This window comes from Terrabacter aerolatus (assembly GCF_007991735.1).
GTDB lineage: Bacteria > Actinomycetota > Actinomycetes > Actinomycetales > Dermatophilaceae > Terrabacter > Terrabacter aerolatus.
This window is the reverse complement of sequence record NZ_BJYX01000012.1, coordinates 1-57110: the sequence shown is the minus strand read 5'-3', so window position 1 is coordinate 57110 and position 57110 is coordinate 1. Positions and strand designations below refer to the sequence as shown.

The window sequence follows — 57110 nt, the reverse complement described above, 5'->3', positions numbered from 1 at the left end:
CGCGCAGCTCCTCGACGACGGCCATGACCTCGGTCGTCGTGCCGGAGCGGGAGATGAGCACCACGCGGTCGTAGCCACGGGCGAGACGGTGCTCGGAGGCGGCATACGCGTCGGTGAGCCCCTGTCCGAGCTCCTCGCGGCGGGCGGCATACGCCTGGCCCATGAACCACGACGTGCCGCACCCGATCGTGGCGACCCGCTCGCCGGGTCGCGGCAGGTGGCCGGCGATGTCGTCGAGGCGGCCGGCGACGCGCTCCCAGTCGTCGGGCTGGGTGGCGATCTCCTGGGCGAGGTGGGTGGTCTGCGACATGGGCTCTCCCGACGGTGACGGCGGGCGACGGTCGCCCGGTGACACACTGCTTGTGTCTGCGCGAAACCAACCCTAAACGCGCAGAGATGCACATGTCCATTGCTCGAAGTGCGCGGTATCGTCGGCGCGTGACCGATGAGACCGATCCCGCCCGCAACCGCGCCAGCCGCTGGTCGGTCATGCTCGACCGGCTCGCGACCACGGGCCGCCTCGGCGTCGGTGAGGCGGCCGAGCTGCTCGGCGTCAGCGAGGCGACGATCCGACGCGACTTCTCCGAGCTCGCCAAGCGCCAGCTCGTCGCGCGCAACCATGGCGGCGTCGTCGCGACGAGCGTCGCCTACGAGCTGCCCTACCGCTACCGCAGCAGCATGGCGGACGACGACCGCACCCGCGTCGCCGAGGCCGCGGCCGCCCTCGTCGAGCCCGGCCAGGTCATCGGCCTCAACGGCGGCACGACGACGACCGCCACGGCGCGGGCCATCACCGCGCGCGAGGACCTCGCCGCCGATGGCGAGATCACCATCGTCACCAACGCCCTCAACATCGCGACCGAGGCGGTGCTGCGCCCGCACGTCCAGTGCGTCTCGCTCGGCGGCGTCGCCCGTCCCGAGTCCTACGAGGTCACCGGTCCGCTCGCGACCCTCGTGCTCCAGCAGCTCTGGATCGACGTCGCCATCGTCGGCGTCAACGCGCTCTCGGCCCGCGAGGGCGCGACGTGTCGGCACGAGGAGGAGGCCGCGATCATCCGCACGATGATCGAGCGCGCGCAGCAGGTGATCTGCGTCGCGACGTCGGAGAAGCTCGGGATGCGCACCTTCGCCTCGATCTGTCCCGCCGAGCGCATCGACCACCTCGTCACTAGCGTGGGTGCAGACCGCACCGAGGTCGAGGCGCTCCGGGCGGCGGGCGTCCAGGTCCACGAGGTCTGACATCGAGCACGCCTTTGCGTGATTGTGATCGGATCACCCGAGATTCAGTCAAGATTGCTCTTGCGGACACCCGAATGCCGCTCTAGGTTGGGCGTCACCGTGGCCGGGTCGGCGCGTCACCGCGCCGCCAGCACCCCGGCACCGAACCAAGGAGAGACATGACGTCGACGAAGAAGTCCGTGGTCGTCGCGGGCGTGGCCATCGCAGGCCTGGCCCTCGGCGCGTGCGGCGGGGGCACCGGCGCCGGCACGAGCGCAGGCGCGAGCGGGGGCAGCGGCCAGGAGGTCAAGACGATCAAGCTCGTCGCGGCCGAGTACTCCAAGGACCACACCAAGGCGTTCTGGGATGCGTTCGCCAAGACGTACAACCAGAAGACGGGCTACACCCTGGACGTCCAGGTCGTCAGCTGGGACAACATCGACCAGCAGTCCTCGACGATGATCCAGAACAACCAGGCGCCGGACATCCTCAACCTCAACGCCTACGCGAGCTATGCCAAGGACGGCCTGCTCTACGACTCCGACACCGTGCTGCCTGCCGCCGTCAAGAGCGACATCCTCGACACGTTCGTCAAGTACGGCACCTACCAGGGCAAGTTCTACGGCTTCCCCGACCTGTCCTCGGCGCGCGCCTTCTTCTACAACAAGACGCTCTTCAAGCAGGCCGGCATCAACGAGCCGCCGAAGACGTGGGCCGAGCTCGAGGACGACGCGAAGAAGATCACCGCGCTCGGCAACGGCAACGTCGGCTACGCCCTCCCGCTCGGCCCCGAGGAGTCGCAGGGCGAGTTCTCCATGTGGCTGTTCAACAACGGCGGCACGTGGAAGGACGGCACGAAGTGGACGATCAACTCCGACAAGAACGTCGAGACGCTGACCTTCCTCAAGAAGCTCGCTGACGAGAAGGTCACGCAGAACAACCCGGCCCGCACCAACCGCGCCGATGCCTTCGACCTCTTCAAGTCCGGCAAGGCCGGTATGGTCATCGGCTTCAGCCCGCTGGCCGGTGCCCTCGACGCCGACAAGAAGGTCGACTACGGCGTCGCGCCCTTCCCGTCCAACGACGGCTCGCCGAGCAAGACCTTCGGCGTCACCGACTACCTCATGGCCTTCAAGAAGCCGGGCAACGAGAAGGCGGTCAAGGCCTTCTACGACCTCTACTACCAGCCCGACCAGGTCAACACGTTCATCAAGGCCGAGGGCTTCCTCCCCGTCACGAAGTCGGGCGTCCAGCAGTTCCAGAGCGACCCGAAGCTCAAGGTCTACCTCGACACCCTGCCGAACGCGCAGCTGACCCCGACCGACGACCCGACGTGGGACAAGGTCAAGCTCGCCGTCCAGCAGAACCTCGGCGGCGGCATCAACGGCTCCCCCAAGGCCACCCTCGACGGTCTGCAGAAGACCGCCGAGAACGGCGGCTGAGGCACACGCCCCCGATGACCGAGAGCACCACGGTGACCCCCGACCCCGCCACCACGGCGGGGTCGGGGCGGGGCCGTTCCCGTATGCCGTCACGCGCGGGCCGTCGTCGCCGGGCCGGCCGCATCGGCCAGGTCCACCCCCTCGTGGCGCTGCTGTGGCTCGCGCCGGCCCTCGCGCTCATCCTCGGCGTCGTGCTCTACCCCGCGATCAAGCTCTTCGACGCCTCGCGCGGTGAGTACTCGATCACGGGGCTGCGCAAGGGCGACGCCGGCTGGACCAACTACACGAAGGTCCTCGAGCACCCGGACCTCGGCACGGTCCTGCGCAACACCGTCGTGTGGGTCGTCGCGGTCGTGGCGATCACGATCGTGCTGAGCCTGGCGCTGGCGCAGTTCCTCAGCAAGAGCTTCCCGGGCCGCCGCTTCGTGCGGTGGGCCGTCATCATCCCGTGGGCGGCCTCGCTCGTGATCACGAGCCAGCTGTTCGTCCTGCTCTACGACTACAACTACGGGATCATCAACCACGTCCTGCTCTCGCTGCACCTCATCGGGCAGCCGATCGACTTCCTCGGCGACGACAGCTGGACGATGTTCTCGATGGTCGTCGTCGGCGTCTTCGTGTCGCTGCCGTTCACGATCTTCGTCTTCATCGCCGGGCTCGGTGCCATCCCCGAGGACGTCATGGAGGCGGCGACGGTCGACGGCGCGAGCCCGTGGCAGCGCTACCGGAACATCACGCTGCCGCTCATGCGTCCGGCGCTGATGATCGCGACGGTGCTCAACGTCATCTACGTCTTCAACAGCTTCCCGATCGTCTACACCCTCAACGACCGCAACCCGGGCTACCTGCACGACACGACGATCACGTTCATGTACAAGCTGGCCTTCAAGAGCCAGGAGAAGGACGTGGGCATGTCGGCGGCGGCGGGCATCTTCAACGTCGTGCTGATCCTCGTCGTCGTGGGGATCTACCTCAAGATCATCAACTGGCGCGAGGAGACGAGCCGATGAGCACGACGACGGCTGCCGCGCCGGTGCGGCCGGACGCCCCTCCGCCGCAGGGCAACCGGGTGCACACGACCGACCCGCGTCGCCGCAGGCGCACCCTGATGGCGATCGGGGGTGTCCTCGTCGCGCTCGTCTTCCTCGCGCCCTACCTCGTCATGGTGCTCGACTCGCTGCGCACGAGCACCGACGTCAAGAGCACGCCGCCGACCTTCCTGCCGAAGGTGTGGCAGTGGGACACCTACGCCCAGATCCTCGGCGACGAGCGCTTCCTCAACTGGCTCAAGACCTCGCTCATCATCGCGGCCGGCTCGACGGCGATCGTCATCGTCGTCGCGATCCCGGCGGCGTTCATGACGGCCCGCCACCGCTTCCCGGGCCGCGGCGCGTTCCTGCTGCTCGTGCTCGTGACGCAGATGTTCGCGCCGACCTCGCTCGTCGTGGGCCTCTACCGGCAGTTCTTCGAGCTCAACATGATCAACACCTACGGGGCGCTGATCCTCACGAACGCGGCGTTCAACCTCGCCTTCGCGATCTGGATCCTGCACGGCTTCTTCTCCTCGATCCCGCTCGAGGTCGAGGAGGCCGCGGCGCTCGACGGCGCGAGCCGACTGCAGATCCTGCGCCGGGTCATGCTGCCGCTGACCCTGCCGGGCCTCGTCACGGCGACGATCTTCACCTTCATCGCGGCGTGGAACGAGTACGTCGTGGCGCTGACGCTGATGATCGACGACGACAAGAAGCCGCTGACGGTGGGCATGCGGGCCTACATCACCGGCTACGAGCAGCACTGGGACCAGCTCTTCGCGGCCTCGGTCATCGCCGTCGTGCCGGTCGTCATCCTCTTCGCCGTCATCGAGAAGCACCTCGTCGGCGGCCTCACCGCCGGCTCGGTCAAGTAGCAGCGGCGCCCGGGGCGACCCGGGCGCCGAGGCTCAGTAGTCGCCCTTGATGACGAAGTAGGAGCCGCGGATCGTCCCGGCCAGCTTGGACTTCTGCCGGGCGAACTTGAAGGCCGCCAGCTCGTCGGGGACCTCCATGCCGTCCGAGAGCTTGAAGCCGACGGCGCGCTTGCCGCCCTCGGCGAGCGTCCACAGGACGTTGATCGACAGGCCGGACTCGTAGAAGACGTAGGACCAGCGCACGCCCTCGACCTCGAACTGCGTCGCCTCGAGCGCCGGCGACGCGATGACGATGCCACGCTCCTCGTCGAGGATCCGGCCGACGTGGTTGACGACGTCGGCGGCCTCGTCGGCGGGTTCGGTGCTGAAGGTGTGGTCGTACTTGTTCTTGAAGTAGCGGGCCTCGTTGGCACGCAGGCCGGCCAGCGCCTCCGCCGCGGGCGAGGACTCCAGCCCGACGGTCGAGACCTCCGTGAAGTCGACGTCGTATGCCATGACCACCCTCCCGCTCCGCCGTTGACCGTGCGCGTGCCGCGCGTTCTCCGGCAAGGCTAGTCGTGGACCTACCCGACCGGGGGCGCCGAGACCCAGAGCGGCGGGGTGGGCACGACGATGCCCATGACGTGGCTGAACCCGGCGGGGCTGTCGAGCCTGATGACCGGGCCGGTGGGGGCTCGGGCGGCGAGCTCGGCGCACTCGTCGCCACGGCACCACCGGGGCAGGATGCCGCCGGTCTGCTGGCGCACGGCCATGACGAGGGTGCTCGCGATGAGGCGTCCGTCGCGCGTGTGCTTCAGCGCAGGGTCCTGGTACATCACGACGGTCGCCATGTCGGTGCCGGGCGCGTGCGCCGTGGCCTGCTCGGCGATCGCGGCGAACTGCAGGCGGGTCGCCTGGTGCGCCCCGATGTCGGAGCGCCACGAGAGCACGCCGGCGACGGCGAGAACCGCGAGCAGCGCCGTCGCGACGTGCTCGGTCGTCAGGCGGCGGACGCCGGGGGCGTCCTCCCGGGGGTGACGCTCGCCCCGCCGGTCGAGCAGGAGCAGGGCGGCGGGCACGACGGCGAGCAGCCACGTCCACAGCTGTCCGCGGGCCTCGGTGACGATGCCGGTCGCGAGGGTCTGCGCGGCGTCGAGCCCACAGGCGACGGCGAAGGCGAGGAGGACGCGCTGCAGCCGGGGGCGCACGACGGCGTCGCGCCAGCCGAGGACGACGGCCACGAGCGCGACGGCGGCCACCCACCACTGCGCCGACCACATCTGACCGACCGCCGAGAGCCACCGCCCGGTGTTGGTGACGAGGGCGCCCACGGACGTCAGCGGGTTGGACTGGCGCCAGGCCGGGAACTCGAGGCCGAAGTGGCCGTTGAGCACGAGGTTGAGGGTGTAGCTGATGCCGACCCCGACCGCGAAGGCGGCGACCCAGGCGACGACGACGGCGAGCACGCGCCGCCAGGGCGCGTCACGCAGGCAGACGACCGTGACGACGAGCAGCACGACGCCGACCGGCGGATAGGTCATGACGGCAGCCGACTCCGCGACGAGAAGCCAGAGGCCGAGGCGCGCGCGTGAGCGCACCGCCCACGGCAGCAGCCACACCGCGGCGGCGCCGACGAGGACGGACGGCGTCAGGGCGCCGGGCCAGTAGACGAGCTGCACCCAGACGCTCGACGCGTAGAGCGCGACGCCGAGGAGCACGTCCGCGACGGGACGGGGGCGGACGCCGGAGAGGTGCAGCACCCGCCAGACGCCGGCGACGAGCGCGAGGTAGCCCACGGCATACGTCATCGCGGCGGTCGTGGGGGTGCCGTGCTGACCGATCAGCTGCCACCACAGGGTGTTGAGCCAGCGGCCCTCGCTGCTGTTGTAGTAGGCGGGCGGGAGCACGCCCTGGGTGCCGTCGGGGAGCAGGAAGGGCCAGTCGTCCTGCCGGATGAAGGGCGTCACGGCCTGGGCGACGGCGCTCGTGACGAGGAACGCGACGGCGAGGGTGGCCGGGACGAGGTAGCGCCGGGGCGGCGCGGCAGGCAGGATGCGCGCGCGCGGCGCGGCGCGGGTGGCGGTCTGCGTCGTCATGCGGTGGCCCCGGTCATGCACTGGAGGATCCCACGACAGGCTGGCTCCCAGCGCCAGCGCGGCTGGGAGCCTCCTCAGGAAGCGTCCAGATTTCGTTACTAGCCTTGAACTAATGACTTCTCCAGCCGCTCCCGCCGCCCTCGGCCCGCGCTACAAGTGGGTCGCCCTGTCCACGACGACGCTCGGGGTGCTGATCGCCACGATCAACTCCTCGATCCTGCTCATCGCGCTGCCCGACATCTTCCGGGGCCTCGACATCAACCCGCTCGCCTCGGGCAACTCGAGCTACCTGCTGTGGCTCATCATGGGCTACCTCGTGGTGACCGCCGTGCTCGTCGTCACCTTCGGGCGCCTCGGTGACATGTACGGCCGCGTCAAGATGTTCAACGCCGGCTTCGCGATCTTCACGCTCTTCTCGATCGCCCTGTCGGTCACGTGGATGACCGGGACGTCCGGGGTGCTCTGGCTCATCGTCTTGCGCGTGCTCCAGGGCGTGGGCGGCGCCCTGCTCATGGCGAACTCGTCGGCGATCATCACCGACGCCTTCCCCTCCCACCAGCGCGGTCTGGCGCTCGGCCTCAACATGGTGTCGGGAATCGCCGGCTCGTTCCTCGGCCTCGTCATCGGCGGCGTGCTCGCGCCGGTGCAGTGGCGGTACGTCTTCCTCGTGTCGGTGCCGTTCAGCGTCTTCGGCACCCTGTGGGGCTACCTCAAGCTGCGCGACCTCAGCCCGCGGCGCCACCACGTCATGGACTGGTGGGGCAACGTCACCTTCGCGCTCGGCCTCGTCGGTGTGCTCGTCGCCATCACGTACGGCATCCAGCCCTACGGCGACCACGTCATGGGCTGGACCAACCCGTGGGTGCTCGCCTCGATGATCGGCGGCCTCGTGCTGCTCGCGATCTTCAGCGTCATCGAGACCCGGGTGGCGCACCCGATGTTCCACCTCGACCTCTTCCGCATCCGCGCCTTCACGTTCGGCAACGTCGCGAGCCTGCTGTCCGGGCTGGGCCGGGGCGGCCTGATGTTCATCCTCATCATCTGGCTGCAGGGCATCTGGCTGCCGCGGCACGGCTACTCGTTCGAGTCGACGCCGCTGTGGGCCGGCATCTTCATGCTGCCGATGACGGTCGGCTTCCTCGTGGCGGGGCCGCTGTCGGGGTGGCTGTCGGACCGGTACGGCGCGCGACCCTTCGCCACCGGCGGCATGGTCATCGCGGCGCTCAGCTTCGTGTGGCTGGCCCTACTGCCGGTCGACTTCGGCTACTGGACCTTCGCGGCCGCCCTCTTCCTCAACGGTTTCGGCATGGGCCTGTTCGCCTCGCCGAACCGCGCGGCCGTCATGAACGCCGTGCCCGCGAACCGTCGCGGCGTCGGCAGCGGCATGAGCACGACGTTCCAGAACGCGTCGATGGTGCTGTCGATCGGGATCTTCTTCTCGCTCATGATCATCGGCCTGGCCGGCTCGCTGCCGGCGACGATGCAGACGGGCCTCACGGCCCACGGGGTGCCGGTCCCCCAGGCGCACGCCCTCGCCTCGCTGCCCCCGGTCGCCGTGCTCTTCGCGTCGCTGCTCGGCTACAACCCGGTGCAGCAGCTGCTCGGTCCGCACGCGCTGAGCCAGCTCAGGCCGACCGACGCGCAGTACCTCACCGGCCACTCGTTCTTCCCGTCGCTCATCTCCGGTCCGTTCCACGAGGGGCTCGTCGTGGCCTTCGGGTTCGCGATCGTCGCGTGCCTCGTCGCGGCCGTGGCGTCGTGGTTCATGGGCGAGAAGTTCGTGCACGCCGACGACTCGCACGAGACCCCGGTGGCCTCGACGACGCCCGATGCCGCTCCGGCCGAGGCCGACGTGTTGCAGCCGGAGGGGGCGCGGTCGTGAGCGCGACCTCGTCGGGTCCGGCCGTCGCGGCGTCCTCGGGCGTCGCGGCGACGCCCGACGTCGACCGGTTGGCGGGCGAGCTGCGCACCGAGGTCGGCCGCCTCGCCTACCACCTGCGTATGCCGGCCACCCGCTCCGGCGTCACCCCGACGCGCCTGGCGGCGCTCGCCGCCCTGACCCGCTACCCCGACGGGCTGCGGCAGGGCGACCTCGCCGAGCTGATGAACGTCTCGGCGCCGAGCATGACCCGGCTCGTCGAGATCCTCATGGAGGCCGGCTGGGTCGAGCGGCGCCGCGACCCGAGCGACCAGCGGTGCCTGCTGCTGGCCCTCTCGGCGGCGGGCCACGCCACGCTCGACACGCTGCGGGACGAGGCCGCCACCCAGCTGAGCACCGAGATGGCCGACCTCACCGACGACGAGCGGTCGGCCCTGGCCGCCGCGGTCCCCGTGCTGCGCAAGCTCGCCGACCGGCACCTCGACGCGTAGTCTGCGCGGCCCGACGCCCGGTCCTACAGGACGTGGTGGGCGATGAGCTTGTTGAGGTAGGCGACATCGGTGTTGCCCTTGAACTCGAACTTCACCTTGCCGAGGCCCGAGAACCAGAGCTCGAGCTCTGCGTCGAGATCGAACGTCCCAGCGGTCTCGAGCGAGAACGCCTGCACCTTGGTGAACGGCAGGGACGTGAAGTCCTTCTTCTTGCCGGTGATGCCCTGGATGTTGACGGCGATGATGCGCTTGCTCGTGAACACGATGTAGTCGCGCATGCCCTTGAAGGCCATGTAGCCCTGTTCGCCCTCGATGAGGAGCGGGTCGATCTGGGCCGCCACCTCCGCGTAGTCGATGCGGCCGAGCTTGACGTAGCTGGCGTTCTGGAAGTCGATCATGTGACGGCTCCTGCCTGGTGGTGTGGTGGTGGACGACAGCGCCCTGCCCGCGGCGGAGAACCCGCCGCGGGCAGGGCGGGTGGGGTCACTCGCAGGCGATGCCGTCACCGTCCCGATCGAGCTTGCGGGAGTAGCCGGGCTGCCCCGCGTAGATCGGGTCCGCGCCGGCGGCCCGCACCGCAGTGCAGTTGGCGTAGTAGACGTTCGCGAGCGCAGCTGCGGCTGCTGCCTTCTGGGCGGCCGCGTCGGCCTTCGCCTTCGCCGCAGCCTTGGCCTTCGCGGCGGCCTTCGCCTTGGCATCAGCCTTCGCCTTGGCTGCGGCGGTCGCGCGGGCGGCGTCTGCCTTGGCCTTCACCGCCGCGGCCTTGGCCTTCGCCTCGGCGGCCGCCTTGGCCTTGGCCGCAGCGGATTTCGCCGCGGCGTCGGCCTTCGCCTTGGCGTCAGCCTCGGCCTTCGCTGCCGCGGCGGCTGCCGCAGCCTGTTCGGCGGCGGCAGTGTCGACCGTCGACGTCGGTGACGTGGTCGGTGTGGTGATCGGTGTCGTCGTGGTCTCCTGGGCATCGACGAGACGGATCGGCACGTTCTCGGTCGAGGGTGATGCCTGGCTGCAGGCGGTGAGAGCGAGGAGGCTGGCGGCGACGGTGAGCGTGATGCGAATGCGTGAGTTCATAACCCTTTTCCCTGGTTCCCCTGTGTGAACCCTCGAGGCTACGGACGGCCCGGCCGTCGGGGACGCGAATCAGAGATTTCGGTCAGCGCACGCATCGGCGTCTCCGGTGCCGCGGGCCTTCGCCCCAGTTTTCCTCCGGCACCTGCAACACTCGCAGTGAGTGCAGGCGTATCCACGCGTCGATAGGGGTGTCAGATGTTCTGGTCCATTGCTGGCGGAGTCTTCGCCCTGGTGTTGCTCGCGGCCTGGCTGTCCGACCGCCGGAACAAGCAGCGGCACGAGATGAGGTCCCTGTCGGAGGCCCTCAGCCCGCGACACGGTGCGGCCGACGGCGTTGCCGAGAAGGCGACCGACTACGGCGTCGGAGGCGAGCGGAACTTCGGCGGGGTCAACGGCCCGATGGGCGGTCTTCCCTACGGTGGCTGAGTCGGTCACCGGATGACTGCCTTCTGGACCGTCGTCGGCGTGCTCCTCGCCGCGGGCCTCGGCCTCATCGTGTGGGGCTCGCAGTCGGGGTCGGGACCGTCCGGGCAGGACCTCTCGGCGCGGCGGGGCACAGAGACGCGGGTCGGCGCGGTGCTGGTGGTCGTCTCCCTGGGCGCCCTGGTCATCGCCTACTTCACCGCCCACTGGCCGTAGCCGAGCCCGTCGGGTGCCGGCCATCGCGTGCGAGCGACGGCCGGCCGGCATACCTCGAGCGCGCGCGGACCCGCGCGGCTCAGGGCAGCGGGGAGCTCACCTGCGTGGCGAGGAACTGCCGGGCGGCCGCGGAGTCCATCCGGAGGGCGACGTTGGTCGAGCGGCAGACCATGTCTCCCGTGATCGTCGTGGCGGCGATGACGTGTGTCCCGTGGAGGAAGTTGGGCCCGCCGGAGTCCCCACCACATGCCCCGCCCCAGCCGGCCGTCCAGTTCTGGTCCTCGTGGACCCAGCCGGGGGTGACGCTGTTGAGCCCGAGCAGGGCGGACTGCCTCTCGCCGGTGGACGGGTAGGTGTGCGCGCCTCCGCCGAAGGTGACCGTGGAGCCGTAGCCGATCACGTCGAAGCGCTGGTCGCTCGGCGCGCTGTCGAGCTCGTTCGCCGGCGGCAACGTCGCCGGCTCGATGCCGGGGTCGGATGACAGGTGCACGACCGCGATGTCGTTGGTGTCGTTGGCGTAGACGTTCTGTTTCGACGTCAGCTTCGGCACGAAGGCCGGGTCGATCGCGATGGTCCCGCGGTAGTACGTGCTCGTGGCCGTCGGCTTCTGGTCGAAGGTCACCCACGCGATGGGCAGGTGGCCGTTGGAGCGGACGTAGTCGGCGAAGCAGTGGCCGGCCGTGAGGTATGCCGTGTGGTCGATGAGGGCGCCGCTGCAGGCGAACTGCTTGGGGCCGTCCACGGCGTCACTGAAGTAGAGCGCGCCCGCCTCGGGGTGCGCGAGATCGGGCGTCCCGTTGACCATCGCCGTGGCGACCGACGGGACCAGTGCGAGAGCGGCGCCAAGCGCGGCAGCGGGGATCAGTCGCCTCATGCGTGAGCACCTTCCTCGTGGGCGGTCAGCCTGTCAAGGAAGGTGCTCGCTCTCGCCCGTCGCTCTCGCCCGTCGCTCCCGTGACGGAGGGCCGGGCATGCGCCTGTCAGCGCAGCCCGGTCGTGGCGCGCTAGCCCTTCACGTACGCGAACGTCTCGAGGACCTTGCCGTCCCGCACGCGCATCACGTCGACGCCCCGGACGTGCCCGTCGCCCCAGTCGTACAACCACCGGACGAAGGCACGGTCGTCGACGGTCACGACCTCCTCCATCGTGAACCGGGCGTCGGGTGACTGGGCCAGGAACTCGCGGCACGCGGCCAGCACCGCGTCGCGGCCGACGTGTCGGGTCCCGTCCGGTGGGCTCGTCGTCTCGAAGACGCACTCCTCATCCACCACGAGACCCAGCGCGTCGAGATCGTGACTGTTGAGCGCGTCGTGGAATCGCTGGATCGCGGCACGCGTGTCGTCGCTCATCTGCGCCTCCCGCCACTCATGATCCTCCGGGACCGGGCCGAACGGTAGGTGCTCGCGAGCCCTGACCTCGGTGCGACGCGCGGGCCGAGCCGATGGGCCGGAGGCTCGTCACCCGCTGCACGTCACTGGCCGGGGTCCGCCTCGTGGGCGTCCGCGACCAGGCGCCGGTGCAGTCCGTGGTGAGCACGTGGATCTGGCGGGTCAGCTCGGTGTTCGTCTTGAGCTCGAGCTCAGACTCGCTGAAGTCGTGCGCCGCCTTGGCGGACGCGAAGGCCGCCTGGCGGTTCTGCCCGATCATGACGAACGTCGACAGGAAGATCGCCTCGAGCGAGACGACGAGCGTCAGGGTGGGCCACGGGCTCTTCTCGAAGACGATCATCCACACCGCGAAGAGCGCGGCGTGCAGGTAGACGAAGGCCATCGAGCCGGCGAAGGCCGTGATCTTGTCGGCGGTCCGCAGCTGGAAGTCCTGGGCCCGCTGCTGGAGGATCGCGTTGAAGGCGGGATGCGCATGCTTCTGCGCAGGAGCGGTCACATCGGTCATGGAGGTCACGGTAGGACCGAAGGGCCGGCCCGCACCGGAGGTTCGCAGCAGTTGTTTCCCGGCGCTGTCAGCGGTCGCCTAGTCCCGTCCGAGGCTGGCCGCCACGGCGAGCTGGTCGACGAGGTCGTTCATCTCGTGGCCGGAGTGACCCTTGACCCACTGGAAGGCGACGTCGCCGCGCTCCTGGACCGCCAGGACGAGCGGCTCCCACAGGTCGCGGTTCGCGACGGGCTTCTTCGCGGAGGTGGTCCAGCCGCGCTGGAGCCAGCCGTCCCACCACCGGTCGCGGAAGCAGTTGACGACATACGTCGAGTCGCTGACGACGACGAGAGGCCCGGAGATGGCGGTGACGGCCTCCAGGGCGGCGCGGACCTCCATCCGCTGGTTCGTGCTCGGTCGTTCGGCGCCCGACGCGAAGCGGTCGCGGTCGATCGCCCAGGCCCAGCCGCCCGGGCCGGGGTTCCCCGAGCACGCGCCGTCGGTGTAGACGAACGTCGCTCCGTCCGGCGCGACCATGGCCGCCTTCGGTGCCCGAGCCGTCTTCGCGGTCTTGGCCCGCGACGCACGGGCCGTGGCCGGAGCCGGCGTGCCGAGGCCCGGGAGCGCGAGCTCGTTCCGGCAGTCGGCGTGGACCCATCCGGTGTCGTCGCCGCCGGCGCCGAGGATCTCGTCCCCTGCTCGGATGGGCCCCTGGCACCGCACGCAGCGTCCGGGAAACTTGGCCAGCACAGTGCTCCTCCGATGTCGTTCGATCCGCGGCTCAGAGCCTAGTGACACCCACGGACGACGGGAACGCACACCCACCCGCGCCCGACGCGGCCTCCCGTGGTTTGCGTGAGGGCGTATGCCGTCACGCCGAGAACGGTGTCCGCCGACCCGTCGCTCGGGGCTGATCCCCGCCTGCCTTCCCCGTATTCGGCGGCAGTGCGCAGCTAGTCTCGCGATGTGCCCGAGTTCAGCTGGCGACCGGCCAACGACGCGACGAGTGAGGACCTCGAGGCCGTCTTCGACACCGGCGGCGCCCGCAAGTGTCGCTGCCAGGCGCTGAAGGTCCCGGGCTGGATCTGGCGCGACACCACCCAGGAGGAGCGCGACGCCGCGCTCGTGGAGCAGGCCGGTTGCGGCACACCGGGTCCCACGTCCGGACTCCTCGGCTACGTCGACGGCGAACCCGCCGGCTGGGTCGCCGTCGAGCCACGGGAGAACTACCCGAGGATCTGGGCCCGGCAGAAGTCGTGGATGCGGATGGACCCCGAGCTCGACGGCGTCTGGTCGGTCACGTGTTTCGTCGTGCGCAAGGGCTTCCGTCGTCAGGGGCTGATGTACGAGCTCGCCGCTGCCACGGTCGAGTACGGCAGGCAGGTCGGCGCTCGCGTCATGGAGGGCTACCCCACCGAGCCGCCGCCGGGGAAGACGGTGATCTGGGACGAGGCGTCGGTCGGGCTCCTCCAGGTCTTCCTCGACGCGGGCTACGACGTCGAGGCGGCGCCGACCCTGCGCCGGAGGGTCGTGCGACACCGACTCGGCGCGTCCTCCTGACGGTCGGCTCCGTCCGGGCCGCGGTCGAGGCCCATCCGGCGAGGGGCCGGACCCGGGCTCCCTTGTCTCCCCTGCCCGGATGTGGTTCCGTGGCGAGACCGTCCCCGCCGCTTCGGCGAGGCACCACGACGAGGTGGTTTCGATGGGCTCGACGTACGACTACGTGATCGTGGGGGCGGGATCGGCGGGCGCTGTCGTCGCCGCCCGGCTGACCGAGGACCCGCAGGTCCGGGTGTGCCTGCTCGAGGCCGGAGGCACCCCGCCGCCGGCGGAGCTGGTGCCCGCCGCGGTCGCGAGCCTGCAGAACGACCCCGCGACCGACTGGATGTACGACGGCGACCCCGGAGGCGTCGGCAAGGGCATCGTCGGCGGCCGGATGATGGTGCCCCGGGGCAAGATGCTCGGCGGCTCCTCGGGGCTCAACTACATGGCATACGTGCGCGGACACCCCGGCGACTTCGACGCGTGGGCGGCCGGTGGCGCGGAGGGCTGGTCGTACGCCGAGGTCCTGCCCTACTTCCTCAAGGCCGAGGGCTTCGTCGACAGCCCCGAGCTGCACCCGGACCGCGAACAGCACGGCCACGACGGCCCGGTGGGCGTGTCGGTGCGCCAGCCGATCCTGCGCGCCTCGAACCAGTTCGTCGAGGCCGCGGGCGCCACGGGCCTCAAGCAGGGTGACTACAACGGTCGTGACCGGCTCGAGCCCGAGGGGGTGGCCTCGCTCTTCCAGACGACGACGAAGGACGGCCGGCGCACCTCGACCTTCCACGCCTACCTCGAGCCGGCGATGGACCGCGAGAACCTCACCGTCGTCACCGGCGCCCTCGTCGAGCGGATCCTCCTCGACGCGGACGGTGACGCGGTGCGCGCCACCGGCGTCGCCTACTGCACCGAGGACGGCGCCCACGAGGAGGTGGCCGCGGGCACCGAGGTGGTGCTGTGTGCGGGCGCCATCGGGTCGCCGCACATCCTGCTGCTCTCGGGCGTCGGTGCCCGCGACGAGCTGGCTGCCGTCGGGGTCGACTGCGTCGTCGACCTCCCGGACGTCGGGCGCCACCTCAAGGACCACCTGCACACACCGCTCATGTATGCCGCCGACGGCATCGGCGAGACCATGACCGAGGTCGCGATGTCGCTGGGGCCCGACGCCCTCCGCGCCCCGGCCGGTCCGCTCCCGGCCGACCCCGCCGACGACGTCGACCTCCCCGAGCCTCTCGCCGCGGCCAAGGCCGAGGCCGAGCGACGCATCGGCGAGTGGTTCACCACCGGCCGCGGGCTCGCGTCGTCCTCGCTCTACGACGCCGTCGCGTTCTTCTCGACCGGGCTCGGCGACGCGCACACCCACGATGCGCAGATCGGCTTCCTCGCGACCGGCTACACGCCGTCGATCTGGGAGGGCGTCTTCCGGCTCCCGCCGTCCGCCTTCTTCGAGGACCCGGAGTCCTTCCTCGACCCGTCGCGCGGGCAGGTCGTCGTGCTGCCGAACCCGGTGCAGCCGCACTCCGAGGGCTCGGTGACGCTGGTCAGTGCGGACCCCGCCGTCCACCCGCGGATCGACCTCAACTACTTCGACGACCCGCACGACGTGTTGGTCATGGTCGCGGTGATGCGCCGGGCGCTCGAGATCGCCAAGGCGTGGCCCGGCGGCGGCCTGGGTGAGCCGGTCATCCCGCCGCACCTGGCGAAGGCCCACGGCCACGAGGCCGGCGCAGAGCCGAGTGACGCGCTGCTGGCGGACATCGCCCGCCACTACGCGCTGACCGTCTACCACGTGACGTCGACGTGCCGGATCGGTGAGGTCGTCGACCCGCGGCTGCGGGTGCACGGCATCGAGGCCCTGCGCGTCGCCGACGCGAGCGTGATGCCGAACGTCGTCAGCGGCAACACCAACGCCGCGACCATCATGATCGGTGAGAAGGCCGCCGAGCTGATCGCCACCGACCACGGCGTCCACCTCCACGAGATGGTCGGCTGAGGGCGCCGGTCACGTCGCGCGCCGGGTCTGGCGACGGCATACGCGTTTGGCCGCGCGCGACAGTGGGCACGGTGGGGGTATGCGGCTGCGTGACCACCACAAGGGAGACCTCGCCCTGACGGCACTGACGCTCGTGGCCGCTGCGGCGGCCGCTGCCAACGGTGTGGTCCGCTGGGCGACGCGCCGTCACACGCGTCGGGGCGCGGCTCGGTCGTGACGGCGGTCGTGACGACGCCGTCGAGCCGCTGGCCGCGGTCGTGACGGTGATGCCTGTGGACAGTGGGATCAGGGCAGCGGGAAGTCGCGCGGCGGGCCCTCGCCTGTGGCTCCGTCGACGTCCTCGCGGAGCAGGTCAGCGTGCCCGGTGTGGCGCGCGTACTCCTCGATGAGGTCGGCGAGGATGCGGCGCAGGCTCATCCCGTCCTCGGTGGTCTGCTCCAACCCGCCGCGGGACAACGCTGCCGTCAGCGACTCGCGGGAGCGGTGCACCGTCTGCACCCAGAGTGCTCGGAGCTCGTCCGGGGTGCTGTCGGCGGCCGTGGTCCACGCCAGCTCGTCCCAGTCCTGCTCGAAGTCCAGGTCATCGAACGGTGCCACGGGCGCGAGGCCGGCGAGCCGGCGCTGGAAGTAGAGCTCCTCGACCCAGGCCAGGTGCTTGAGCAGGCCGCCGAGCGTCACCGTCGACGCGCCCAGCCGCCTCGTGAAGGCCTCGGCGTCCACGTCGGCGCACTTCCACGCGAAGGTGCGCCGGTTGCGTTCCAGCGTGATCACGGCCGTCTCGACCTCGTCGCCGCGCAGGAAGCGCTCGAGGTCCCACGCCGGTGGCTGGCCGGGCTTGAAGCCGAAGTCGGTCGTCATGGGCCCACCGTACGAACCCACCCGGACGAGTCGCGTCCGCAATGCAGACGGCTGCCCTGACAGTCGGATCGTCGTGGGATGAGCTCGCCGAGGTACGACGGTGCGACCGCGCAGATGACGGCCGACGCCAGGGCGCCCTGCGGCACCCGCGTGCCGTGGTCGGCTGAAAGAGGAGGCCGAACCTGCACGAGATGCGCGACGCTGACTGGGTGCGCGGAACGCCGGGGAAGGAAGCGCCAGCCGTGAGCTGGCAGGAGACGCCTGTCCGTCTGGCGCTCACCACCGCCGCGGCAGCGATCGCAGGGGCGGTGGTGGAGACCGTGGGCGTCAACCACACCGCCAACAGCGCCCTCTACGTGAGCTCGCCTGCGGCCAAGGTCCAAATGACGGTGTTCGTGTGTCTCTGGGCGGTGACACCAACCGTGTGGGTCATCGGTCGTCAGTCATTGCACACCGTGACCTCCCTGGTCGGTGGGCACCGGCTCTCCGATGGGCGGCACCGTTTCATCACCGTGGGTGTCGCGGTGCTCGTGGCGACTGCCGCCGGGGTGGCTGGTGCCTTTGCGCGAGGCGCGGACACCGGGCTGTACCTGGGGTTGTGGCGGACCATGGCGACCTACGGTGTGGCGACGTCCGCCGCCTACCCTGCGCTTCTGACCATGTGGCGCGCGTGGCGCGCACTTGCGCAGCGCAGGGTTCCAGCCGCTGACCAGGTTGCCAGCGACGCAGTGCCCGAGCTGCTGACGGTGCGTTGGGCGCTGGTCACTGCACTGGGCGCTGCCGGCACCCTGGTGTCCATCGGTGTGTTTGCCACCGGAGCCCAGCGACAGGCGTGGATCGCCTACTCCCGCCAGCCCGACTCGTATCCGCCGGAGCTCGTGGTCGTGACCGGTCTCCTCCTCACCCTCTTCCTTGCCGTCAACTTCATCCCCGGGTGGACGAGTTGGCACTCCGCGACCATCCGCGAACTCGAGACACGGCTGCCCTCGGCGTACCCACCGCAGCCGGCGTGGAGGGAGCGAGCCGCCGAGCGGCAGGCATACGCCGAGCTGCTTCAACTGCCGCAGAACCTGCGCGACGTCGCTTCCTCTGCTGTGGTCGTTCTCGGCCCGTTGCTCTCCGCCGCGGTGTCCCTGTTTCTCCCATCGCGCGGCTGAGTCGGCACGGCTGTCAGCTGCTTGTTCCGGCGCTCGCGGCGGTCAGCGGCAGTTCGGCTGCGATGGGTCGGCGACCGCCGCCCTAGACTCGGGCGCGTGAGCAACCATCCGGCGTATCCCACGATGGAGGACGTCATCGGCGACACGCCGCTGGTGCGTCTGCAGCGCCTTCCGGGGCCGGAGAACGAACGCCGCGGCAACGTGCTGCTCGCCAAGCTCGAGGGCAACAACCCGGCCGGCTCGGTCAAGGACCGGCCGGCGATCAGCATGATCCGCGGCGCCGAGGCGCGAGGGGAGATCTCTCCCGGCGACACCCTGCTGGAAGCCACGTCGGGCAACACCGGGATCGGCCTGGCGATGGCGGCGGCGATCAGCGGCTACCCCTTGGTCATCGTGATGCCCGAGGACGCCTCCACCGAGCGGATCCAGACGATGAGGGCGTACGGAGCGGAGCTGGTCCTCACCCCGGCGGGCGGCGGGATGGAAGAGGCCCGCGACGTCGTGACGCGGATGGAGCGGGAAGGCCGCGGACGGGTCTTGGACCAGTTCGGCAACCCGGACAACCCTCGTGCCCACGAGGAGGGGACAGGCCCGGAGCTGTGGCGACAGACCGATGGACGGATCACGCACTTCGTGTCCGCGATGGGCACCACCGGCACGATCACCGGGGTCTCGCGGTTCTTGAAGTCACGCAACTCCGATGTCCAGATCATCGGGGCACAGCCGGCAGAGAACTCGAAGATCCCCGGGATCCGCGCCTGGCCACCGGAGTACGTGCCGAAGATCTTCGACCCGTCGGCGGTGGACCGGACCGTGGAGGTCACCCAGGCCGAAGCCGAGCAGACGGCCCGTCAGCTGGCCCGCGAAGAGGGCATCTTCGGAGGTATCTCCGCGGCCGGCGCCTGCTGGACTGCCCTGCAGGTGGCCAAGGAGGTGGAGGGGGCGACGATCGTCTTCGTCGTCTGTGACCGCGGCGACCGGTACCTCTCCAGCGGCGTCTTCCCCGCCTGAGACTTTCCGCGGACGTCCGGAGACCTACGCGAGGGTGCGGCCGGCCCGCTCCGCCACCCTGCTGCACGATTGCCATACAGGCAGCGGTGTGACGCACCTAGCGCTTGAGGCCGCGGGCGCCTCCGCCCCACTACCGGGATCTGAAGTCGGCTCTTGGGGGTGGTCTAGCCGTGAGGCACGGCCATCCCCTTCCTTCGCTCATCTCGGGCGATCCAGCGTGTCGAAGCCGATCAGCCTCGGCAGTCCGGCACTGTTTCTTTGTGACTCAACCGACTACGGGGCCAGCCCCGAGAGTCGAAGCCAAGGCGGCCGCCAGTGGAGAAGATGTCTCCAAGGGCGTTTCGGCCTTCCTGTCTGGCGTGTTGGACCAGCTCAGTGTGACGTCATGGCTCCCTTCGGTGTTCCTCGCCGGCAACGCAGCGGTTCTCCTCGTTCTGCAGGGTCAAGAGGGGTCGCTTAGCTTCAACGGCGCGATCAGAACTCTCATCCAGATGGAGTGGGGCGCCATCATCGTCCTCGTGATGTCCGTCATCATCGCCGCGATCGCGATCCAAGCTTTCGAGTTCGAGGGCCTGCGGTTCTGGGAAGGCTACCTGCGTTCTCGCGTCCTCAACGGCTGGGCGAGGATACGGATAGCCAGTTTCTCGAAGAAGCGGACGCGCCTCGAGGCTAAATGCGACGAGCTTGCAACGGCCGCCTTCGACGACGCGCGACGGAGGGCCCTAGATTCGTCAGGTATCTCTCCTGCGCAGGTCGCCACGTTCAATGCACTGGAGAAGACGTTTCATGGTCGGCCGCTCGACGATAGCGACCGGGTAGCGCTTGGCGGAGCGGCCGATCTGCGATGGCCCCGCTTCGCCTCACCTAGCCTCATGCACGACTGGGACGTCGCAAAACTCAAGCTGGCCGAATTTCCAGAGCACCACCGCGTTCTGCCGACCCGCCTCGGGAATGTGATGCGTGCTTCGGAGGATCAGGTAAAGCTCGCGCCCGGCGAGGACCTGGAAGGTTTCATGATCCGACACGTCGATGAGTTGCCCCCGGCGATGGTGGCTGAGCACGGTGCCTACCGCAGACGCCTCGAGATGTATTGCGGTTTAATCTTTGTGCTCGCAGCCTTGGCCGCTCTCAGCGTGGCCTGTCTGTGGGGAAAGACGGCCGAGCCCGGCTGGCGGGCGGCGGTGCCGCTCGCTTACGTCGCCGCCATGTGGGTCGCTTATAAGGCTGCGATAGCGAGTGCCATAGGGTTCGGTCAGGCTGTTAAAGAAGCCTCACTCTGGCTGCAAAAACACACGATCCCACTACCCTGACGACCCTGTGATGGGGACCATCGCTACCCCGTGATTCGGGCACGATGGCGGAGTAGGTCCCTTCTGCACTGCGACCTCTTTACAGTCCGCCTGTGGACAGCGCAGGACGTCGCCCGAGTTGGACGCGGTACCTCCCAAACGCAGCGGGGTCACTTACTCAGTGTCCCACCCGGAAAGTCAACGTCAAGCGCCATGGCAACGCAGTTCTGGCGTGACCGCATAGGCGTTCGATCCCACGGTTAGTCGGCGTGGCCACTTGCCGAGTACATCTGGACGCGCACAGATTGCTGAACCTGATCAGGGAAGTTCGCGCCGGGACGCGATGCTCACCCCTCAGGCCGATCTGGACCTGAGACTGCTCGCCGCGTGGCCGCAGCCCGCGCGCCTGCGTCAGCAAGGCGTGCCCGCGCGATCCGGAAATCAATGCGGCGGAGCGACGCTGATGTTGGCCCATCAGGCCGTGCGTCAGCCGCGGACGTGTCAACAGCCAGGATTCGGTGAAAGCGCCACGCCGCAGGGCGCGACCAGTCATCCTCGCCCTGTGCCAATCCATGATGCTGAAGCGCTGATTATGCAACTCGAAGACCCTGAGATCCGACGAGCACGGATGCATGTCGTTGGGAGTGCTCTCCCGATTCTTGAAGCGAGCCGCTTGGATCCGACAACTTGGAAGATCCTTATCTTCGGTTCGGGCGACTTCAGAGCGCGTTCGGCGCTAAAGGTCGTCGGAGCATGTCGCGATTCCGGTCGCTGCGGCAGGTGCGAGCACGGAGGGCCCAGCTGGAATGGCAAGAACTTCGTCACGCAAGTCGTCTCAAGTTGCCCGGGCGGTCGCCGAAGCCTTATCGAAGATGCGTGGGCGCAAACGAGGGCGACCAACATCGCCGCGGTCGTAGAGGCCGTGACGGACGAAGGAGCTGAGGCGGCCCGACGACTGGCCAGGCCATCGTCGTCTTGGAGCGCCACCACAGGAGAGGACGGAATCTGGCGACCCGGACAGGACTTCTTCGCTCAACGCAGTTACGAGCAGTGAGCGTGTGGCGTCCCAGCCCTCGGTCGTTGGAACTGAACACGGCAGCCGTCCGGGTGCACACAACTCCGTTGTTGGTGACGTGGCGACGTTTGGCTGGGTGGTCGGTTGCCGGCCACCTCGCGTGATGTCGCTCGACGTCAGGCGGCTACTAGACGATTCCCTTAGGGCCGGCGTCTGGCCAGACTCGGTCCAGGTGATCGGCGGGCAGCTCTCCATGCGGCTGCCCACCGGCTGATCTGGTGTGGCTCACTTTCGGTCTGCAGCCCGCCGGTCACCGTGACGAGGCGTGGCTCAAGAAGGGACTGCCCAGCTCGTAGTAGCAATGCCCACCTCGCCGTCCACACCGGAACGAGCAGAGGCGGGAGCAAGCACATGCACGAGCTAGAGCAGAAGGAGCACGTCGTCATCGGGGTTGATCCCCACAAGCTGTCGGCCACTATCGAGGTCGTCGACCAACACGAGAGGTTCCTCGGATCGGGCCGGTTCACCACCGACCGGGCCGGCTACGCAGCGATGCGCACCTACGCGAAGGCCTGGCCCGAACGGGTGTGGGCGGTCGAAGGCAGCAACGGTGCCGGCCGGCCCCTCGCGCAGCGCCTCCTCGAAGACGGCGAGCAGGTGGTCGACGTGCCGGCCAAGCTCGCCGCCCGGGTCCGGCTGTTCGACACCGGCCACAACCGCAAGACCGATGCCCGCGACGCGCACTCGATCGCAATCGTCGCGGTCCGCACCAGGACCCTGCGCACGCTGCAGCTCGACGGGGAACTGGAGGCGCTGCGGATGCTCACCGACCGTAGGGAAGCGCTCACCCGGCGCCGGGTCCAGACCGTCGACCGGCTCCAGGCGCTGCTCGCGGAACTGCGTCCAGGACAGGCGAAACGCGACATCACCACCGGGCAGGCCAAGACTATTCTCGCCTCGGTCCGACCAAGGGACATCGCCGGCAAGACCCGCCGCCGGATCGCCGTCGAGGAGCTGGCCGAGCTGGTCGCGGTCGAGGCCAAGATCAAGAAGGCGACCGCGGAACTGAAGGCGATCGTGCTCGAGCGCGGCTCACACCTGATGGACCTGCACGGCGTCGGGCCCGTCGTGGCCGCCCGGGTCCTGGCCGATGTCGGGGACGTCACCCGGTTCGCCGACCGGAACCGGTTCGCGTCCTGGACCGGCACCGCGCCACTGGACGCCTCCTCCGGGGAGCAGAACCGGCACCGGCTGTCCCGAGCCGGGAACCGCCGGATGAACCACATGATCCACATCGCCGCGATCAGCCAGATCCGCCTCGATACCGACGGCCGGGCCTACTACCTGCGCAAACGCGCCGAGGGCAAGAAGCCCCTCGAGGCGATCCGGTGCCTCAAGCGCAGGATCTCGGACGCCATCTATCGCCAGCTCCTCGAAGACGCCCTTGGCGCAGTCGACACGGGTCCGGGAGGGCACTGCGGGGCGACTCAAGAATCCAGCGCGGTCGACCTGCCCCCGCACATCGACACTTCGGATCAGCCACTTCCCGGACCCGCACAACCGACGCTACGCCCAGCCCCGATGCTGCGGAAGACCGACACAGAACGAGACCTCGAACCGATCCCTTGACAACAGAAGGGAGCCGAAATGACGCGCCTACGCCGGGTCGTAGTAACCTCCTGCCCGGTTGAGAGACAAGTTTCACCAGCTCTAGTCGCCGGCCGCTGGCTGGGTGCGCCGGTAGCTCCAGATAGCGTGGTCAAGTTGTGTCGCACTGACGTTCATTCGGGAGGCAACGTCGGCGACCAAGCGCGAGGCGTCGTCCGTTGTCCTGACGTGCGGCAGCCGGTCGCGAACAAAGCGCATGGGCCAGGTGTCGGCCTTCACGTCGTCGATGCCGAGCAACATCCGGAAGTAGGCCCAGGTAACGGGACCGCAGCCCTTCACGGACAGGTACGCGGAGCGCGCTTCGGGTAGCCGGCGGGAGACATCGTCAGCGTGGACGATCCCGGCGGCCACGAGAGCTTGCGCGGCTTGGATAACAACGGTGGCCTTGTGTCGCCCGCTGATCTTCCCTGAGTTCGTCAAGTTACGCAGGTCGTTCTCGTCGGCGCTCGCCAACACGCGAACGTTGTCTGCCCGACCGCCGCGTGAGTCCCTCCAACGCATGACTGCTCCGAAGACTCCGGTGAGTCGCTCTCGGCTGCCGTAGCGCGCACGCACTGAGAACACAGCGTCGATGAGCGCTGCCTCCACTTCGTTGGGCCACCCTCCAGGCCACGCTTCCGGTGACGAGCCGATGGTCTCGACTACATAGTCGTGAAGGACTTGGACGTCGGTGCTCACTCAAGCTCCAATCGGACAATGGACGACAGGTCCATCTTGGTATGCGACGACTTCATCTTCGCCACTCAAGGTCCGGGTGAAGGGTAGCCATGTCGCTGATCCGTTTCGAGACGGGAGCTGGTGGATGAGGAGGGACTCTCATTCACTGCAGCTGCGCGGGCGGATCCGAACGTAGAGCGAGGCGCACGAGCGCCAGAGGTTCATCCCCCATCCGCAGCCTCAAGGCAGAATTCGAGCAGGCCATCAGGGCTCAGCTCTGCGAGAACCGTTATCGAGAAGCCACGAAACGCCTTGAGTGGCCGAGCGCCTCCTTCAGACGGGGTCGTGCACATCTCGGCGTGCTTCAGCGCCCCGCAACTTGCAGGTCCACATGACCTCAGGGTCATCTGTGCGCTACGCGCGAGCCGGCGCGCCCCGCACTCGCAGTATGTTCAAGCCCGTGGCTAAATCACGGAGTCTCGACTGGACGAAAATTCTGGACATCCCCCGAGCCGTTGGCAATCTCGAGCGAGAAGCCTCAGGGGACTGGCATCGTGATCCGTGGGGTTGGCCCGAGAATCGCTACCTCCTCAAGAAGCCCGAACTGATGGTCGATCGCCTAAACGAGGACGGTGTCGGCGCCGTTGCCATAGTTGACGTGCCAAAAGAAAACTTCGCCGCCCGACCCGCAGTAGTTTTAGACCCTTTAGATAGGCTCTCCTACATGGCCTTGGTCGATCACTTCAGCAAAGCTCTCATCGGTGATATGGCTACGCACGCTTACGGTTGGCGGCTCTCTGTCGAGGATCCGGCCTCGGGGCAATATGCGCGTAATGGTGATGAGTGGGAGCGCTTCCGTCGTCACCTTGCGAATGCAGCCGATGAGTATGAAGGCCTTCTCCTTTCGGATATCGTGTCCTGCTTTGCGAGCATTCCTGTTCATCATATGAATGACATGCTCGAGCAAACGTTGCCGCAAGGTAGGCCGCTTGATCGCCTGCTCAATCTTCTTGATGGTTGGGACAAGACGCCTGGGAGGCGGGGGCTGCCGCAACGTTCGAGCGCATCTGCGGTCCTAGCCAACGCATACATGCGCGATCTCGACTTGGTGCTGCAAGCCAATTCCAAGGCGTTCAGCAAAAGCTCCCGCAGCGGCGGTAGGCCGCGTTCGTGGGCTCGGTGGATGGACGACATGTGGCTATTCGGGGATGACGTGGCGAAGTTGCGTCATGCGCAGGTGGAGCTTCAGAACGAAGCGGCAAGCCTCGGCCTCAATCTCAATTCGAGCAAGACGGAGCTCCTCGAAGGAGAGGATGTGCTTGAGCGCGCTCTCGAGATCGAGCATAGTGCGATCGATCAAGAACTCGATATTGAGATGCTTATTGGCCAACTTAAGGCGCCGCGCAAGAAGAGAACTCTTGAGATGCATGGCTTGAGTGATTTGATTAGCCGAATCATCCATGACCGGGAAAGCGCAAGCCGAACAAACGTGAGGTTCGCAACGACGCGCATGCGCACCTATAAGAAATTCGAAAGGGCGTCCGAACTCTTGGACGTTGCAAACAGAATGCCGCACTGCGCTGATCATCTCGCTCGTCTATTTCGAGTATCGGTGGGAGTGTCGGATTATCAAGACTGGTTCCTTCACTATACGAAGTCGCCGTGGGCCAGTTATGAATGGGCGATCGCAAACTTCGGAACAGCCTTGGCGTCATCGCGTCGTCCTCGCAAGGCGACCCGTGAGTACTTCGCAGAAGTGCTTGCCGATGGCAGAAGGTCGCTGCCACTCTTCGCATTGGCGGCGCAACGTCTCTCCGGATGGGACTCCGATGAGTGCAGATTAGCGCTGCGAGAAGCTGTTAAAAGCGCGACCACTCCGCACCATCTGCGAATCGCTGCCTTCGCCGGTCTTGCGTCGGGCGAGCGACGATCGACTGTTAGAGGTTGGTTGGCAGGGCCGGAGAATCGACTGACAACAGAGCTGCTCGAGTCCTTGTCGTTCCGGGCTCCAAGAACGTCGCACGATTTCGCGGGAGATGAGTAGATGCGAGTGCTGCGTCGAGCTGTACGACTGTGCGGGAGAGGTGTCATGGCCTGTTCGTCCGGTTGCGTAACGCGCTCAGAGGCGAGAAGAAGGCAGGTGCGGTTGTCGACACGCCTGGCGCTGATCGCGCGCAGAGGCCCTATGCGGCGGCCCTGCCAGGAGCTACTCGATTCCGTCAAGTGGTAAGTGCCCGACGGGCCTGAGCACCACCGAGCCAAGGCAGCATCGACGCAACCAACTGTGGGCCGCCTAGCCCCAGCCGACCAAGTCCTTTACGACGCGAGCGCCACGGGCGGTGTTGCCGTGCGGACGTTCTGGGCTCCCAGCTCACCGAGGGACTGGCATACTCAGCCGCATGTCTTCAGGGGAGTCGCAGACCTGCTTCATCGCCATGCCCATCTCCATGACTGATTCTCATCGGGAGAGATACGGCGACCCTGATCACTGGCAACACGTGATGGATGTCATCTTCAAGCCGGCCATCACCGCAGCCGGGTTTACCCCTGTCAGCCCGGTCGCATCGGGGGCAGATATGATTCACGCACGCATCGTTGAGTACCTCGAACGCGCTCCAATGATGCTCTGCGACCTAAGCACGCTCAACGCCAACGTCATGTTTGAGCTTGGGGTTCGTACGGCCCTGGACATGCCTATCGCTGTTGTCGCCGAAAAGGGAACCCGCCTGCCGTTCGATACGGCTGTAATCAACACCCATTTTTACGATCCCAGCTTGCAGAGCTGGGATGTGGCGACTGAGATTGAGGCTCTGTGCGCCTACCTTCAGAGCAGCGTCCGCACCAGTGGGAGCGGCAACCCTTTGTGGAAACACTTCGGGTTGACAAAGCGGGCTAAAGAGGCGCACGTTTCGGAGACGCCTGAGCAGGCGTTCTTGGAGACTCGCTTATCGAGCATGTCCGAGGAGATACACACCGTTACTAGGTTCCTAGCCGAACTGGCTTACGAGCGGCAAGCCCAGCGTCAGGTCGGGTCAGCTCCGGAAGATCGACGGTTTTACGTACCTGTCGAGCTGCCCGTGAAGTCCACCGCCGCCTTCGTTGAGTTAGAAGAGATGGTCGATGGATACGGAGGTGAGATAGTCCAGGACCCGGCCTCCGTCAACGACGGCTACTTGGTGATGCGCTTCACGCGCGGTCTGCCCGCAACCGCTGTCTCGAAGTTGCGTCACGCAGCCAACCGAACCGAATACCGTTTCTACGTCGACGTAGAACGACATGACGGGACGATGGACCGGCGGGTTCTCAGTAAGATGTGAGTCAGCCCATGTGGATGTGGTTCACGCCCTGGCGAAGATGCTGATGCGGCTTTTGCCGTGGCTATGCTCGGGCTCGAGAAACTGCGTCGCAGGTGCTTCAGATGCGCTGAATTTGCTCTGCTTGGCGTCCTGTCCCGTGTTCCAAATCGGCATGAGGCTTCGACTCGCGCAGGTCCAATGGCCCGTGGGGCCAACCGTCGGGGTCATTTGGCAAGATCTCTTCCCCTTGCCGGCATGCAGGCTTGCCGCGCGTACAAGTAGGCGGGTTGCCGCGCCCACAGTGGGCGGGATGGGCTACCCCTCCTGGTCCTCCGGACATGCGAAACGGCCGAGGCGCGAGTTCTGCTCGCGCCCCGGCCGTTCCCTGCAGCCTGGTGATGTCAGGGGCGCAGCGTGTGCTCCCCCGGGGCCAGCTCGACGGGGAGACCGTCGACGATGACCGTCGTGCCGCCGTCCTCGTCGAGCCCGGGCCGGAAGCGGATCGTGCCGTCGTCATCGACGCCGGCGATCTCCGCCGTGGCCCAGTCGAGGCGCCGCCCGGCCACCTCGAGCCCCAGGGGCAGGATGTGGCCCGACCGCGGCGGCACGCTCAGCGTCGCGCCCGCAGCGATCGGGGTGCCGTCGAGCGCCACCGTGACGGTCGCCGGGGCGCCCGAGGTGTTGATGACGTGCAGCGCCCGCTCGCCCTCGACGGTGCTCGTCGTCGTGGCGAAGACGCCCGGCCACTGCGTCTCGAGCCGCAGGCCCGGGTGCACGCCGAGGCTCGACAGCGCCCGGTCGAAGAGCACCGGGTCCGACGGCACCTGGGCCGCCAGCACGATCGCGCGCCCCTCGCCGAGCGGCACGTCGACGCCGCACACCGCGCCGTAGACGTCCGTCAGCACGACGTCGCCGCGCTCGTGCGTCAGCTGCTGCACCCACCCGGCGCGCATCTCGGGCCACGGCTGCGCCCAGCCGTGCGCGACGAGCGACGGGAAGTAGTGCCCGGTGTCGCGCACCACCTCACCGGCCGTGATGCCGAGCGCGTCCGCCAGCACCGTGCACGGCGACCCGTCGAGGTCGCGCTCCGGCACCCGGCCGAGCAGCACGAGGTTGCCGCCGGTCGAGATGTGCCCGACGAGCCGCTCCTGCACGACCTGCGACAGGAACTGCCCCGTCCCCACGAGCACCGTCGACCCCGGCGCCGGGTCGCGCCGCTCGAGATGCGTTGCGCCATAACGGAACCCGCCCAGCAACAGCGAGCGTGCCAGCGCCTTGCGCTCACCTGCACCGCGGTGCGAGGTCAGGTCGTTGACCACCTCCGTCATGACGTCAGACCCGGGGTGGTGGTACTCCGTCATGTACGCGTCGAGCACGAGCCCCAGCGTCACGTCGTCGTGGTCCTCGTCCATCCGGGCCAGCCACGACTCGTTGGCCTTGACCGCCCGCACACCGGCCGCGGTCGCCTCGTAGGCGTACCCGCGCTGACCCTCCGGCCCGACGGGCGCCGCCGTGCCGTGCCGCTCGCCGGTGAAGCTCACTCGGTCGTTGCCGTCGGACACCGTCTCGTCGAGCGGCGGGTTGATGCCGCCGGCGAAGAGGTAGTAGTTGATGAGCCGGTTGCCCTGGGCGAGGCACAGCCGCGTCTTGAGGTCGGCCGTCGACGGGTCGTACTGCATCTCCGCGCCCGCACCGTAGTCGCCCGAACCCGCCTCGAACTCCAGGGAGGTGAGCGGCTGGTCCGAATCATGCACCGCCGCCATGTAGGCGTTCATGACGTAGAGGTCGGTCATCGTGTTGAGCGTGGCCTCGCCGAGGTAGTGGTCCGACCCCGAGACCATCCCCGGGATGCCGGCATACGTGTCGACGAGCTGGCTGATGCCGATGGGGAAGGGCGCGCCGTTGCCGCCCTCGGTGCCGTGGATGTTGATGAAGAACGGCACGTCCGCGACGCCGCGCTCCTCGCACATCTCCCGCAGCGCCGCCACGTAGCGCGCGAACCGCTGCCGCATGAACAGCCCGAGGTCCAGGCGCAGCACGCCCGCCCACTCCTCCTTGGGCGACCGCACGACCTCGGCCCAGCCGTCCGCGCCCGGCGACACGGCATACGGCCCCGACTCGCCGTGGCGCGAGCGCACGAAGTCGCCAAACGAGGCGACGAGGTCGTCGGTGAGGTCGGGCGAGTTCGTGACCCAGGCGAGCATGCCGATCTCGTTGTCGAGCTGCACGCCGATGATCGGCCCGCCGGCGTGCTGCAGCCGCGGCGCCAGCACCGGCATGATCGCGTCGAACCAGCGACCGCTCTCGGCGAGGAACGCCGGCGCGAGGTAGTCGACGGTCTTCGAGCTGACCTGCACGCCGTCCCACCCAAGCGGCACGATCTCCGGGTGGTCGCGGTAGACGCGGTACGGGATGCCCTCGTTCTTCAGCTCGGCCATGATGAACGGCCCGGGGCGCGCGATGAACCGCAGCCCCTTCGACGCGGCGAGGTCGATGAACGCGCCGATGTCGCGCTCGGGCCGCGTCTCACCCGTGACGTCGAGGGTCCCGTCGGGCAGCTCGTGGAAGATCCACGGGATGTACGACGCGACCGTGTCGCAGCCCGCCTCAACGAGCAGGTCGAGGCGCTGGGCCCACTCCGCGCGCGCGACGCGGAAGTAGTGCACCTCCCCCGACATGACGATGGACGGCTCGCCGTCGATGCGGATCTGGCGGCGCGTGGTCTCGATCATGAGTCGTTCCTCACCGTGATGCTGACGGACTGGAGTCGGGCCGCGTCGGGCCCCGTGAGCAGGACGATCTCGCCCTCGTCGACGCGGGTCGTGAGGTCACGGCCTGCGTATGCCGTCTGCCCGGCCTGCACGTCGAAGGTGACCTCGCGCGCCTGGCCGGGCTCGAGGTCGACGAGCGCCCAGTCGGTCAGCTCGACCAGGGGGCGGGTCACCTCGGCGACGGGATCGCGGAAGTAGAGTTGGACCACCTCGCGGCACGGGCGCTCGCCGGTGTTGGTCACCGTCACCGTGAGGGTCACCGAGCCGTCGGTCGGCATCGTCGGGGCCGACACACTCGGCGCGCCGTAGTCGACCGTCGTGTACGACAGGCCCAACCCGAACGGCAGGCGCGGGTAGGTGAGGGCGTCGATGTAGCGGCCCTCCTTGTGGTCGACGTCGGCGCGGATGAGCCGGCCCGTCGGGCGCTGGTGCGTGCTCGTCGGGATGTGCCCCGTCGAGAGCGGGAAGGTCATCGGCAGCCGTCCGCTCGGCTCGACCTCGCCGAGCAGGACCGAGGCGAGGGCGTTGCCGGCCTCGGTGCCGGGGTGCCACACGACGAGCACGGCATCGGCGAGGTCGAGCACCTCGCTGAGGTCGAGCGGGCGCCCGGTGAAGACGACGGCCACGAGCGGCTTGCCGAGGGCGGCGACGGCTCGCAGCACCTCGATTTGGCCGGGCGGCAGGCCGATGTCGACTACCGACTGCGCCTCGCCGGAGCGGGAGCGGTGCTCGCCGAGCAGCAGCACCGACGTGTCGGCGGCCCGGGCCTGCATGAGCGTCACGTCGGAGAAGCGGCCGTCGGCGACGGTGACGCGGTCGCCGAGGCGCTCGCGCAGGGCGGCCTCGGGTGTGACCACCTCCTCGCCCCGGCCGTCGAGCACCCACGTGCCGAGCAGGGCGTCGCCGTCGTCGACGAAGGCGCCGCTGACGAGGAGCGAGCCCGCGGCGGGCGAGGCGTCGAGCGGCAGCACGCCGTCGTTCTTGACGAGCACGTGCGCGGCCTGGGCGGCCCGGAGCGCGGTGGCCCGCGACTCGGGGGTCGGCGCGTTCGACGCACCGGGGCGGGCGGCATACGGCCGCTCGAAGAGACCGAGGCGGAACTTCAGGCGCAGCACCCGGCGCACCGCGTCGTCGACGAGCGCGAGGTCGACCTCGCCCGACTCGACGAGCTCCTCGAGGTGCGCGAGGTAGGCGCCGCCGCACATGTCGAGGTCGACGCCGGCCCGGATCGCGAGGGCCGCAGCCCCGCGCAGGTCGGCCGCGACCCCGGCGTTGACGAGCTGCCCGATGCCGTTCCAGTCGGCGACGACCATGCCGTCGAAGCCCCACTCGCCCTTGAGGACCTCGCGCAGGAGGTGCTCATGCGCGTGCATCGGCGTGCCGTCGACGTCGTTGAAGGCCGCCATGACGGTCATGACGCCCGCGTCGACGGCCCACTTGAACGGGCGCAGGTGCAGGTTGCGCAGCGTGTTCTCGCCGACGCTGACCGTGTCGTAGTCACGCCCGCCGGCGGACAGGCCATAGCCGGCGAAGTGCTTGGCGCACGCGGCGAGCCGGTCCGGGTCGCCGACGTCGTCGCCCTGGAAGCCGCGCACGAGCCCGGCGGCGAGACGGCCCGCGAGCACCGGCGTCTCGCCGAGCGACTCGGCGACCCGGCCCCAGCGCGGCTCCTCGGAGAGGTCGACCATCGGCGCGAACGTCCAGGCCACCCCGTCGACAACCGCCTCGCGGGCCGCGATCTCGCCGATCTCCTCGGCGATGTCGGGGTCGAAGGAGGCGGCGATGCCGAGCGGGATGGGCGCCACGGTGCGGTGCCCGTGGATGACGTCGCGGCCGAAGAGGAGAGGGATCCCGAGGCGGCTGCCCGCGACGGCGTGGCGCTGGGCGGCGTCGATGTTGCCGACGAGCACGCCCTCGTCGCGCTCGTTGCCGCCGGTCGGGCCGGAGGCGTAGAGGCTCGAGCTGATCCGGCCGGAGGCGATCTCGGCGGCGTCGGCCTCGGGGTCGATGTTGGCGACCTGGTGGGTCTGGCCGACCTTCTCGGCCAGGCTCATCTGCGCCATGAGCAGGTCGATGCGCTCCTCGACGGGCAGGGTGGCATCGAGCCACGGCCGCTCGTGGGTGGGCGGCGTGGCGGTGGCGTCAGTCATGTCAGTGGGTCTCCACGATGATCTCGGCGACGGACGTGGTGGGGGTGCCGAGCAGGTCGGCGGCGCGGACGGCCACGCCCGCCCGGCGGTAGGGGTTGGTCAGGGGCCGCAGGTCGAGCTCGCGCCCGTCCACGGTGACGCGCCGCACGCCGTGGCCCTCGGGGCCGACGACGTAGCGGACCGTGAGGTCGGTGCCGGCGAGCGGGAGGCGGGCCGTGAGCTCGCTCGCGCTGTCGGCGCCCTCGGCGGGCGGCAGGACGGGGTCGACCTCGACCTCCTCGCCGCGCTGGCGGATGCCGAGCAGCACCTCCGTGACGAGCCGCAGCACGAGGCCGGGCCCGGAGGAGTAGACGCGCCACCCGCCCTCGAGCGGCACGTCGCCCGCCATGAGCGCGGCGTAGCGCTCCGAGGCGTCGTAGCGGTCGGTGAAGACCCCGTCGGACGAGGAGTAGTAGCACGTCGTCTGGCGCGGGCGGGCCTGCGGCACGAGCGCGTCGAGCCCGACGGGGCTCGCCTTGGCCAGGGCCGTGAGCAGCGCCGCCCCGTCGCCGACCCGGGCCAGCGCCTCGGCGTAGCGCAGGTGGGCGTGCATGTACATCAGCCCGATCTCGCGGCCCCAGAAGGTGCTCGCCTCGGCCCGCTGGAAGACCGTCATCGGTCCGCCGACGTAGCTGACCGGGCGGTCGAAGAGGCGCGCGCCGTCGGGGCCGAGCAGGTGCTCCTCGATGAGGTCGAGGTGGTGGCGCGCCTGCTCGGGCGTCATGAGGTCGGCACCGATGGCGTGGATCCACGGCAGCACGCCGTAGTGCAGCCCGGTGCGCTCGTCGCTCGGGTGCACGAGCGGCTCGAAGCGCCCGTCGTCGTGCTGGAGCAGGTAGCCGGGCAGCACCGGGTCGGCCGTCAGCTGGTCGAGCAGCGCGTCGTGCGTGCGCTCGGCGAGCTCGTCGGCGTCCGCGCCGAGGGTGGCCGCCTCCCCGAGCGCCCCGACGGCGTGCAGCCCCTCGGCGAGGGTGCGCAGCGACTGCGTCTGGAGCACGGCCGTCCACGTCGAGACGAGGTGCGCGGCCAGGTGCGGGTCGGCGGGCTGGAGCGAGTCGTTCCAGTCGCCGTGGCCGTATGCCGGGAGCGGGCTCCCGGGGACCGTGCTCGCCGCGATGCGGTCCACTGCACGACGGAGGTGCTCGGCCACCGTGGCCGGGGCGCCGAGCGCGTCGTCGCCGACGAAGGCGACGGTCTCGTCGAGCAGGCTCGCGTCGCCCGTGGTCCGCAGGTAGTCGCCCGCGGCGAGGACGGGCCAGAAGACGACGTCGCCGTGGGAGTCCTGCTGACCCGTCGCGGGCAGCGGGTGGAGGAACTCGAACGCCTGCGGCCAGTCGCCGCGGGCGTTCTGCGCGCGGAAGACGCGCAGCAGCACGTCGCGCACGGCGTCCTGCCGGCCGAGCGCGGTGAGCAGCCCGACCGGGCCCTGGCACACGTCGCGCGTGCCCCAGGCGCCACCGGAGAACTGCTCGAGGCCGCGCGGCGACAGGTAGTGGACGAAGGCGTTGTGGGTGAACCACGGCAGGGCCGCCGAGAGGTTGGCCGCCGACTCGCCGGCGGTCGCGAGCGAGGACCCGTCGAGGGTCACCGCGTGACCGGCCTCGTCCCAGAACGAGCTCCCGAGGCGCTCGCCGGCGGGAAGGGTCTCGCCCTCCGCTGCCTCGCCCGCGTCGGGCGCCGACGCGACGACGACCTCGACCTGGTCGGCCGGCTCGAAGAGGACGGTGAGCCAGCCCGGACCCCGGCTCACGCCGTCGGCCTGCAAACGGGCGTCGCCGACCTCGGGGCTGCCCTGGCCGGTCCACGACAGCCGCCACGGGCGCGGGTCGTGCGCCGTGGTCACCTCGAGGTGGTCACCGGCGGTCGTCACGGACGGCGCGTCGGTGAGGTCGTCGGCGACCTGCATCGCGAGCAGCACCCGTCGGGGCGCCCCGCCGTGCTGGCCGACCGAGAGCGTCAGCGCGTGCGTCTCGGCGGGGGCGCTCGAGGTCACGGTGAGCACGGGACCCGACGTGCCGGCATACCACCACGTGCAGTGGTCGAGACCGGTGAACCACGCGCTCGGGCACTCGAGCAGGCTCCACGCGCCGTCGGCCTCCTCGACGAAGAGGCGCACGCCGTGGGCGCGCTGGAGGCCGAGGTAGGTGCGGCGGCCGGTCGCGACGGGGTTGCGGCCGACGTGCCCGCGGGTGATCTGCGAGTGGAAGGTCCCGGCCATCCACACCGTCGAGGCGAGCGAGCGCGAGTCGGGCGTGAAGGCGTCACCCGTGCGGAGCAGGTGGCCGTGCGGGCGCAGGACCGCGAGCTCCTTGGCCGGCGTCACGAGCTGGCCGCCGCGCACCGTCCAGGCGAGCTCGGTGCCGTCGTCGCCGGTCTCGACGTGGGTGCGCCCGTCGACGAGGTGGGCGTCCTCGAGCTCGGCGCGGTCGAGCGGCCGCGAGGCGAAGGCCGGGGCCGACGACCACAGCGTGGCGGGGGTGGGCTCCGCGTGCTGCGCCACGCTGTGGCCGGTCCGGGGGGCGTCGGCCTCGGCCGGCGTGGTGGCGGCGCTGCTCGCCAGGGCGATCTCGGCCCAGCGCGCGTCGGCGTCGGAGGTCGCCTCGGGGTGGTCCTGCAGCGCGATGCCCCAGAAGCCGGTGCGGTGCGTGTCGGCCGGCGCGATCTCGACGGGAGCGTCCTGCAGCGCGATGAGCGAGTGCTCGTGCTGGAGACGGCTGCTCGGCAGGTCGGTCGCGTCGAGGCCCGGCCACGCCACCCCGTGGGCGGTGCGCTCGACGAGCTGGAGCGCGTCGGTGGCCCAGCCGGTGCCGGTGCCGGTCGTGCCGACCATGAGCCAGGGCACGCGCTCGCCCGGCATGTTCTGCCGCACGGCGATGGCCGTGCCGTGGCCGTCGGTCGCGACCGGCGTGAGGTCGAGGTACTGGCTGACGTAGTACTCGTTGGTGCGCACCGCGCCGAGCGGCGCGAGGGCGGGGTCGTGGGTGAGCACGACGTCGACGGTCACCGGCTCGCCCGACGTGTTGGTCAGCTCGAGGTCCCAGTGCCACGTCGCCTGCTCGTCACCGAGGCGCAGCACGAGGCGGTAGTCGAGCGAGTCGTGGCGTCCCGTGACGACGACGCAGCCGTCGACGGCCGTGACGACGGAGCCGCTGCCCGGCCCCAGCAGGGCCAGACGACGGATGCCGTCCGGCCCGTGCACGCGCAGGTGCACGTTGGTCAGACCCGCCTCCGCGACGGTCGCAGGATGCAGCAGCAGGCTCGTGCCGAAGGCCTCGAGACGGCGCAGCGCACCGTTGTCGAGCACCTCGGCGAAGAGCGTGGCGCGGCTCTCGAGGGGATGGACCGACGGAGCGGTCAGGACGGCGTTGTCGTCGAGCACCCTTCTTTCCTACCAGCGGGCCTGTTTTCACTCCATAGCGAATCCCCTTGAAAACAAATGAAAGTCAGGTTGCGCACGAGCGACCCCATGAAAGTAGTTACATGCTTCCAGAGCGTTGACAGTCGTCCGTCCGGCGCACCTAACCTGACAAAAAATCCCCCTGACGGAGGTCCGCAATGACGCGTACTCGCACCAAGCCCACGTTGATCGTGACCGGCCTCACGGCCGCCGCTCTCGCGCTGACCGGTTGTGCCGGCAGTGCCTCGCAGAAGGACAGCAAGGCGTCCGCGGACGGCATGATCGACCAGCTGACGTTCCCCTCCGAGGCCGACGCGGCCGTCGGTGGCCTCGTCAACTACAACCCGAACTCGCCCAAGCCGCTCACCGCCACGTGGCTCTACGAGCCGCTCATCGTGCGCAACAGCCTCACCTGCGAGGAGACGCCGTGGCTCGCGACGAAGTCGACGTGGGAGGGCGGCAACAAGCTCACCTTCGACATCCGTGACGGCGTCAAGTGGAGTGACGGACAGGCCTTCACGGCCAAGGACGTCGCCTTCACCTTCAACCTCATGAAGCAGTACCCGGCCTTCGACAAGGCGGGTGTCTGGAACAACACGTTCGGCGCCCCGGCCAAGTCCGTGACCGCGCAGGGCAACCAGGTCGTCTTCGAGTTCACCGGCAACGCCGCCCCGAAGTACGACGGCATCATCGCGACGAAGATCCTGCCCGAGCACGTCTACTCCAAGGTCGGCGACCCGACGAAGTACGTCGACAAGACCCCCGTCTCGACCGGCCCCTACAAGGTCGGCAGCTACAACGGCCGCCGCCTCGTGCTCGAGCGCCGCGCCGACTACTGGCAGGCCGACAAGGTCAAGGTCCAGAAGATCGTCCTCGAGGGCCAGTACGACGCCGCCCAGGCGGCGCTCAAGCTGCGCGCCGGCCAGCTCGACGCGTACTACGGCGAGGTGCCCAACCCGAAGAAGACGTTCGTCGACGCCGACCCGAAGAACAACCACTTCTACTACGCCCCCAACGGCATGACCGTCCTGACGGGCAACGACCAGCAGAAGCCGTTCAGCGACGTGAAGTTCCGCGAGGCCATCTCCTACGCGATGAACAAGCAGGACATGTCGCTCAAGGCGACGTACGGCGTCATGAAGCCGGCCAGCCAGACGGGCCTCAAGCTGCCGTCGATGGCCTCGCTCGTGCCGGCCAAGTACTCCGGCGAGGACACCGTGCTGCCCTACGACCTCGCCAAGGCCAACCAGCTGCTCGACGCGGCCGGCTACAAGAAGGGCGCGGACGGCAAGCGCACCAACCCCGACGGCTCGCCCCTGTCGGTCAACTTCTCGGTGCAGGCCGGCTTCATCGACTACCAGGCCATCGCCGACGTCGTCGTCAAGGGCCTCAACGACATCGGGGTCAACTCGAAGGTCACCGCCTCGGCCCCCGACTCGGTCGACGGGCAGAAGAAGACCGGCGACTTCCAGCTGATGCTCGAGTACCTCCACGGCGGCTGCGAGCTGGCCAAGAACATCGGCGCCAAGCTCTCGAGCACGCAGATCCCGACGAAGACCGACATCTTCCCCAACGTCCAGCGCTTCAGCGACCCGGCCGTCGACGCCGCGGTCACCAAGCTCGCGTCGGACACGGACAAGGAGTCGCAGAAGGCCGACCTCGCGCCGCTCGTCGACACGATGATGACGAAGTTCCCCGTCACCGCGCTCATCTACGCGCCCGCCCGCATCCTCTACCGCACGGACAAGGCGGTGGGCTGGCCGAGCGAGGACAACGCGTACGCGAACCCGCAGGACGACAAGCTGCTGGTCCTGACGCACCTCACTGCCCCGAAGTGACCCACCGGAGTCGGACCGGGACGGCTCAGCGAGCCGTCCCGGCCCGGGTCGGGAGGCCCAGATGACTTATTTCGCAAGGAAGTTCGGCTTCTTCCTCGCCACGTTGTGGGCGGTCGTGACGCTGAACTTCCTCATCCCTCGGCTCCAGCCTGGCGACCCCGCCGAGATCATGGTCAAGCGCCTGGCCGGCAAGGACGCCGCCCTCGACCCCGCACAGGTCAAGGCGATGCGCGCCATGCTCGGTGCTCCCGACGGCTCGCTCTGGAACCAGTACGTCAGCTACCTCGGCGAGCTCGTGCACGGCAACTTCGGGCTGTCCTACACCTACTACCCCTACAAGGTCACCGACGTGATCGCGCAGGCGTTCTGGTGGACGGTCGTGCTCGTCGTCGTCACGCAGGTCGTGTCGTTCGTCGTGGGCATCGTCCTCGGGGCGTATGCCGCGTGGCGCCGCAACTCTCGCCTCGACTCGATCGTGACCCTGGGCTCGACGTTCCTCGGCACCCTGCAGCCCTTCTGGATCGGGCTGCTGCTGCTCTACGTCTTCGGCTACAGCCTCGGCTGGTTCCCGACGTCGGGTGGCTACGAGGAGTCGACGCCCGGCTTCAACTGGCCGTTCATCCAGGAGGCGGTCTCGCACTCGTTCCTGCCGGCGCTCGCGCTGCTCATCGTCACGCCGATCGGCTGGATCCTCGGCATGCGCAACACGATGATCATGAACCTCGGCGAGGACTACATCCGCCTGGCCAAGGCCAAGGGTCTGCGCGACCGTGACGTCGCGCTGCGGTATGCCGCGCGCAACGCCCTGCTGCCCAGCGTGACGGGCTTCGCCCTCGCCCTCGGTGGCGTGCTCGGTGGCGCGATCCTCGTCGAGACGGTCTTCGACTACCCCGGCCTCGGACGCCTCATGGGCGAGGCCGTGCAGAACAAGGACTACCCGCTGCTGCAGACGCTGATGCTGCTGACGACGGCCGGCGTGCTCGTCGCGAACCTCGCGGCCGACCTCCTCTACGGAGTGCTCGACCCGCGGGCCAGGAGGGCTCAGGCATGACGACCGACACCACGCCCACGCCGACCCCCGGCGAGGACTTCATGGCCGAGGGCTCGCCGCGCCAGGAGCTCGCCGTCGAGCAGGTCAGCGACACCGCCCGGCCCGACCAGTGGTGGCAGGTGATCTGGAGCAGCAAGAAGGCCCGGGTCGGCGTCGTCATCCTCGCGGTCTACGTCCTCGTCGCGGTCTTCGCCCCGCTCATCGCCCCGCAGGACCCGCTCGACAGCTCGTTCGAGCCGCTCGCGGGCCCGAGCGCGGCGAACTGGCTCGGCACGACGACGAGCGGGCAGGACATCGCCTCGCAGCTCATCTACGGCTCGCGGATCTCGCTGCTCGTCGGGCTCTTCGCCGGCCTCATCTCCACCGTCATCGCGACGGTGATCGGCCTCATCTCCGGCTACGCGGAGGGGACGATCCTCGACGACCTGCTCTCCTTCGTCACCAACGTCGCGCTCGTCATCCCGGCCCTGCCGCTCATCATCACCCTCGTCGCCTACTCCGAGGTGCGCGGCATCTGGCTCATCGTCGGCGTCATCTCGATCACGTCGTGGGCGGGCGCGGCCCGGGCCAAGCGGGCCCAGATCATCAGTCTGCGCAACCGCGACTTCGTCACGGCGGCCAAGTTCTCCGGCGAGGGGACGTGGCGCATCGTCTTCCGCGAGATCATGCCCAACATGACCTCGCTCGTGGCGGCGAGCTTCGTCGGCGCGGCCACCGGCGCGATCGGCGCCGAGGCGGGCCTCGCGGCCCTCGGTCTCGGCGACAGCCAGAGCGTCTCGTGGGGCACCATGCTCTACCAGTCCAACGCCCAGGGCGCGATCGCGCAGGGCCTGTGGCTGTGGGTCTTCGTGCCCGGCCTCGTGCTCGCGATCCTCATGACGGCCATGACGTTCATCAACTTCGGCGTCGACCTGCTGAGCAACCCCCACCTGAGGGAGGACGCATGACCTTGCTCGACGTCCGCGACCTGAGCGTCCGCTACGAGCCCAAGGCGAGCCGGCCGCTCGACGCCGTCCAGGAGGTCAGCTTCGGCATCGGCCCCGGCGAGTTCGTCGGCCTCATCGGCGAGTCCGGGTCGGGCAAGACGACGCTCGGCACCGCGCTGCTGCGCCTGCTCCAGCGCCCCGGCCGCATCAGTGGCGGCTCCATCACCTTCGACGGCACCGACATCACCGACCTGCCCGAGGACGACCTGCGCGCCCTGCGCTGGCGCGACATCTCGACGGTCTTCCAGAGCAGCATGAACTCGCTCAACCCGGTCGTCCGGGTCGAGGGGCAGTTCCGCGACGCCATCGAGCAGCACAGCTCGCTGCGCGGCGAGGCGGTGACGCGCCGCATCCGCGAGCTCTTCGAGATGGTCATCATCGACCCGAAGTTCATGACCGCCTTCCCGCACGAGCTGTCGGGCGGCATGCGCCAGCGCGTCAACCTCGCCCTGGCGCTCGCGCTCGAGCCGAAGTTCATCCTCCTCGACGAGCCGACCACGGGTCTCGACGTCGTCGTGCAGCACTCGATCCTCGAGAACGTGCGGCGCCTGCAGGCCGAGCAGGGCTTCGCGGTGCTCTTCATCAGCCACGACATCGGCACCGTGCTCGACCTCAGCGACCGCATCCTCGTGATGTATGCCGGCCGCATCGTCGAGGACCAGAGCGCGGGCGCGCTGCTGCGCGAGCCCCTGCACCCGTACACGAAGGGCCTGCTCGGCTCCTACGGCGACCCCCGCCAGGAGACGGTGAAGATCACCTACGTGCCGGGGCGGCCGCCGGACCTCAGCCTGCCCATGGTCGGGTGCAGCTTCGCCGCCCGGTGCCCCGAGCGCATCGACCTCTGCCTCGAGCAGGACCCGCCGCTCGTGCCCCTCCAGGGCGGGCGCGCCGCCTGCCACGTCGCGGTGCTCCAGCGCGAGGAGGGCGGCGCCGGCCCGCACGGCGAGCCGAAGCGGGGCTTCGAGGGCCCCCAGTTCGTCAAGACGGCCGACGAGTCGCGCAGCGCGCTGACCAACGACGTCGTGCTCTCCGTCGAGGGGGTCGGCAAGGTCTTCGAGCGGCGCCGTGGTTTCACCGTGACCCGCACCGAGGCCGTCTCCGACGTCAGCTTCGACCTGCGACGGGGCGAGGTGACCGCCCTCGTCGGCCAGAGCGGCAGCGGCAAGTCGACCCTGGCCCGGATGATCACCGGGGTCGAGAGCCCGACGTCGGGGCGCATCGTCTTCCACGGGCCTGACGGCGACCAGCAGGTCTCGGGCTTCCGCGGCCGGGCACTGCGCGACTACCGCAGCGACGTGCAGATGGTCTTCCAGGACCCCTACAGCTCGATCAACCCGGCCAAGCGGCTCGGCTACGTGCTCTCCCGGCCGCTGGCCAACTACCAGGGGCTCAAGGGTGCGGCCCTGCGTGAGCGGGTCATGGAGCTGCTCGAGCGCGTCGCCCTGACTCCGGCCGACCGGTTCGTCAACCGCTACGGCTACGAGCTGTCGGGCGGTCAGCGCCAGCGCGTCATCATCGCCAAGGCGCTCGCGGTCGAGCCGCGGATCATCGTCGCCGACGAGCCGATCTCGAGCCTCGACGTCTCGATCCGGGCCGAGGTGCTCGAGCTGCTCAACGACCTCGTCAAGGAGAACGACGTCGGCATCCTCTACATCACCCACGACCTGCTGAGCGCACGGATGCTCTCGGACGAGGTCATCGTGCTCAACAACGGCCGGGTGGTCGAGCAGGGGCCGACCCTCGACGTCATCCGGGCGCCGAAGGACGACTACACGCGCACCCTCCTCGACGCGATCCCCAACCCGTTCTGACGTGCCTGTCGGAGTTGTGCAGCCCGACGCCGCCGGGCACTCTGTTCCCAGAAGAGGGAGCCTGGGTGTCCACCGAGCACGACGACGCGCGACCGGTCACGATCTACACCGTGGCCGAGCGCGCCGGCGTGTCCATCGCCACGGTGTCGCGGGTGCTGAGCGGGTCGACGCCCGCGTCGGCGCTGACCCGCAAGCGCGTGCTGCGGGCCGTCGAGGACCTCGAGTACGTCCCGCTCCGGGCCGGGCGCACCGTCGACGTGCCCTCGCACCAGACGCACGGCCTCGTGCTGCCGGGCCTGCGTGGCCCCTACTACTCCGAGCTGCTCTCGGGGTTCGAGTCGACGGCGGCCCGCGACGGGCAGTCGGTGGTCGTGGTCGTGTGCGACGCCTCCAAGGACGCCGAGGCGTCGGTGCGCAAGATGCTGGGGCGCATCGACGGCATCGTCATCGCCAACGACACGATCAGCGACACGATGGTGCGCCAGATCGTCCGCACCACCCCCACGGTGCTCGTGGCCCGCGACGCCATCGAGGGCTGCGACGCCGTGCAGGTGGAGAACTTCATCAGTTCGGCGGAGCTGACCCGGCACCTGCTCGAGCACGGCCGCAAGCGGCTCGTCTTCGTCGGCGACCCGGACACCTCGCACGACGTGTCGGAGCGCTACCGCGGCTTCCAGCACGCCCTGACCCGCGGCCGGGGCGCCGAGGTCGCCGGACCGATCCGGGTGCAGTACGAGGAGACCTCCGGCCAGCAGGTCATGGAGGGGCTGCGCGAGGCGGACGCAGCCGGTGCCGCGGTCGACGGCCTCGTCTGCGCCAACGACGAGCTCGCGCTCGCCACGATGGTGCTGCTCAGCCGCGAGGGCCGTCGCGTGCCCGACGACATCACGGTCGTCGGCTTCGACGACATCATGACCTCGCGCTACCTCGCGCCGGGGCTGACGACGGTCCAGCAGCCGATGCGCGAGCTCGGGCGGTGGGCCGCGATCCGGCTCCACGAGCGCATCGGCGGTCGCCGGTTCGACGTGCACCCGCAGGTGCTGCCGACCCGCATGGTCGTGCGGGGCTCGTGCGGCTGCGACTGGGACCAGGCCTCCGTCGCCGGCGCCTGACCCCCTGCACCCCCGCCCTCCTGCCCCAGCGCCCCCACCCCACGTCGAGTGGGCACTTCGACACGTCGAGTGGGCACTTTCGCGCACCCTCCAGACCCGTGATCCCGAGCCACAAGGACCTCCCGCATGCCTGACCGCACCCTCCTGCTCCGCTGGGCCGCCGACACGTGGCGCTCCTTCGAGGCCATGACCGACCCCGACACCGGCCTGCCCACCGACAGCATCGCCGTCTCGCTCGACCCGGACACCCGCAGCGGCTACACGTCGCCGACCGACATCGGCGGCCTGCTCTGGTGCACCGTCGCCGCCCGCGACCTGGGGCTCGTCGACGCCGAGCAGGCGCACGACCGGCTCGCGAGGCTGCTGACCACGCTCGCCGGCATGGAGGTGCACGAGCAGTCCGGCATGTTCTTCAACTGGTACGACGACCGGACCGGTGCCCTGCTGCACCGGATGCCCGACAGCGGTCACCGCATCGAGCAGTTCCTCTCGAGCGTCGACAACGGCTGGCTCGCGGCCGGCCTCATGGTCGTCGCGGCCGCCGAGCCACGCCTCGGGGAGGCGGCCCGTGCCGTGCTCGACCCCATGCACTTCGGCGTCTTCCACGACCCAACGGCCGGACCGGACGGTCCCGGCGGCCGGCTGACCGGTGGCTTCTGGGCCGAGGACCCCGGTCAGGAGACCCGCCGCGCCTCCTTCGTCGACGGTCTCGCCGAGGTGCTCCACACGAGGCACCACTACGACCTGCTCGACTCCGAGCCCCGGATCGCGAGCTACGTCGGCATCGCACACGGCCAGATCCCGCCGGAGCACTACGCCGCCCTCGACGCCCCGATCCGGCACTACCGTGGCCGCGACGTCGTCGCGACGTTCGGCGGGTCGATGTTCGAGGCGCTCATGCCGACGATCTTCGTGCCCGAGGCGGCGTGGGCCCCCGACACGTGGGGCGTCAACGAGGCGCGCACCGTGGCCCTGCAGCGGGAGTACGCCCTGGACGAGAAGGGTTACGGCTACTGGGGATTCAGCCCGTCAGCCTGCCCCGGCGAGGGCTACTCCGTCTTCGGGGTCCCGCCCATCGCCACGGAGACCCACGCCTACCCCAGCGAGCTCGACGGCGAGGTCGTCGTGACGCCCCACGCCTCGGCGATGGCGCTCATGGTCGAGCCCGAGGCGGCCGCCGACAACCTCGCCCGCCTCGAGCGAGACCTCGGTGCCTACGGGCCCGGCGGCTTCATCGACGCCGTCGACACCCGCACCGGGCGGCACGCGGGCCGCCACCTCTCGCTCGACCAGTCGATGGTCCTCGGTGCGCTCGCCAACGTCCTCGCCGACGACTGTCTCCGCCGCTGGTTCGCCACCCCCGACGTCGAGGCCGTGCTGCGTCCGGTCGTCGCGTCCCGCCGTATGCCGCTCACCTGACCGGCGGCCCTGCCGGTCGTACGCTGGTGGGGTCCCGCAGCGGACGAGAGGCGGTGGCACGAGCGTGTCGCAGTGGCGAGAGCAGTGGGCCGAGCAGGAGTGGGCGACGCTCCGGCTCGCCCCCGTCTGGGTGCTGAGCGCCCTCGCCGGACGCATCCGCTTCGACGACGACGAGCGCGGCGCCTTCTGGGATGCCGTCACCGACGCGGCCCTGCGCAGCAGCGGCCCGGGCCGTGAGCTGCTCGGCGCCGTCGCGGCGGGGCGCGTCTGGCTGTTCGACGAGTTCGAGCTCGACGGCCGACCCGTCGTGTCGGGACTGCTCGGCGTGACCCGGCTGCTCGAACGCATGAGCGCCGACACGCGGTCCGACGTCCGGTCGAGCATCCTGCGCGTCGGGGCGGGCGTGGCCCTGGCCCGCGGCCACTTCGGCCGGCGCATGACGCTCGAGGACGAGCAGACCCTGCTCCTCGTCGAGCAGCTGCTCCAGACGGCGGCCGAGACCCTGAGCGACAACCCGCTCAACTCCGCAGCCACCATCTGAGCCGCGCCCGTGTCGGGGAGCGGGCCACACGGCATACACGGAGGTCGCGGGCATACGATCGCACGGTGGGCGAGGTCGAGCAGACTGGCCGGACGCCCGCCGTCGTCAACGGTGCCCGCACACCCGGGCAGGAAGGACGCAGGGGAACCTATGTCTGACAAGCACATCGGCCAGGAGATCGGCCAGGCCCTCGGGGCCCACCTCACCCGGCGCTCGCTCTTCGCGCTCGGTGGTGCCGCCGCGGTCACGGGTGCGCTCGCCGCGTGCGGCAGCAACACCGGACGAGAGCCGGCCGCCACGGGCGGCGCGAGCGGCGGCGGCAGCGGCGCCACGCTCAACCAGTGGTACCACCAGTACGGCGAGGCCGGCACGCAGCAGGCCGTCGAGAAGTACGCCGCCGCCTACAAGGACGCCACCGTCAAGGTCAGCTGGAAGCCCGGCGACTACGACCAGTCCACGGCCGCCTCGCTGCTCACCGACGCCGGCCCCGACGTCTTCGAGTACGGCAACGGCCCGACCATCGACATGATCAAGGGCGGCCAGGTCGTCGACCTCACCGACCTCATCGGCGACACGAAGTCCGACTTCAACCCGAGCATCCTCGAGCGGATGACCTACGACGGCAAGACGTACGCCATCCCCCAGGTCGTCGACATGCAGCTGCTCGTCTACCGCAAGTCGATGCTCGACAAGGCCGGCATCACGCCGCCCCAGACCATCGACGAGCTCATCGCCGCCGCCAAGAAGCTGACCCAGGGCAACGTCAAGGGCCTCTTCCTCGGCAACGACGGCGGCGCCGGCCTCATGGGCGGCCCGATGCTGTGGTCGGCCGGCCTCGACTACCTCACCAAGGACAACCAGTTCGGCTTCGACGACCCGCGCGCGGCGACCGCGCTCGGCAAGCTGCGCGAGATGTGGGACGCCAAGGTGCTGCTCCTCGGCGCGCCCAAGGACTGGTTCGACGCCTCGGCCCTGACGTCCGGCCTCACGGCGATGCAGTTCACCGGCCTGTGGACCTTCCCCGACATCAAGAAGGGCCTCGGCGACGACTTCGGCGTGCTGCCGTGGCCCGCCCTCGACGGCAGCGGCAAGGCCTCCGTGCCGGTCGGCGCCTACGGGTCCTGCGTCAGCGCCAAGAGCAAGGACGTCGCGGCCGCCAAGAAGTTCGCCAAGTGGCTGTGGATCGACCAGACCCAGGACCAGCTCGACTTCGCGACGAGCTACGGCTTCCACATCCCGTCCCGCACGAGCCTCATCAGCCAGGCCGCCACCCTCAAGAGCGGGCAGGCGGCCGAGGCGGCCAAGCTCGCCACCGACGTCGGCCACGCGCAGAGCCCGATCCTCTGGACGCCGAAGTGCGCGACCGCCTTCGGCGACGCCATGAACCGCATCGTCAAGGAGGGCGCCGACCCGGCCGGCGAGATCGCCAAGGTCAAGGCCGTGGCCGACCCCGAGCTGAAGCGGGTCCTCGCCTGACAGCGCAGGCCGACCCGGCGGCACACGACCACGCCGCGCAGCGGAAGGCGACCGACCGGGCGACGCCGCCTCCCACCGACGGGAGGCCGTCGCTCGGTCGCCGCCTGCGCGGACGCCAGGACCGCAACCTGTGGTTCTGGGTCTTCGTCGGGCCGTTCGTCATCGGGCTGGTCGTCTTCGTCTACGTCCCGATCGCCTGGTCGATCTACCTGTCGTTCTTCGAGTCCTACAACACCGTCACCCCGACGAAGTTCGTCGGCGTCGGCAACTACCTCGACATGCTGGCCGACCCGGCGTTCCGCAGCAGCCTCGTCACGTTCCTCGCCTTCGCCGTCTTCATCGTGCCGACGACGTTCGTCATCTCGCTCGGCGCGGCGCTGCTCGTCGCGCGCACCCGGGTCATGCAGAGCTTCTTCCGGTCGGTCTTCTTCCTGCCGACGGCGTGCAGCTACGTCGTGGCGGCGCTCATCTGGAAGATGTCGATCTTCAGCGGCATCCGCTCGGGGCTGGCCAACGGCGTGCTCGGCTGGTTCGGCATCGACTCGATCCCGTGGCTCAGCCTCGCCGACCCGCCGTGGTACTGGCTCGTCATCGTCACCGCGCGCCTGTGGCTGCAGGTCGGCTTCTACATGATCCTCTTCCTCGCCGGCATCCAGCGGATCAGCCCGACGCTCTACGAGGCGGCCGCGATCGACGGCGCCGAGGGGTGGAAGGTCTTCCGCCACATCACCCTGCCGCAGCTGCGGGCGACGTCGACGGCGGTGCTGCTGCTCCTGCTCATCAACGCGTTCCAGGCGTTCGACGAGTTCTACAACATCCTGTCGACGTTCGGCACCTACCCGCCCTACGCCCGGCCGCCGCTCGTCTACCTCTACTACACGGCGCTCGGCTCGGGTCAGGACTTCGGCCACGGGTCGGCCGGCGCGGTCATCCTCACCCTCATCATCGCGGTCATCGCGGTGGCTCAGGGGCGCATCCTCCGACTCGGCGACAGGGGCGAGTAGATGGCCATCGTCCGGAGCAAGCGGCAGTCGCGGATCACCGGCTGGGCGCGCTACAGCGCCCTCGTCGTCGCGGCGCTGCTCTTCCTCGTCCCGTTCTACCTGCTCGTCCGCAGCGCGTTCATGCGCGAGCAGGACCTCGGTTCGCCCGACTTCCACTGGCTGCCGCCCGTCTGGGAGACCTCGAACCTCACGGGCCTCTTCGACAACCCGGCGATCCCGATGGCGCGCAGCCTGCTCAACTCGGGACTCATCGCCGTGACCCAGACCGTCGGCGTGCTCATCGTCTCGGGCCTCGCCGGCTACGGTCTGGCGCGCATCCCGTACCGCTGGTCCAACGTCGTCTTCTACGGGATCACCGCGACGCTGCTCATCCCCGCGGCCGTGACGTTCGTGCCGAGCTTCGTGCTCGTCTCGACCCTGGGGTGGATCTCGACGCTGCGGGGCCTCATCATCCCGGGCCTCTTCCAGGCGCTCGCGACGTTCCTCTTCCGGCAGTTCTTCCTCGGCTTCCCCAAGGAGATCGAGGAGGCGGCCTTCATCGACGGGCTCGGCTACTGGGGCACGTTCTGGCGCATCGTCGTGCCCAACTCGGGCGGCTTCGTCGCGGCCATCGGCACCATCACCTTCATCGGCTCGTGGAACGCCTTCCTGTGGCCCCTCGTCATCGGCCGCGACCAGGAGAGCTGGACCGTGCAGATCGCGCTGTCGACCTTCCTCACGGCGCAGTCGGTGCAGGTGAGCCAGCTCTTCATGGCCGCGCTCGTCGCGATCGTGCCGCTGCTGCTGATGTTCCTCTTCCTCCAGCGCTGGATCGTCGAGGGCGTCGAGCGCGCCGGCATCGGCGGCGACTGAGCGCGATCCACCGCGCTCGCCGCCGCCGACGTCAACGACCCACCGACGGCGTATGCCGTGTGGGCCGGCTGGACGCTCAGCGCACCCGACGCAGGTGGTCGGGCGCCGGCATACGGCGCACCTCGACGCTCCAGAAGCGCACGACGATCGGGTAGTCGGGCACGAGCGTGACGCGGTGCTCGAAGCCGCCGTCGTCGCTGCGCACGACCTCGGAACGGTCCACCTCGGCGGCGGCCGCGACCGCCCGGTCGAGGTCGCGCCGGTTCGTGTGGAGCACGACCGCCCCGACGTAGGTGAGGCTCGCCAGCTCGTGGCCCCGGTCGGCGTCGCCCGCGAGCAGGGTCCAGCTGAACGAGTCCCCGGCGATCGACCAGTCCTGCACCTGAGCGGCGCTCAGGTCGACGGCGACGAGGTCACGGACGTCCTCCGGCAGGTCTGGTGGCCCGGACCGCCGTCCGGGGCGCTCACTCGTGTGGCGAGGGTCGTGCATCGCACCATCATCGCCGAGTTGGTGACGTTCGTTGATCAACGGACATCGAGAGGCGGATCTCCTATGCTGCGGACAAAGGGGACGAATGAGACGTTCCCGGATCGGGGAACCGCAGTGCACCGCCGCAGCAACCGCGCCGGGAGATCCGCCGCCGTCGCAGTGATCTCCACCGTCCTCCTGCTGCTCGCCGGGCCGGCCTTCGCGATCGCGCCGGCCGGGGCCGACAAGAGCAACGCTCGAGCACTGACGACGACGACCGCCTCGCTCTCACCGGGGCAGTCCGGGTGGGTCTCGGTGGTCTGGACAGCCGACCAGACGGTGACCGACTGGTCGACGACCGTGAGCGCCCCGAAGGGCGTGACCGTGACCTACCCCACGACACGCGGGGGCGCCGACACCTCGCTGTACGGCTCCGACACCTTGGTCGGCACGACGCGGGACTTCACCTCGTTCAAGCTCAAGGTGCCGTACACGCAGACGACGAGCTTCCAGGTGGTCCTGACCTCCAGGTACTCCGTCGGCGTGGGCAACAGCGCGAACGGGAACGGGAACGGCAACGCCGGCAACAACGGGAACGGCAACGGCAACAGCGGGTCCTTCACGACGACGGCCACCGTCACGGTGCCCGTCCAGGCCGCGTCGGGGCCGACCTTCACCCAGCAGACGACCTCGTTGGCGATCAAGGCGGGCAGCAGCGGCTTCGAGCGGATCGCCTTCACCGGGGGGCAGGCCGACCTCACCGACTTCAGCGTGCGGCTCGGAGATCTCCCGGCCGGGCTCGAGGTGGCCTACCCGGGGGATCGTGCCTCCGCCGGTCTCAACGGCGACCAGACCCTCGTCGGCGGCAGTGCAGACTACGTCGGGGTGCGCTTCATCGCGACCGACCTCAGGCCCGGCACCTACTCGATACCCGTGCTCATCTCCTACACCGCGGCTGCGCCCCAGACGCGCACGGCGTCCCTGACGCTCAACGTCTCGTGAGCCTACGAATGCCGAGCACCTTCGCGCACGCTGGAACCGCAGGTCGCCTCGTCGTGGTAGCCGCCGGGGTCGTCCTGCTCGGGACGGGTCTCGGCGCGTGCGGGTCCTCCGGCGGATCGCCCGGCGCGGCGAGCACGGTGCGCGCCGACGTGCCCGCCGACGCCCGGACGCAGCAGATCGCCGAGGTCGAGTTCGCCCGTCAGTGCTCGGTGGGCACGCAGAGCTTCCCGAAAGAGGCGGACATCGACGCCGACCTGGCGAAGCGGTTGGCGACAGCTGGTGTCAGCCACCTCGAGTGGAAGCAGTGGCACGACTCCCTCGCGGTCTCGCCCCAGCTCGTCACCCAGTTCGCAGAGGTCGGGAAGCACGGCTGCCAGAAGACCTGACCCGGCACCGCCGAGGGATCCTCGGCCGTGGCAGATCGAACAGAAGCCGTCAGTCGAGGTCCTGCACGTCGGCGCGCCTCGCGATGGTCGCGGTCGCACGCCGACAGGCGAGGACCGGCACGCGCGGCACGATGTCGTCGAGGAAGCCGAAGCGCCGCCGGAGCGAACGGTGGTAGGCGTCCCCGCTCGAGTCGGACACGAGCGCCGTCCACCAGTCGGCGAGGTCGCCCCAGCCGGGGGCGGCGAGCGAGCCGCCGTACTGCTGGAGCGCGAGCCCGGCGCAGAGGCTCGCGAAGGTCATCCGCTGCTCGAGCGGCCACTCGGCGAGCGTGCCGACGAGCAGGGCCGCACCGAAGACGTCGCCGGCCCCGGTGGGGTCGACCTCGTGCACCCGCAGCGAGGGGACGCGGGCCTCCTCGCCGGTGCGGGCGTCGATGCCGAGCGCGCCGTTGGCGCCGTCGGTGACGATGGCGACGGGCACCCGGTCGGCGAGGGCCCAGACGGCCTCGGCGGGGGTCGAGGTGCCGGTGTAGGCCATGGCCTCGACGGCGTTGGGCATGAAGACGTCGCACCGGTCCAGCCGCTCGAGCACGTGCGGCGACCACTGCTCCTTGGGGTCCCAGCCGACGTCTGCGAAGACGAGGGCCCCGTTGTCGCGCGCCCGGTCGACCCACGTGGGCCCGGTCGCGCCGAAGGCCTCGTCCTCACCGAGGTCGACCATGACGGCGCGCGACCGCGGCGGGGTGCCGATGAGCTCGCTCGCCGGCACGGGCGAGGGGTGCCCGTGCGAGACCATGCTGCGGTCGCGGTCGACCGACATCGAGACCGTCACGGGGCTGTGCCAGTCGGCGAAGCGGCGGCTGCGCGCGAGGTCGATGCCCTCCTGCTCCTCGAGCGTGCGCCAGCAGAAGTCGCCGTAGTCGTCGTCGCTGAACGCGGCGGCGAGGCCGGTGCGCAGCCCGAGCCGCCGCGTGGCGACGGCGAGGTTGGCGATGCCGCCCGGGCACGACGCGAGGCCCTCGGCCCACACCTCGGTGCCCGGCCTGGGGGCGCTCGGCATGCCGGCGAAGATCATGTCGAGGAAGACGGTGCCCCACACGAAGACGTCGAGCGGCGGCTCGTCGGCGCCGCGGAGCGACGCGAGCGGGTCGAACGTCTGGTGGAGAGACACACCCCCATGGTGTCGCATCGACGCCCGCGACTCGCCGTCATCCCCCGAGGACGTATGCCGTCCGCTTCCCTCACGGACCCTCCCTGCCTCCCGGGGACGGACGCCGCCACCTCGCACCACGGCCTCCTCCGTGGCCGGCTCGAGTGGCTCGGCCGTCACACCTTGGTACGGTCCGAGGGTGGTGCTGCCATGAAGCTGGTCATCCTCGGCGGGGGCGGGTTCCGCGTGCCGCTCGTCCACGGTGCGCTGCTGCGCGACACCGCCGACCGCCGTGTCACCGAGGTCGTGCTCCACGACACGGACGCCTCGCGCCTCGACGTCATGCGGCTCGTGCTGTCGGCGCAGGCGGAGCGGGCCGCGCGCCTTGCGCCCAGCGGGGTCGCGCCGCCGACGGTCACCGCGACGACCGACCTCGACGCCGCGATCGCGGGCGCCGACTTCGTCTTCTCGGCGATGCGCGTCGGCGGACTCGAGGGTCGCACCGCCGACGAGCGCATCTCGCTCGACCTCGGGCTGCTCGGCCAGGAGACGACCGGTCCCGGCGGTGTCGGCTACGGCCTCCGCACGGTCCCGGTCGCGCTCGACGTCGCGGACCGCATACGCCGTCTGGCCCCCGACGCGTGGGTCATCAACTTCACCAACCCGGCCGGTCTCGTGACGCAGGCGATGCAGTCGGTGCTCGGCGGCCGGGTCGTCGGCATCTGCGACTCCCCCCTCGGGCTCGCCAAGCGCGCCGCGGGTGCCCTCGGGCACGACCTCGACGACCTGGAGATCGACTACGCCGGCCTCAACCACCTCGGGTGGCTCACGGCGCTGCGGCTGGACGGGCGCGACCTGCTGCCCGACCTGCTCGCCGACGAGCGGGCGCTCGCCGGGATCGAGGAGGGACAGCTCTTCGGCACGGACTGGCTGCGCATGCTCGGGTGCCTGCCCAACGAGTACCTCTACTACTACTACTTCACGCGTGACTCGATCGCGCAGATCGCGGGCGCCCCCCAGACCCGCGGGGAGTACCTCCTGGCCCAGCAGGCCGCCTTCTACGACGGGGTCGCCGGCTGCCCCGAGCAGGCGTGGCAGCGCTGGGACGCCGTGCGCCGCGAACGCAACGCCACCTACATGCAGGAGACCCGCGACTCCGGCGACGGCGAGGCGCACGAGCGCGCCGAGGCCGACGTCGAGGGCGGCGGCTACGAGGGGGTCGCGCTCGCGCTCATGGCCGCGATCGCGCGCGACGAGCCGGCGCGCCTCATCCTCAACGTCCGCGGCGGCGGTGCCGTCGCGGGCCTGCCGGACGACGCCGTCGTCGAGGTGCCGTGCCGGGTCGACGCCGCCGGTCCCGTGCCGGCCGCCGTGAGCCCGCTGCCCGGGCACGCGCTCGGGCTCGTGCAGCAGGTCAAGGCCGTCGACGAGCTCGTCATCCGGGCCGCGACGGAGAGGTCGAGATCCTTGGCGGTCGAGGCCTTCGCCCTGCACCCCCTCGTCGACTCGGTCACCGTGGCCCGCGACCTCGTGGCGGCCTACGAGCGCCGCCTGCCCGGCTTCTACGGCGGCCTCCGGTGAGCGCGTCGCCGTCGGCGTCGGCGTCGTCGGCGTCGTCATCGTCGTCATCGTCGTCATCGGGAGGGCGCGAGACGCCGGTCCCGCGGCTGGACCTCAACGCCGACGTCGGGGAGTCGTACGGCGCCTGGACCCTCGGCAACGACGCGGCGGTGCTCGACGTCGTGACGAGCGCCAACGTCGCCTGCGGCTTCCACGCCGGGGACCCGCTGACCCTCCGCACGACGTGCCGGTATGCCGCGGAGCGCGGTGTCGTCGTCGGCGCGCAGGTCGCCTACCGGGACCTCGTCGGCTTCGGTCGGCGCTTCATGGACGTGCCGCCGGACGAGCTGGCCGCCGACGTCATCTACCAGCTCGGGGCCCTCGCGGCGATCGCGGAGGTCGAGGGCACCGGCGTCGCCTACGTCAAACCGCACGGCGCCCTCTACAACGCCGTCGTGCACCACGAGGGGCAGGCGCGGGCGCTCGTCGACGCCGTGCTCGCGGTCGACTCGACCCTGCCGGTGCTCGGCCTGCCCGGCAGCCTGGTGCTCGAGCTCGCCACCGAAGCGGGACTGCGCGCCGTGCCCGAGGCCTTCGCCGACCGCGGCTACCTCCCCGACGGTCGCCTCGTCCCGCGCACCGAGCCGGGCGCGGTGCTCCGGGACCCCCAGCAGGTGGCCGCCCGGGTCGTGCGCCTCGCCCGTGAGGGCGTCGTGACCGCGGTGGACGGCACCGACGTCGACGTCCGTGCCGAGTCGGTGTGCATCCACGGTGACACCCCGGGGGCGGTGGCGATGGCGCACGCCGTCCGCACTGCGCTCGAGGCCGCGGGCGTCGAGATCCGTCCCTTCGCGGGCTGAGCATGGAGGCGCGGCTGCTGCCGATGGGTCGCGCGGCGCTGCTCGTCGAGGTCGCCGACACCGACGAGGCCCTCGCGCTGCGTGGCCGGCTGTCACCGCTGGTCGGAGGGGCGGAGGGGGTCTGGGGCGACGTCGACCACCTCGTCGTGGGCGCTCGCACCCTGCTCGTCCGGCTGCGCACCGGCGGGCGTCTGGCGGAGGTCGGTCGCGCCTGCGCGGCAGAGGCCGCCGCCGTCGACCCCGCGGCCCTGGAGCGGAGCGACGTCGTCGTCGAGATCCCGGTGCGCTACGACGGACCCGACCTCGGCGAGGTGGCGTCGCTGACCGGTCTGACGCGCGAGCAGGTCGTGCAGGCCCACACCGGCACGACGTGGCGGGTCGGCTTCGGGGGTTTCGCGCCGGGCTTCGCCTACCTCGTCGACGGCGACCCACGCCTCGAGGTGCCTCGTCGCAGTGAGCCGCGCACCCGCGTGCCGGCCGGATCCGTCGCTCTCGCAGGGCGGTTCAGCGGCGTCTACCCGCAGGACTCCCCCGGAGGCTGGCAGCTCGTCGGCTCCACCGACGTCGTGCTGTGGGACGCCGACCGCGACCCTCCGGCGCTCCTCGCGCCGGGGCAGTCGGTGCGTTTCACCGACGCCGGTCCGGTGACCGCAGCGGCGATCGAGCACGCGCACCCGGCGCCGGAGCCACCCGACCGTCCAGGGAGCCGGCCAGGTCGGGGGCTCGAGGTGCTGGCGACCGGGCCCCTGACGCTCGTCGAGGACCTCGGTCGGCCACACCTCGCCGACGCGGGAGTGGGACGCTCCGGCGCGGCCGACCCCACGGCATACCTCCTCGGTCTGCGACTCGTGGGGCACGTCGTCGACGATCGCGAGATCGCTTCAACGGCAGTGCTGCCCGCCTCGCTCGAGGTGACGCTCGGCGGGCTCGTGGTCCGTGCCCGGGGCGAGCTGCTCGTGGCGCTGACGGGGGCGGCGTGCCCCGCTGACGTCGACGGCCGTCCCGTCGGCCACGCAGCGCCCATCGTCCTCAGGGACGGTCAGGTGCTCACCCTCGGTACGCCGACGGCCGGCCTGCGGACGTGGCTCGCGGTCCGGGGCGGCATCGTCGTGCCGCCGGTGCTCGGGTCGCGCTCGACGGACACGCTCTCCCGCCTGGGGCCGCCGGCGCCGGTGGTCGGTGACGTACTCGCCGTGGGTCCGACGCCGGCGACGTTCCCCGTCGTCGAGGCCGCGCCCCAGCCCGACGCGGCCGCCGGGGAGGTCGTGCTCGAGCTGGATGCCGGACCGCGAGGCGAGTGGTGCGACCTCTCCGACCTCCAAGGCAGGTGGACGGTCTCGCCCAGGAGCAACCGGGTGGGAATCCGCTTGGAGGGCAGCAGGATCCACTGGTCGAGCACCTATGCCGACCGTGAGCTCCCGAGCGAGGGACTCGTCCCGGGGGCGGTTCAGGTGCCACCGGGTGGCGAGCCCGTCGTGTTCCTCGCCGACCACCCGGTGACCGGCGGCTACCCCGTCGTGGCAGTGCTCACGCCCGTCTCCGTGTCGCGTGCCGCGCAGCTGCGACCGGGTCAGGCCGTGCGGCTCAGGTGGGCGCCCCGGCGCTGAGCGCGGTGCAGCGGCACCGGCTCAGGCGGTGGTCGAGGCCTGCACCGGTCGCAGGGTCGGGACGACGGGCACCTGAGGCACGAGCGGCAGGATCATCGAGACGTCCGCACCGCCCCAGGGCGACACCCCGAGCTGCACCCAGCCGCCACGACGGGTCGCGACGTCGCGCACGAGGGAGAGCCCGAGCCCCGTCTGCGAGAGGTCGTCCCGCACGCCGTCGAGGACGTCGCCGGGCGAGCTCGCGTGCCCGGCCGCGGACCGCAAAGTGTCGGTCGTGAAACCACGACCCGAGTCCGCCACCCCGAGGGCGATGGCGTCGCGCATCGGGCGGGCGTAGAGCAGCACGACGTCGTCGTCGCGCTCGGTGTAGCGCAAGGCGTTCTCGATGAGGGTGTCGAGGCAGGCACGCAGCCGCTCGCCCGAGCACTGCAGGGTCAGCTCCGACGACTCGACCTGCCAGCTGCGCGTGGCCACCATCGACCACCGCCGGGCCGTCTCCTGCAGCACCGCGTCGATGTCGATGTCGGTGACCTCGAGGTCGGACCCGACCCGCATGCTGCGCACGAGCCGTTCGCACACCCGTGTCAGCCGCGCGAGCTCCTCGTCGACGACCTGGAGGTCGGCCAGGTCCTCACCCTGCGGCGTGCGGTCCATGAGCATCTCGAGGTAGCCGCGCGAGATCATGAGCGGCGAGCGCATCTCGTGGGACGTGCGCAGGGTGAGCAGCTCACGCATCGTCGAGTCCGCCCGCTCGCGTGCCGCGCTGTCCGTGAGGTCCGACAGCGCCTGCTGGCGCCGGCGCACGTGCCAGATCATGAGCGCCATGAGCAGCAGCATGAGCGGGATCTCGGTCGTCTCCTGCCAGCCGAGCACGCCACTCGTGGCGCGCTCGACGAGGATCGCCCCCGTCACGAAGGTGTAGACCCCGAGGCTGATCCACGTCGACCGTGGGGTCCACTGCTCGAGGCCGAAGCACAGCGCGAAGGAGGCCCAGCCCACGTGGTACGGCACGGTCTCGCTCCCCGGCATGGCCAGCATCGCGACCGCGCAGGCCGTCGCGAACACGCTCCACCTCAGGACCATCCGCCGCCGGGCCATCAGGCGTCCTCGTAGAGGCCGTAGCCCACGCCGCGCAGCGTCTCGATCGGGATGTCCTGTCCGAGCTTGGACCGCAATCGCCCGACGCACACCTCGACGACGTTGCTGCCCGGGTCGAAGTCGAGGTGCCAGACGTCGTGGAGCAGCTCCTCCCGGGGGCACACCTGCCCGGAGCGCCGCATCAGGTGCGCGAGCAGGGTGAACTCCCGCTCGGTGAGCGAGGCGTTGACGGACCGGAACGTCGCGCGGCGGCGACCGAGGTCGAGGCGAATGCCGCCCACCTCGAGAAAGCCGTCGTCAGGCAGGGTGCGTGGCTGCCCGACGTTGCGTCGGACACGAGCGAGCAGCTCGGTGAGGCTGAACGGCTTGGACACGACATCGACGGCGCCTCGGTCGAGCGCCTCGACCCTGGACGCCACGTCGGTGACTCCCGACAGGACGATCACAGGAGTCGTCTTCCTGCCGGCATTCATCGCCTTGAGCACGGCCAGGCCCCCCAGGCCCGGCATGACGAGGTCGAGCACCACCAGGTCGACGGCCTTGGCGTTCAGCCTGTCGATGGCAGCACTCGCCGACGCCGCGGTCACCACTGAGTGACCCTGCGACGACAGTGACTTCGTCAGCAGCGTGCGGACTCTTTCCTCGTCGTCCACGACCATCACCGTAGCCATGAGAGACCCCCCTCCCGATCTGCGGATCAGTATGTCCGGGGCAGACCGTCGGGGAATGGGAAAAGAACGCAAGTGGTGCGAGTTGGCTTACCAGACCGGGATGCTTCACCGCATAACGGGCATCAAAGGTGACGAGAAGATGACGGAGAGCCACCGAACGGCGACGCGTCGGTGGCCGACGTACGCCGGATCGACGGATCTCTTTCTTGAGCCGCGGAGTGGCGCTGTCGAGACAGGGGCCCTCCGCTCCTGCGCATCAACGCCGTGCGGCTGCCGCTCCGGCGTCCTTGCGCGTGACCGGTGAACCCGCCGCAGCGGTGTCGCGCCCGCCCGTCAGCAGCCGGACTGCGGCGCCCACGACGACCGCCTCGGAGACCACGGCCACCACACCCAGCGGCTCGAGCCAGTTGCCGACGTCGTCGGCGAGCTGCGGGAAGGCGACGAGCCGGGTCGCGGCGTAGCCGATGATCGCGGCGCCGCAGACCACCCCGGCCAGCGTCGGCCCGGCCAGGTGCGAGCTGGTGAGCGAGACGCCGGCCAGCACCAGGCAGGCCGTGGTGAGCAGGATGAACAGGACGCCCATGTAGGGCGCCTCTTCGAGGTGGGGACCGATGACCGGGACGTGAGCGGCTGCCGCGACGAGCGCGGCGGCGACCAGGAGCAGGCGAACCGGCTGCCGGGTGAGTGTGTTCATGGATCTGCCTCTCGTGACGGGTGTGCACATGGTGTCGGTGATGCGAGCTGGGGTCGGGCCGCGCGGGGGGGGGCATCCCTCGCGCGGCCC

Annotated in this window: 51 protein-coding genes (1 of these 51 running past the window's edge); 32 read left to right on the top strand and 19 right to left on the bottom strand. The window is 69.9% G+C overall.

Annotated features, from left to right (window positions below):
• Positions 1 to 310, bottom strand: partial view of an SIS domain-containing protein gene (locus TAE01_RS12190; RefSeq protein ID WP_147066790.1) — the 5' end (the start) only. It extends 590 nt beyond the left edge of the window; 310 of the gene's 900 nt are visible here — the first part of the coding sequence; it begins with the start codon at positions 308 to 310; its stop codon lies beyond the left edge, outside the window.
• Positions 311 to 438: 128 nt separating this feature from the next.
• Here TAE01_RS12190 and TAE01_RS12185 point away from each other — a divergent pair, with 128 nt between their 5' ends.
• From TAE01_RS12185 to TAE01_RS12170, 4 genes are all read left to right on the top strand, one after another.
• Entirely contained in the window at positions 439 to 1239 is an 801-nt protein-coding gene (locus tag TAE01_RS12185; protein WP_147066787.1) for a DeoR/GlpR family DNA-binding transcription regulator, read from the top strand.
• Positions 1240 to 1397: 158 nt separating this feature from the next.
• Positions 1398 to 2660 (top strand): extracellular solute-binding protein, encoded by a 1263-nt coding sequence (locus tag TAE01_RS12180; RefSeq protein ID WP_246111306.1) that lies wholly within the window; start codon positions 1398 to 1400, stop codon positions 2658 to 2660.
• A 14-nt stretch (positions 2661 to 2674) separates the two neighbouring features.
• Positions 2675 to 3670: a carbohydrate ABC transporter permease gene (locus TAE01_RS12175; RefSeq protein ID WP_246111305.1), complete on the top strand. Its 996-nt coding sequence runs from the start codon at positions 2675 to 2677 to the stop codon at positions 3668 to 3670.
• On the top strand, positions 3667 to 4566 hold the full coding sequence (locus tag TAE01_RS12170) for a carbohydrate ABC transporter permease (RefSeq protein WP_147066785.1): 900 nt from the start codon (positions 3667 to 3669) through the stop codon (positions 4564 to 4566). The genes TAE01_RS12175 and TAE01_RS12170 overlap by 4 nt, the downstream gene beginning before the upstream one ends.
• A 33-nt stretch (positions 4567 to 4599) precedes the next feature.
• On the opposite strand, the gene TAE01_RS12165 is transcribed toward TAE01_RS12170, so the two are convergent.
• Together TAE01_RS12165 and TAE01_RS12160 are read right to left on the bottom strand one after the other, a co-directional pair.
• Complete coding sequence (locus tag TAE01_RS12165) at positions 4600 to 5061, bottom strand: DUF8821 family protein (RefSeq protein ID WP_147066783.1); 462 nt, start codon at positions 5059 to 5061, stop codon at positions 4600 to 4602.
• Between the two features lie 68 nt (positions 5062 to 5129).
• The gene (locus TAE01_RS12160; protein WP_147066781.1) at positions 5130 to 6641 is read right to left on the bottom strand and encodes a hypothetical protein; all 1512 of its coding nucleotides are present in this window, start codon (positions 6639 to 6641) and stop codon (positions 5130 to 5132) included.
• Positions 6642 to 6753: 112 nt separating this feature from the next.
• Here TAE01_RS12160 and TAE01_RS12155 point away from each other — a divergent pair, with 112 nt between their 5' ends.
• Both TAE01_RS12155 and TAE01_RS12150 read left to right on the top strand, forming a co-directional pair.
• Positions 6754 to 8523, top strand: coding sequence for an MFS transporter (locus TAE01_RS12155; protein WP_147066779.1), 1770 nt, complete (start codon positions 6754 to 6756; stop codon positions 8521 to 8523).
• Positions 8520 to 9011 (top strand): MarR family winged helix-turn-helix transcriptional regulator, encoded by a 492-nt coding sequence (locus tag TAE01_RS12150; RefSeq protein WP_147066778.1) that lies wholly within the window; start codon positions 8520 to 8522, stop codon positions 9009 to 9011. Before TAE01_RS12155 ends, TAE01_RS12150 begins: the two co-directional genes overlap by 4 nt.
• A gap of 23 nt (positions 9012 to 9034) precedes the next feature.
• Here the strand turns inward: TAE01_RS12150 and TAE01_RS12145 are convergent, their stop codons facing one another.
• Together TAE01_RS12145 and TAE01_RS12140 are read right to left on the bottom strand one after the other, a co-directional pair.
• Positions 9035 to 9409 (bottom strand): PH domain-containing protein, encoded by a 375-nt coding sequence (locus TAE01_RS12145; protein WP_147066776.1) that lies wholly within the window; start codon positions 9407 to 9409, stop codon positions 9035 to 9037.
• Between the two features lie 85 nt (positions 9410 to 9494).
• Complete coding sequence (locus TAE01_RS12140) at positions 9495 to 9989, bottom strand: excalibur calcium-binding domain-containing protein (RefSeq protein WP_246111304.1); 495 nt, start codon at positions 9987 to 9989, stop codon at positions 9495 to 9497.
• Positions 9990 to 10274: 285 nt separating this feature from the next.
• On the opposite strand from TAE01_RS12140, the gene TAE01_RS12135 reads away from it, so the two are divergent.
• Together TAE01_RS12135 and TAE01_RS12130 are read left to right on the top strand one after the other, a co-directional pair.
• Positions 10275 to 10505 carry a hypothetical protein gene (locus TAE01_RS12135; protein WP_147066771.1) on the top strand — a complete coding sequence of 77 codons (231 nt, stop codon included), beginning with the start codon at positions 10275 to 10277 and terminating at the stop codon, positions 10503 to 10505.
• A gap of 12 nt (positions 10506 to 10517) precedes the next feature.
• Positions 10518 to 10718: a hypothetical protein gene (locus TAE01_RS12130; protein ID WP_147066769.1), complete on the top strand. Its 201-nt coding sequence runs from the start codon at positions 10518 to 10520 to the stop codon at positions 10716 to 10718.
• 79 nt (positions 10719 to 10797) lie between these two features.
• On the opposite strand, the gene TAE01_RS12125 is transcribed toward TAE01_RS12130, so the two are convergent.
• From TAE01_RS12125 to TAE01_RS20695, 4 genes are all read right to left on the bottom strand, one after another.
• Positions 10798 to 11592 (bottom strand): trypsin-like serine protease, encoded by a 795-nt coding sequence (locus TAE01_RS12125; protein WP_147066767.1) that lies wholly within the window; start codon positions 11590 to 11592, stop codon positions 10798 to 10800.
• A gap of 130 nt (positions 11593 to 11722) precedes the next feature.
• Positions 11723 to 12067, bottom strand: a complete 345-nt coding sequence (locus tag TAE01_RS12120) for a nuclear transport factor 2 family protein (RefSeq protein ID WP_147066764.1) — start codon at positions 12065 to 12067, stop codon at positions 11723 to 11725.
• Positions 12068 to 12083: 16 nt separating this feature from the next.
• Complete coding sequence (locus TAE01_RS12115) at positions 12084 to 12611, bottom strand: DUF1003 domain-containing protein (protein ID WP_246111303.1); 528 nt, start codon at positions 12609 to 12611, stop codon at positions 12084 to 12086.
• 78 nt (positions 12612 to 12689) lie between these two features.
• Positions 12690 to 13340: a ribonuclease H family protein gene (locus tag TAE01_RS20695; RefSeq protein ID WP_246111302.1), complete on the bottom strand. Its 651-nt coding sequence runs from the start codon at positions 13338 to 13340 to the stop codon at positions 12690 to 12692.
• A gap of 216 nt (positions 13341 to 13556) precedes the next feature.
• Here TAE01_RS20695 and TAE01_RS12105 point away from each other — a divergent pair, with 216 nt between their 5' ends.
• The 3 genes from TAE01_RS12105 to TAE01_RS20530 all read left to right on the top strand — a co-directional run bounded on the left by TAE01_RS12105 (position 13557) and on the right by TAE01_RS20530 (position 16342).
• A complete protein-coding gene (locus TAE01_RS12105) occupies positions 13557 to 14150 on the top strand; it encodes a GNAT family N-acetyltransferase (RefSeq protein ID WP_147066762.1) in 594 nt (197 codons plus the stop codon).
• 142 nt (positions 14151 to 14292) lie between these two features.
• Complete coding sequence (locus TAE01_RS12100) at positions 14293 to 16125, top strand: GMC family oxidoreductase (RefSeq protein WP_186815177.1); 1833 nt, start codon at positions 14293 to 14295, stop codon at positions 16123 to 16125.
• Between the two features lie 79 nt (positions 16126 to 16204).
• Positions 16205 to 16342: a hypothetical protein gene (locus TAE01_RS20530; RefSeq protein ID WP_186815176.1), complete on the top strand. Its 138-nt coding sequence runs from the start codon at positions 16205 to 16207 to the stop codon at positions 16340 to 16342.
• 68 nt (positions 16343 to 16410) lie between these two features.
• Here TAE01_RS20530 and TAE01_RS12095 read toward each other — a convergent pair whose 3' ends face one another.
• Positions 16411 to 16983, bottom strand: a complete 573-nt coding sequence (locus TAE01_RS12095) for a mycothiol transferase (protein WP_147066758.1) — start codon at positions 16981 to 16983, stop codon at positions 16411 to 16413.
• A 191-nt stretch (positions 16984 to 17174) separates the two neighbouring features.
• Between TAE01_RS12095 and TAE01_RS12090 the strand changes: the two genes are divergently transcribed.
• From TAE01_RS12090 to TAE01_RS12075, 4 genes are all read left to right on the top strand, one after another.
• Positions 17175 to 18140 carry a hypothetical protein gene (locus TAE01_RS12090; RefSeq protein ID WP_147066757.1) on the top strand — a complete coding sequence of 322 codons (966 nt, stop codon included), beginning with the start codon at positions 17175 to 17177 and terminating at the stop codon, positions 18138 to 18140.
• Between the two features lie 123 nt (positions 18141 to 18263).
• Positions 18264 to 19151, top strand: coding sequence for a cysteine synthase CysM (gene cysM / locus TAE01_RS12085; protein ID WP_147066755.1), 888 nt, complete (start codon positions 18264 to 18266; stop codon positions 19149 to 19151).
• Positions 19152 to 19510: 359 nt separating this feature from the next.
• Complete coding sequence (locus TAE01_RS12080; protein WP_147066753.1) at positions 19511 to 20461, top strand: hypothetical protein; 951 nt, start codon at positions 19511 to 19513, stop codon at positions 20459 to 20461.
• A 1405-nt stretch (positions 20462 to 21866) separates the two neighbouring features.
• The gene (locus tag TAE01_RS12075) at positions 21867 to 23084 is read left to right on the top strand and encodes an IS110 family RNA-guided transposase (RefSeq protein WP_147066751.1); all 1218 of its coding nucleotides are present in this window, start codon (positions 21867 to 21869) and stop codon (positions 23082 to 23084) included.
• An 81-nt stretch (positions 23085 to 23165) separates the two neighbouring features.
• On the opposite strand, the gene TAE01_RS12070 is transcribed toward TAE01_RS12075, so the two are convergent.
• Positions 23166 to 23801 carry a DUF8548 family protein gene (locus tag TAE01_RS12070; RefSeq protein WP_147066749.1) on the bottom strand — a complete coding sequence of 212 codons (636 nt, stop codon included), beginning with the start codon at positions 23799 to 23801 and terminating at the stop codon, positions 23166 to 23168.
• 427 nt (positions 23802 to 24228) lie between these two features.
• Between TAE01_RS12070 and TAE01_RS12065 the strand changes: the two genes are divergently transcribed.
• A complete protein-coding gene (locus TAE01_RS12065; protein ID WP_186815174.1) occupies positions 24229 to 25824 on the top strand; it encodes an RNA-directed DNA polymerase in 1596 nt (531 codons plus the stop codon).
• Positions 25825 to 26179: 355 nt separating this feature from the next.
• The gene (locus TAE01_RS12060) at positions 26180 to 27097 is read left to right on the top strand and encodes a hypothetical protein (protein WP_147066745.1); all 918 of its coding nucleotides are present in this window, start codon (positions 26180 to 26182) and stop codon (positions 27095 to 27097) included.
• A gap of 380 nt (positions 27098 to 27477) precedes the next feature.
• Here the strand turns inward: TAE01_RS12060 and TAE01_RS12055 are convergent, their stop codons facing one another.
• Genes TAE01_RS12055 through TAE01_RS12045 form a run of 3 tightly spaced genes read right to left on the bottom strand, consistent with a single transcriptional unit; the run spans position 27478 to position 35415 of the window.
• Positions 27478 to 29808, bottom strand: a complete 2331-nt coding sequence (locus TAE01_RS12055) for a beta-galactosidase (protein WP_147066743.1) — start codon at positions 29806 to 29808, stop codon at positions 27478 to 27480.
• Positions 29805 to 31997 carry a glycoside hydrolase family 3 N-terminal domain-containing protein gene (locus TAE01_RS12050; protein WP_147066741.1) on the bottom strand — a complete coding sequence of 731 codons (2193 nt, stop codon included), beginning with the start codon at positions 31995 to 31997 and terminating at the stop codon, positions 29805 to 29807. The genes TAE01_RS12055 and TAE01_RS12050 overlap by 4 nt, the downstream gene beginning before the upstream one ends.
• A gap of 1 nt (position 31998) precedes the next feature.
• Complete coding sequence (locus tag TAE01_RS12045) at positions 31999 to 35415, bottom strand: GH36-type glycosyl hydrolase domain-containing protein (protein WP_147066739.1); 3417 nt, start codon at positions 35413 to 35415, stop codon at positions 31999 to 32001.
• A 176-nt stretch (positions 35416 to 35591) separates the two neighbouring features.
• On the opposite strand from TAE01_RS12045, the gene TAE01_RS12040 reads away from it, so the two are divergent.
• The 10 genes from TAE01_RS12040 to TAE01_RS11995 all read left to right on the top strand — a co-directional run bounded on the left by TAE01_RS12040 (position 35592) and on the right by TAE01_RS11995 (position 47523).
• Complete coding sequence (locus TAE01_RS12040) at positions 35592 to 37271, top strand: ABC transporter substrate-binding protein (protein WP_147066737.1); 1680 nt, start codon at positions 35592 to 35594, stop codon at positions 37269 to 37271.
• 61 nt (positions 37272 to 37332) lie between these two features.
• A complete protein-coding gene (locus tag TAE01_RS12035; protein WP_147066735.1) occupies positions 37333 to 38322 on the top strand; it encodes an ABC transporter permease in 990 nt (329 codons plus the stop codon).
• Positions 38319 to 39269 carry an ABC transporter permease gene (locus TAE01_RS12030; protein ID WP_246111301.1) on the top strand — a complete coding sequence of 317 codons (951 nt, stop codon included), beginning with the start codon at positions 38319 to 38321 and terminating at the stop codon, positions 39267 to 39269. The genes TAE01_RS12035 and TAE01_RS12030 overlap by 4 nt, the downstream gene beginning before the upstream one ends.
• On the top strand, positions 39266 to 41119 hold the full coding sequence (locus TAE01_RS12025; RefSeq protein WP_147066733.1) for an ABC transporter ATP-binding protein: 1854 nt from the start codon (positions 39266 to 39268) through the stop codon (positions 41117 to 41119). The genes TAE01_RS12030 and TAE01_RS12025 overlap by 4 nt, the downstream gene beginning before the upstream one ends.
• Before the next feature lie 65 nt (positions 41120 to 41184).
• Positions 41185 to 42231 carry a LacI family DNA-binding transcriptional regulator gene (locus tag TAE01_RS12020; RefSeq protein ID WP_147066732.1) on the top strand — a complete coding sequence of 349 codons (1047 nt, stop codon included), beginning with the start codon at positions 41185 to 41187 and terminating at the stop codon, positions 42229 to 42231.
• Between the two features lie 126 nt (positions 42232 to 42357).
• The gene (locus tag TAE01_RS12015; RefSeq protein WP_147066730.1) at positions 42358 to 43650 is read left to right on the top strand and encodes a glucoamylase family protein; all 1293 of its coding nucleotides are present in this window, start codon (positions 42358 to 42360) and stop codon (positions 43648 to 43650) included.
• Positions 43651 to 43714: 64 nt separating this feature from the next.
• Complete coding sequence (locus TAE01_RS12010; protein ID WP_147066728.1) at positions 43715 to 44191, top strand: hypothetical protein; 477 nt, start codon at positions 43715 to 43717, stop codon at positions 44189 to 44191.
• 150 nt (positions 44192 to 44341) lie between these two features.
• The gene (locus TAE01_RS12005) at positions 44342 to 45667 is read left to right on the top strand and encodes an ABC transporter substrate-binding protein (RefSeq protein ID WP_147066726.1); all 1326 of its coding nucleotides are present in this window, start codon (positions 44342 to 44344) and stop codon (positions 45665 to 45667) included.
• A complete protein-coding gene (locus TAE01_RS12000) occupies positions 45664 to 46671 on the top strand; it encodes a carbohydrate ABC transporter permease (protein WP_246111312.1) in 1008 nt (335 codons plus the stop codon). Before TAE01_RS12005 ends, TAE01_RS12000 begins: the two co-directional genes overlap by 4 nt.
• Positions 46672 to 47523 carry a carbohydrate ABC transporter permease gene (locus TAE01_RS11995; RefSeq protein ID WP_147066724.1) on the top strand — a complete coding sequence of 284 codons (852 nt, stop codon included), beginning with the start codon at positions 46672 to 46674 and terminating at the stop codon, positions 47521 to 47523.
• Positions 47524 to 47599: 76 nt separating this feature from the next.
• On the opposite strand, the gene TAE01_RS11990 is transcribed toward TAE01_RS11995, so the two are convergent.
• Positions 47600 to 48013: a hypothetical protein gene (locus tag TAE01_RS11990; RefSeq protein WP_147066722.1), complete on the bottom strand. Its 414-nt coding sequence runs from the start codon at positions 48011 to 48013 to the stop codon at positions 47600 to 47602.
• A gap of 114 nt (positions 48014 to 48127) precedes the next feature.
• On the opposite strand from TAE01_RS11990, the gene TAE01_RS11985 reads away from it, so the two are divergent.
• The gene (locus tag TAE01_RS11985) at positions 48128 to 48994 is read left to right on the top strand and encodes a hypothetical protein (protein WP_147066720.1); all 867 of its coding nucleotides are present in this window, start codon (positions 48128 to 48130) and stop codon (positions 48992 to 48994) included.
• Positions 48991 to 49380, top strand: a complete 390-nt coding sequence (locus TAE01_RS11980) for a hypothetical protein (protein ID WP_147066718.1) — start codon at positions 48991 to 48993, stop codon at positions 49378 to 49380. The genes TAE01_RS11985 and TAE01_RS11980 overlap by 4 nt, the downstream gene beginning before the upstream one ends.
• Before the next feature lie 49 nt (positions 49381 to 49429).
• Here the strand turns inward: TAE01_RS11980 and TAE01_RS11975 are convergent, their stop codons facing one another.
• Positions 49430 to 50551: a carbohydrate kinase family protein gene (locus tag TAE01_RS11975; protein WP_147066717.1), complete on the bottom strand. Its 1122-nt coding sequence runs from the start codon at positions 50549 to 50551 to the stop codon at positions 49430 to 49432.
• Between the two features lie 189 nt (positions 50552 to 50740).
• Here TAE01_RS11975 and TAE01_RS11970 point away from each other — a divergent pair, with 189 nt between their 5' ends.
• The 3 genes from TAE01_RS11970 to TAE01_RS11960 all read left to right on the top strand — a co-directional run bounded on the left by TAE01_RS11970 (position 50741) and on the right by TAE01_RS11960 (position 54557).
• The gene (locus tag TAE01_RS11970) at positions 50741 to 52111 is read left to right on the top strand and encodes a 6-phospho-beta-glucosidase (RefSeq protein ID WP_147066715.1); all 1371 of its coding nucleotides are present in this window, start codon (positions 50741 to 50743) and stop codon (positions 52109 to 52111) included.
• Between the two features lie 86 nt (positions 52112 to 52197).
• Entirely contained in the window at positions 52198 to 52950 is a 753-nt protein-coding gene (locus tag TAE01_RS11965) for a LamB/YcsF family protein (RefSeq protein WP_147066934.1), read from the top strand.
• Between the two features lie 2 nt (positions 52951 to 52952).
• A complete protein-coding gene (locus TAE01_RS11960) occupies positions 52953 to 54557 on the top strand; it encodes a 5-oxoprolinase subunit B/C family protein (protein ID WP_147066713.1) in 1605 nt (534 codons plus the stop codon).
• 21 nt (positions 54558 to 54578) lie between these two features.
• On the opposite strand, the gene TAE01_RS11955 is transcribed toward TAE01_RS11960, so the two are convergent.
• The 3 genes from TAE01_RS11955 to TAE01_RS20525 all read right to left on the bottom strand — a co-directional run bounded on the left by TAE01_RS11955 (position 54579) and on the right by TAE01_RS20525 (position 57020).
• Positions 54579 to 55622 (bottom strand): sensor histidine kinase, encoded by a 1044-nt coding sequence (locus tag TAE01_RS11955; protein WP_186815172.1) that lies wholly within the window; start codon positions 55620 to 55622, stop codon positions 54579 to 54581.
• Between the two features lie 32 nt (positions 55623 to 55654).
• Complete coding sequence (locus tag TAE01_RS11950) at positions 55655 to 56326, bottom strand: response regulator transcription factor (RefSeq protein ID WP_147066709.1); 672 nt, start codon at positions 56324 to 56326, stop codon at positions 55655 to 55657.
• A 256-nt stretch (positions 56327 to 56582) separates the two neighbouring features.
• Entirely contained in the window at positions 56583 to 57020 is a 438-nt protein-coding gene (locus TAE01_RS20525) for a hypothetical protein (RefSeq protein WP_186815170.1), read from the bottom strand.
• Positions 57021 to 57110 lie beyond the last annotated feature (90 nt).

Bases quoted from the DNA above. Each gene is read 5' to 3' on its own strand.
- TAE01_RS12095 (WP_147066758.1), bottom strand. From the start codon at position 16,983: ATGACGACCGACTTCGGCTTCAAGCCCGGCCAGCCACCGGCGTGGGAC.
- TAE01_RS12160 (WP_147066781.1), bottom strand. From the start codon at position 6,641: ATGACGACGCAGACCGCCACCCGCGCCGCGCCGCGCGCGCGCATCCTG.
- TAE01_RS12090 (WP_147066757.1), top strand. From the start codon at position 17,175: ATGCGCGACGCTGACTGGGTGCGCGGAACGCCGGGGAAGGAAGCGCCA.
- TAE01_RS12040 (WP_147066737.1), top strand. From the start codon at position 35,592: ATGACGCGTACTCGCACCAAGCCCACGTTGATCGTGACCGGCCTCACG.
- TAE01_RS12135 (WP_147066771.1), top strand. From the start codon at position 10,275: ATGTTCTGGTCCATTGCTGGCGGAGTCTTCGCCCTGGTGTTGCTCGCG.
- TAE01_RS11950 (WP_147066709.1), bottom strand. From the start codon at position 56,326: ATGGCTACGGTGATGGTCGTGGACGACGAGGAAAGAGTCCGCACGCTG.
- TAE01_RS12165 (WP_147066783.1), bottom strand. From the start codon at position 5,061: ATGGCATACGACGTCGACTTCACGGAGGTCTCGACCGTCGGGCTGGAG.
- TAE01_RS12155 (WP_147066779.1), top strand. From the start codon at position 6,754: ATGACTTCTCCAGCCGCTCCCGCCGCCCTCGGCCCGCGCTACAAGTGG.
- TAE01_RS12170 (WP_147066785.1), top strand. From the start codon at position 3,667: ATGAGCACGACGACGGCTGCCGCGCCGGTGCGGCCGGACGCCCCTCCG.
- TAE01_RS12100 (WP_186815177.1), top strand. From the start codon at position 14,293: ATGGGCTCGACGTACGACTACGTGATCGTGGGGGCGGGATCGGCGGGC.
- TAE01_RS11990 (WP_147066722.1), bottom strand. From the start codon at position 48,013: ATGCACGACCCTCGCCACACGAGTGAGCGCCCCGGACGGCGGTCCGGG.
- TAE01_RS11960 (WP_147066713.1), top strand. From the start codon at position 52,953: ATGGAGGCGCGGCTGCTGCCGATGGGTCGCGCGGCGCTGCTCGTCGAG.
- TAE01_RS20530 (WP_186815176.1), top strand. From the start codon at position 16,205: ATGCGGCTGCGTGACCACCACAAGGGAGACCTCGCCCTGACGGCACTG.
- TAE01_RS12175 (WP_246111305.1), top strand. From the start codon at position 2,675: ATGACCGAGAGCACCACGGTGACCCCCGACCCCGCCACCACGGCGGGG.
- TAE01_RS12120 (WP_147066764.1), bottom strand. From the start codon at position 12,067: ATGAGCGACGACACGCGTGCCGCGATCCAGCGATTCCACGACGCGCTC.
- TAE01_RS12145 (WP_147066776.1), bottom strand. From the start codon at position 9,409: ATGATCGACTTCCAGAACGCCAGCTACGTCAAGCTCGGCCGCATCGAC.
- TAE01_RS12115 (WP_246111303.1), bottom strand. From the start codon at position 12,611: ATGACCGATGTGACCGCTCCTGCGCAGAAGCATGCGCATCCCGCCTTC.
- TAE01_RS12075 (WP_147066751.1), top strand. From the start codon at position 21,867: ATGCACGAGCTAGAGCAGAAGGAGCACGTCGTCATCGGGGTTGATCCC.
- TAE01_RS12055 (WP_147066743.1), bottom strand. From the start codon at position 29,808: ATGATCGAGACCACGCGCCGCCAGATCCGCATCGACGGCGAGCCGTCC.
- TAE01_RS12005 (WP_147066726.1), top strand. From the start codon at position 44,342: ATGTCTGACAAGCACATCGGCCAGGAGATCGGCCAGGCCCTCGGGGCC.
- TAE01_RS12125 (WP_147066767.1), bottom strand. From the start codon at position 11,592: ATGAGGCGACTGATCCCCGCTGCCGCGCTTGGCGCCGCTCTCGCACTG.
- TAE01_RS12180 (WP_246111306.1), top strand. From the start codon at position 1,398: ATGACGTCGACGAAGAAGTCCGTGGTCGTCGCGGGCGTGGCCATCGCA.
- cysM (WP_147066755.1), top strand. From the start codon at position 18,264: ATGGAGGACGTCATCGGCGACACGCCGCTGGTGCGTCTGCAGCGCCTT.
- TAE01_RS11970 (WP_147066715.1), top strand. From the start codon at position 50,741: ATGAAGCTGGTCATCCTCGGCGGGGGCGGGTTCCGCGTGCCGCTCGTC.
- TAE01_RS20525 (WP_186815170.1), bottom strand. From the start codon at position 57,020: ATGAACACACTCACCCGGCAGCCGGTTCGCCTGCTCCTGGTCGCCGCC.
- TAE01_RS12050 (WP_147066741.1), bottom strand. From the start codon at position 31,997: ATGACTGACGCCACCGCCACGCCGCCCACCCACGAGCGGCCGTGGCTC.
- TAE01_RS12015 (WP_147066730.1), top strand. From the start codon at position 42,358: ATGCCTGACCGCACCCTCCTGCTCCGCTGGGCCGCCGACACGTGGCGC.
- TAE01_RS12065 (WP_186815174.1), top strand. From the start codon at position 24,229: ATGTTCAAGCCCGTGGCTAAATCACGGAGTCTCGACTGGACGAAAATT.
- TAE01_RS12060 (WP_147066745.1), top strand. From the start codon at position 26,180: ATGTCTTCAGGGGAGTCGCAGACCTGCTTCATCGCCATGCCCATCTCC.
- TAE01_RS12030 (WP_246111301.1), top strand. From the start codon at position 38,319: ATGACGACCGACACCACGCCCACGCCGACCCCCGGCGAGGACTTCATG.
- TAE01_RS12130 (WP_147066769.1), top strand. From the start codon at position 10,518: ATGACTGCCTTCTGGACCGTCGTCGGCGTGCTCCTCGCCGCGGGCCTC.
- TAE01_RS12025 (WP_147066733.1), top strand. From the start codon at position 39,266: ATGACCTTGCTCGACGTCCGCGACCTGAGCGTCCGCTACGAGCCCAAG.
- TAE01_RS12035 (WP_147066735.1), top strand. From the start codon at position 37,333: ATGACTTATTTCGCAAGGAAGTTCGGCTTCTTCCTCGCCACGTTGTGG.
- TAE01_RS11995 (WP_147066724.1), top strand. From the start codon at position 46,672: ATGGCCATCGTCCGGAGCAAGCGGCAGTCGCGGATCACCGGCTGGGCG.